This is a genomic window from Ectobacillus sp. OTK, from assembly GCF_059698935.1.
The window spans coordinates 2,020,001-2,067,500 of the sequence record NZ_AP048547.1 but is presented as its reverse complement, the minus strand read 5'-3'; the positions used below and the strand labels follow the sequence as shown (position 1 = coordinate 2,067,500).

General features: G+C 41.7%; 40 protein-coding genes, 3 rRNA genes and 3 pseudogenes (2 of these 46 cut by a window edge). 14 read left to right on the top strand and 32 right to left on the bottom strand.

All coding sequences use genetic code 11. The features are described 5' to 3' along the window. Both AC6HZ4_RS10025 and AC6HZ4_RS10020 read right to left on the bottom strand, forming a co-directional pair. A 16S ribosomal RNA gene (locus AC6HZ4_RS10025) occupies positions 1 to 832 on the bottom strand (it extends 707 nt beyond the left edge of the window). A gap of 568 nt (positions 833 to 1,400) precedes the next feature. Beyond that, a complete protein-coding gene (locus AC6HZ4_RS10020; RefSeq protein WP_497494840.1) occupies positions 1,401 to 2,444 on the bottom strand; it encodes a site-2 protease family protein in 1,044 nt (347 codons plus the stop codon). A 326-nt stretch (positions 2,445 to 2,770) separates the two neighbouring features. On the opposite strand from AC6HZ4_RS10020, the gene AC6HZ4_RS10015 reads away from it, so the two are divergent. Next, the gene (locus tag AC6HZ4_RS10015; RefSeq protein ID WP_497494839.1) at positions 2,771 to 3,772 is read left to right on the top strand and encodes a DoxX family membrane protein; all 1,002 of its coding nucleotides are present in this window, start codon (positions 2,771 to 2,773) and stop codon (positions 3,770 to 3,772) included. Between the two features lie 220 nt (positions 3,773 to 3,992). Here the strand turns inward: AC6HZ4_RS10015 and AC6HZ4_RS10010 are convergent, their stop codons facing one another. Together AC6HZ4_RS10010 and AC6HZ4_RS10005 are read right to left on the bottom strand one after the other, a co-directional pair. Beyond that, positions 3,993 to 4,193 carry a cold-shock protein gene (locus tag AC6HZ4_RS10010; RefSeq protein WP_497494838.1) on the bottom strand — a complete coding sequence of 67 codons (201 nt, stop codon included), beginning with the start codon at positions 4,191 to 4,193 and terminating at the stop codon, positions 3,993 to 3,995. 198 nt (positions 4,194 to 4,391) lie between these two features. After that, complete coding sequence (locus AC6HZ4_RS10005) at positions 4,392 to 5,003, bottom strand: hypothetical protein (RefSeq protein ID WP_497494837.1); 612 nt, start codon at positions 5,001 to 5,003, stop codon at positions 4,392 to 4,394. A 494-nt stretch (positions 5,004 to 5,497) separates the two neighbouring features. Here AC6HZ4_RS10005 and AC6HZ4_RS10000 point away from each other — a divergent pair, with 494 nt between their 5' ends. The 3 genes from AC6HZ4_RS10000 (at position 5,498) to AC6HZ4_RS09990 (ending at position 9,654) form a co-directional block, all read left to right on the top strand. Further along, on the top strand, positions 5,498 to 6,262 hold the full coding sequence (locus tag AC6HZ4_RS10000) for a TatD family hydrolase (RefSeq protein WP_497494836.1): 765 nt from the start codon (positions 5,498 to 5,500) through the stop codon (positions 6,260 to 6,262). A 181-nt stretch (positions 6,263 to 6,443) separates the two neighbouring features. Then, entirely contained in the window at positions 6,444 to 7,958 is a 1,515-nt protein-coding gene (locus tag AC6HZ4_RS09995; protein WP_497494835.1) for a methyl-accepting chemotaxis protein, read from the top strand. A gap of 472 nt (positions 7,959 to 8,430) precedes the next feature. Beyond that, entirely contained in the window at positions 8,431 to 9,654 is a 1,224-nt protein-coding gene (locus AC6HZ4_RS09990) for an MFS transporter (protein ID WP_497494834.1), read from the top strand. Between the two features lie 302 nt (positions 9,655 to 9,956). On the opposite strand, the gene AC6HZ4_RS09985 is transcribed toward AC6HZ4_RS09990, so the two are convergent. After that, a complete protein-coding gene (locus tag AC6HZ4_RS09985; RefSeq protein WP_497494833.1) occupies positions 9,957 to 10,352 on the bottom strand; it encodes a hypothetical protein in 396 nt (131 codons plus the stop codon). A 7-nt stretch (positions 10,353 to 10,359) separates the two neighbouring features. On the opposite strand from AC6HZ4_RS09985, the gene AC6HZ4_RS09980 reads away from it, so the two are divergent. Next, positions 10,360 to 10,815, top strand: a complete 456-nt coding sequence (locus tag AC6HZ4_RS09980; RefSeq protein WP_497494832.1) for a hypothetical protein — start codon at positions 10,360 to 10,362, stop codon at positions 10,813 to 10,815. Between the two features lie 640 nt (positions 10,816 to 11,455). Here AC6HZ4_RS09980 and AC6HZ4_RS09975 read toward each other — a convergent pair. From AC6HZ4_RS09975 to AC6HZ4_RS09940, 8 genes are all read right to left on the bottom strand, one after another. Continuing rightward, positions 11,456 to 11,989 (bottom strand): DUF1697 domain-containing protein, encoded by a 534-nt coding sequence (locus AC6HZ4_RS09975; protein ID WP_497494831.1) that lies wholly within the window; start codon positions 11,987 to 11,989, stop codon positions 11,456 to 11,458. A gap of 187 nt (positions 11,990 to 12,176) precedes the next feature. Next, entirely contained in the window at positions 12,177 to 12,587 is a 411-nt protein-coding gene (locus AC6HZ4_RS09970; RefSeq protein WP_497494830.1) for a VOC family protein, read from the bottom strand. Positions 12,588 to 12,637: 50 nt separating this feature from the next. Then, complete coding sequence (locus AC6HZ4_RS09965; protein ID WP_497494829.1) at positions 12,638 to 13,093, bottom strand: SRPBCC family protein; 456 nt, start codon at positions 13,091 to 13,093, stop codon at positions 12,638 to 12,640. A gap of 305 nt (positions 13,094 to 13,398) precedes the next feature. Beyond that, positions 13,399 to 15,216: a ribosomal protection-like ABC-F family protein gene (gene abc-f / locus AC6HZ4_RS09960; RefSeq protein WP_497494828.1), complete on the bottom strand. Its 1,818-nt coding sequence runs from the start codon at positions 15,214 to 15,216 to the stop codon at positions 13,399 to 13,401. 370 nt (positions 15,217 to 15,586) lie between these two features. After that, positions 15,587 to 16,099, bottom strand: a complete 513-nt coding sequence (locus AC6HZ4_RS09955) for a hypothetical protein (RefSeq protein ID WP_497494827.1) — start codon at positions 16,097 to 16,099, stop codon at positions 15,587 to 15,589. Continuing rightward, positions 16,099 to 16,566, bottom strand: a complete 468-nt coding sequence (locus AC6HZ4_RS09950; RefSeq protein ID WP_497494826.1) for a hypothetical protein — start codon at positions 16,564 to 16,566, stop codon at positions 16,099 to 16,101. Before AC6HZ4_RS09950 ends, AC6HZ4_RS09955 begins: the two co-directional genes overlap by 1 nt. A 145-nt stretch (positions 16,567 to 16,711) precedes the next feature. After that, a complete protein-coding gene (locus AC6HZ4_RS09945) occupies positions 16,712 to 17,197 on the bottom strand; it encodes a MarR family winged helix-turn-helix transcriptional regulator (protein ID WP_497494825.1) in 486 nt (161 codons plus the stop codon). A gap of 203 nt (positions 17,198 to 17,400) precedes the next feature. Beyond that, a complete protein-coding gene (locus tag AC6HZ4_RS09940) occupies positions 17,401 to 17,946 on the bottom strand; it encodes a CBO0543 family protein (RefSeq protein ID WP_497494824.1) in 546 nt (181 codons plus the stop codon). 285 nt (positions 17,947 to 18,231) lie between these two features. Here AC6HZ4_RS09940 and AC6HZ4_RS09935 point away from each other — a divergent pair, with 285 nt between their 5' ends. Next, positions 18,232 to 18,960: a polysaccharide deacetylase family protein gene (locus AC6HZ4_RS09935; RefSeq protein WP_497494823.1), complete on the top strand. Its 729-nt coding sequence runs from the start codon at positions 18,232 to 18,234 to the stop codon at positions 18,958 to 18,960. Between the two features lie 433 nt (positions 18,961 to 19,393). Here AC6HZ4_RS09935 and AC6HZ4_RS09930 read toward each other — a convergent pair whose 3' ends face one another. Further along, on the bottom strand, positions 19,394 to 19,585 hold the full coding sequence (locus AC6HZ4_RS09930) for a hypothetical protein (RefSeq protein ID WP_497494822.1): 192 nt from the start codon (positions 19,583 to 19,585) through the stop codon (positions 19,394 to 19,396). A 226-nt stretch (positions 19,586 to 19,811) separates the two neighbouring features. Between AC6HZ4_RS09930 and AC6HZ4_RS09925 the strand changes: the two genes are divergently transcribed. After that, on the top strand, positions 19,812 to 20,018 hold the full coding sequence (locus tag AC6HZ4_RS09925) for a hypothetical protein (RefSeq protein WP_497494821.1): 207 nt from the start codon (positions 19,812 to 19,814) through the stop codon (positions 20,016 to 20,018). A 176-nt stretch (positions 20,019 to 20,194) separates the two neighbouring features. Here AC6HZ4_RS09925 and AC6HZ4_RS09920 read toward each other — a convergent pair whose 3' ends face one another. Continuing rightward, complete coding sequence (locus tag AC6HZ4_RS09920) at positions 20,195 to 20,956, bottom strand: SDR family oxidoreductase (protein WP_497494820.1); 762 nt, start codon at positions 20,954 to 20,956, stop codon at positions 20,195 to 20,197. 68 nt (positions 20,957 to 21,024) lie between these two features. On the opposite strand from AC6HZ4_RS09920, the pseudogene AC6HZ4_RS09915 reads away from it, so the two are divergent. Continuing rightward, positions 21,025 to 21,178: pseudogene (locus AC6HZ4_RS09915) on the top strand (IS5/IS1182 family transposase); the annotation flags it as partial. 142 nt (positions 21,179 to 21,320) lie between these two features. Here the strand turns inward: AC6HZ4_RS09915 and AC6HZ4_RS09910 are convergent. From AC6HZ4_RS09910 to AC6HZ4_RS09895, 4 genes are all read right to left on the bottom strand, one after another. Then, complete coding sequence (locus AC6HZ4_RS09910; protein ID WP_497494819.1) at positions 21,321 to 23,177, bottom strand: PDDEXK-like family protein; 1,857 nt, start codon at positions 23,175 to 23,177, stop codon at positions 21,321 to 21,323. Between the two features lie 9 nt (positions 23,178 to 23,186). Beyond that, a complete protein-coding gene (locus tag AC6HZ4_RS09905) occupies positions 23,187 to 23,585 on the bottom strand; it encodes a (deoxy)nucleoside triphosphate pyrophosphohydrolase (protein ID WP_497494818.1) in 399 nt (132 codons plus the stop codon). 142 nt (positions 23,586 to 23,727) lie between these two features. Continuing rightward, complete coding sequence (locus tag AC6HZ4_RS09900) at positions 23,728 to 24,663, bottom strand: SDR family NAD(P)-dependent oxidoreductase (protein ID WP_497494817.1); 936 nt, start codon at positions 24,661 to 24,663, stop codon at positions 23,728 to 23,730. A 53-nt stretch (positions 24,664 to 24,716) separates the two neighbouring features. Next, the gene (locus AC6HZ4_RS09895; protein ID WP_497494816.1) at positions 24,717 to 25,286 is read right to left on the bottom strand and encodes a TetR/AcrR family transcriptional regulator; all 570 of its coding nucleotides are present in this window, start codon (positions 25,284 to 25,286) and stop codon (positions 24,717 to 24,719) included. A gap of 476 nt (positions 25,287 to 25,762) precedes the next feature. Between AC6HZ4_RS09895 and AC6HZ4_RS09890 the strand changes: the two genes are divergently transcribed. Beyond that, positions 25,763 to 27,835: a diguanylate cyclase gene (locus AC6HZ4_RS09890; protein WP_497494815.1), complete on the top strand. Its 2,073-nt coding sequence runs from the start codon at positions 25,763 to 25,765 to the stop codon at positions 27,833 to 27,835. Between the two features lie 450 nt (positions 27,836 to 28,285). Here the strand turns inward: AC6HZ4_RS09890 and AC6HZ4_RS09885 are convergent, their stop codons facing one another. The 3 genes from AC6HZ4_RS09885 to AC6HZ4_RS09875 form a co-directional block, all read right to left on the bottom strand. Continuing rightward, a complete protein-coding gene (locus AC6HZ4_RS09885) occupies positions 28,286 to 29,137 on the bottom strand; it encodes a TIGR03943 family putative permease subunit (protein WP_497494814.1) in 852 nt (283 codons plus the stop codon). A gap of 5 nt (positions 29,138 to 29,142) precedes the next feature. After that, a complete protein-coding gene (locus tag AC6HZ4_RS09880; protein WP_497494812.1) occupies positions 29,143 to 30,042 on the bottom strand; it encodes a permease in 900 nt (299 codons plus the stop codon). Positions 30,043 to 30,412: 370 nt separating this feature from the next. Next, entirely contained in the window at positions 30,413 to 33,223 is a 2,811-nt protein-coding gene (locus tag AC6HZ4_RS09875; RefSeq protein WP_497494811.1) for a sensor domain-containing phosphodiesterase, read from the bottom strand. Positions 33,224 to 33,474: 251 nt separating this feature from the next. Here AC6HZ4_RS09875 and AC6HZ4_RS09870 point away from each other — a divergent pair, with 251 nt between their 5' ends. Next, positions 33,475 to 33,663, top strand: coding sequence for a hypothetical protein (locus AC6HZ4_RS09870; protein ID WP_497494810.1), 189 nt, complete (start codon positions 33,475 to 33,477; stop codon positions 33,661 to 33,663). Positions 33,664 to 33,995: 332 nt separating this feature from the next. On the opposite strand, the gene AC6HZ4_RS09865 is transcribed toward AC6HZ4_RS09870, so the two are convergent. Next, positions 33,996 to 34,868 carry an SDR family oxidoreductase gene (locus AC6HZ4_RS09865; RefSeq protein WP_497494808.1) on the bottom strand — a complete coding sequence of 291 codons (873 nt, stop codon included), beginning with the start codon at positions 34,866 to 34,868 and terminating at the stop codon, positions 33,996 to 33,998. A gap of 199 nt (positions 34,869 to 35,067) precedes the next feature. Between AC6HZ4_RS09865 and AC6HZ4_RS09860 the strand changes: the two are divergent. After that, a pseudogene (locus AC6HZ4_RS09860) lies at positions 35,068 to 35,274 on the top strand (Rrf2 family transcriptional regulator); the annotation flags it as partial. A gap of 66 nt (positions 35,275 to 35,340) precedes the next feature. On the opposite strand, the gene AC6HZ4_RS09855 reads toward AC6HZ4_RS09860, so the two are convergent. The 5 genes from AC6HZ4_RS09855 to AC6HZ4_RS09835 all read right to left on the bottom strand — a co-directional run bounded on the left by AC6HZ4_RS09855 (position 35,341) and on the right by AC6HZ4_RS09835 (position 39,194). Next, the gene (locus AC6HZ4_RS09855) at positions 35,341 to 36,174 is read right to left on the bottom strand and encodes a pirin family protein (RefSeq protein WP_497494807.1); all 834 of its coding nucleotides are present in this window, start codon (positions 36,172 to 36,174) and stop codon (positions 35,341 to 35,343) included. 74 nt (positions 36,175 to 36,248) lie between these two features. Next, complete coding sequence (locus AC6HZ4_RS09850; RefSeq protein ID WP_497494806.1) at positions 36,249 to 36,551, bottom strand: DUF3219 family protein; 303 nt, start codon at positions 36,549 to 36,551, stop codon at positions 36,249 to 36,251. Next, complete coding sequence (locus tag AC6HZ4_RS09845; protein WP_497494805.1) at positions 36,526 to 37,557, bottom strand: LLM class flavin-dependent oxidoreductase; 1,032 nt, start codon at positions 37,555 to 37,557, stop codon at positions 36,526 to 36,528. Before AC6HZ4_RS09845 ends, AC6HZ4_RS09850 begins: the two co-directional genes overlap by 26 nt. Positions 37,558 to 37,576: 19 nt before the next feature. Continuing rightward, the gene (locus tag AC6HZ4_RS09840) at positions 37,577 to 38,167 is read right to left on the bottom strand and encodes a molybdopterin-dependent oxidoreductase (RefSeq protein ID WP_497494803.1); all 591 of its coding nucleotides are present in this window, start codon (positions 38,165 to 38,167) and stop codon (positions 37,577 to 37,579) included. A 226-nt stretch (positions 38,168 to 38,393) separates the two neighbouring features. Then, positions 38,394 to 39,194, bottom strand: coding sequence for a Cof-type HAD-IIB family hydrolase (locus AC6HZ4_RS09835; protein WP_497494802.1), 801 nt, complete (start codon positions 39,192 to 39,194; stop codon positions 38,394 to 38,396). A gap of 184 nt (positions 39,195 to 39,378) precedes the next feature. Between AC6HZ4_RS09835 and AC6HZ4_RS09830 the strand changes: the two genes are divergently transcribed. Continuing rightward, positions 39,379 to 41,100, top strand: coding sequence for a hypothetical protein (locus tag AC6HZ4_RS09830; RefSeq protein ID WP_497494801.1), 1,722 nt, complete (start codon positions 39,379 to 39,381; stop codon positions 41,098 to 41,100). Positions 41,101 to 41,199: 99 nt separating this feature from the next. Here AC6HZ4_RS09830 and AC6HZ4_RS09825 read toward each other — a convergent pair whose 3' ends face one another. Further along, positions 41,200 to 43,194 (bottom strand): penicillin-binding transpeptidase domain-containing protein, encoded by a 1,995-nt coding sequence (locus AC6HZ4_RS09825; protein ID WP_497494800.1) that lies wholly within the window; start codon positions 43,192 to 43,194, stop codon positions 41,200 to 41,202. A 438-nt stretch (positions 43,195 to 43,632) separates the two neighbouring features. On the opposite strand from AC6HZ4_RS09825, the gene AC6HZ4_RS09820 reads away from it, so the two are divergent. Further along, positions 43,633 to 44,097, top strand: a complete 465-nt coding sequence (locus AC6HZ4_RS09820; RefSeq protein ID WP_497494799.1) for a hypothetical protein — start codon at positions 43,633 to 43,635, stop codon at positions 44,095 to 44,097. 339 nt (positions 44,098 to 44,436) lie between these two features. Then, positions 44,437 to 44,880, top strand: a pseudogene (locus tag AC6HZ4_RS09815) (SgcJ/EcaC family oxidoreductase); the annotation flags it as partial. A gap of 17 nt (positions 44,881 to 44,897) precedes the next feature. On the opposite strand, the gene AC6HZ4_RS09810 reads toward AC6HZ4_RS09815, so the two are convergent. From AC6HZ4_RS09810 to AC6HZ4_RS09800, 3 genes are all read right to left on the bottom strand, one after another. Continuing rightward, positions 44,898 to 45,431, bottom strand: a complete 534-nt coding sequence (locus tag AC6HZ4_RS09810) for a histidine phosphatase family protein (protein ID WP_497494798.1) — start codon at positions 45,429 to 45,431, stop codon at positions 44,898 to 44,900. Between the two features lie 271 nt (positions 45,432 to 45,702). After that, positions 45,703 to 45,818 (bottom strand): 5S ribosomal RNA (gene rrf, locus AC6HZ4_RS09805). 58 nt (positions 45,819 to 45,876) lie between these two features. Next, positions 45,877 to 47,500: ribosomal RNA gene (locus AC6HZ4_RS09800) — 23S ribosomal RNA — on the bottom strand (it continues 1,302 nt past the right edge of the window).

The window sequence follows — 47,500 nt, the reverse complement described above, 5'->3', positions numbered from 1 at the left end:
CTCTAACACTTAGCACTCATCGTTTACGGCGTGGACTACCAGGGTATCTAATCCTGTTTGCTCCCCACGCTTTCGCGCCTCAGCGTCAGTTACAGACCAGAAAGCCGCCTTCGCCACTGGTGTTCCTCCACATCTCTACGCATTTCACCGCTACACGTGGAATTCCGCTTTCCTCTTCTGCACTCAAGTTTCCCAGTTTCCAATGACCCTCCACGGTTGAGCCGTGGGCTTTCACATCAGACTTAAGAAACCGCCTGCGCGCGCTTTACGCCCAATAATTCCGGATAACGCTCGCCACCTACGTATTACCGCGGCTGCTGGCACGTAGTTAGCCGTGGCTTTCTCGTTAAGTACCGTCAAGGTACGAGCAGTTACTCTCGCACTTGTTCTTCCTTAACAACAGAGCTTTACGACCCGAAGGCCTTCATCGCTCACGCGGCGTTGCTCGGTCAGGCTTTCGCCCATTGCCGAAGATTCCCTACTGCTGCCTCCCGTAGGAGTCTGGGCCGTGTCTCAGTCCCAGTGTGGCCGATCACCCTCTCAGGTCGGCTACGCATCGTCGCCTTGGTGAGCCGTTACCTCACCAACTAGCTAATGCGCCGCGGGTCCATCTGTAAGCGACAGCCAAAGCCGCCTTTCCATTTCACATCATGCGATGCGAAAAAGTATCCGGTATTAGCTTCGGTTTCCCGAAGTTATCCCAGTCTTACAGGCAGGTTACCCACGTGTTACTCACCCGTCCGCCGCTAGGTTCCGAAGAACCTCGCTCGACTTGCATGTATTAGGCACGCCGCCAGCGTTCATCCTGAGCCAGGATCAAACTCTCCATAAAAGTGTTTGTCTAGCTTCATAAATAAAAATTGACGTTTTGTGTTTTGTTCAGTTTTCAAAGAACTATTTATCGCTCAAGGCGACCTTCTTAATATAACATCTCAACTTCTTCATGTCAACCATGTTTTTTTATTTCATTCGCACAAACAACATCTGTTTAATGCGGATTCACAATATATCACGATGTGACTATCTCGTCAACATCCTTTTTATAAATAATAAAATGATGTATTGCATTCACCGCCATTCGCTTCGTTATCAGCGGCGGAAAGATAATATATCATGTCTTACAATAAACTTGCAATACTTATTATACAGGGAATTACCGGAAAATAATTTATAACCAACAAAGCAGCTCCTATGCCGAGTTTCATTCAATACAGTTCGAGATACAATAGTCAAGCTGTGTGCGCATAAAGAAAACTCGCTAACTTGACATTTATACCTTCTTAAATTACAACGAAAAAACACCTCGGCTTTTTCTGTAGTGAAATTTCACTACTTGTAAGAAGAGGTGTTCTTTCATAATAAAAAAGACTAAAGAAACAAGACAAATCAAATCGTCAAATTTACAGGTTCATTTGGTGAGCTTCCATTAAAATACGTCCCCATTCTGTCATACCGCCAAGCGCTGCCGCAAGCAATACATACGCAATGACAACTTTCCACTTTGTCACAGGCGATGCTTCATAGTAACGGACGATTGGTTCCATCTCATCCCGCCAGCGTTGAATTTCTTTTCCTGCCTCCAGCTCGTCCAGCGTTCGCGCCCAGCCTTCTTCTGTTGTTTGCAGCTCAGTGTAATACTGCATGTGAGACAATACCTCATGCTCCCACGTTTCTTTTTTCGACAGAGAAGAGTTGTGCTCCAGCTCGTTCAATCGGTGTACGAGCGCTGCGTATCCACCTTGCTCCTCCAGCTTTTTTCGCCATGTATCATATATGTGGATTCTTGTGCTTAATTCTTTAATACGGCGTTCTTGCTTGAAGCGGCTCCAAATGGTACCGATGCCAAACAAGACAATAATCCAAACTAATACACCGCCAAAGGAAACTGCTGCGAAAATGAGACCAGCTAGTCCAATGAGCCAAACACGCGGACTTACAACGGCAAGAATACGCCCGCCATCAAGCGGCGAGACAGGCATAAGATTAAACAAATTAATTAAACCACCCACTGTGATCACAAGTGCCCAAAACGGATTTTTCGTCACCAGGTACAACGCAGCGGCAACCAAAACAGATAGCAATCCAAACAATGGACCCATATACCCGATAAAGCTCTCTGTTTTCGCGTCCTTTGGCTGCTCCTTGAGTCCAACAACGGCTCCCATAAACGGAATGAATAAGGTTGGACTTGTCGGAATCCCCTTCATCCTTGCTGCCACGCCATGGCCGCCTTCATGTATAGCCAGCAATGCGACGAGCGCCACCGCAAACTTCCATCCATAAATGATGGCATAAGCTCCAATGCTAAGGAACATACTAAACAATGTAGAAAACTTAAATATTTTCAGTAAAACGAGAACATATTTCAACTTTCCCAGTGCCAACGCGCCAATCCCGAGCAGCATACCAAGGAATTTTGACGTATTTCCATTTCGTTTCCTCATACTATTCACCTGCTTTGTTTATGCTTTAGTACTATCGTAGCGAGATTTATCACTTCATTCAAGCTACACCATGTATATTTCTAATATTTTTAAATACACTTTCTACAATGAAAGATAAAATTATGTACTATGCCATTGGTAAGTTTCATTCGCTGTTTGCGGCATATCCTAAGCATTATAAAAAGTAAGCACAATCTTATATAACGCTATAAAGCGTTATTAGGAAAATTCATAAAATGTTCATCATGCTTTTATTAAATAAGTCAGATTTAATAGTATAGTAATAGTGTAAATATTACTTACTCCGAAGAAAGGACGTAACAAACATGTATAAAAGGCTCTTAGCCATTTTCATATTATTTGGAGTGATTTTAACACCTATTTTTTCTGCCTCTCATGTGAAATGGTTCACAAAATTAGCACCCCAAAAAGAAAGCATCGAAGGAATTCTATCTCCGCTCTTTCTAGCGGTCACGGTCGGTGTTGCTGTCATTTTGGCGATTTTGACACAAATCCTGCCAAAGCTTATGGAGCTTACATTTGCAAAGAAGATAGATACAAGGCTAGATGAATTCCGTAAATACTCCAGAACGATTTTAAAATACGGTACAGCCATTTCCCTCGTTGTTCAGGTGCTAAACGGGGCGCTGTTCGCTCCAGAATTTCATTTAGAAGGAGAAGAAATCATTATCATTGCCGTGTGGGCGGCCATTGCTCTTCTTTTCATTCCAAATCATATCGCAACAAAAGCTGCTTCCCTTATACTGCTTGTATTATTCGGTCACTCTGTAGTGAAATATGGAATATTCCATATGCTTGATTATGGATTTTATGTTGCGATCTTTGTTGTTCTTTTGCTAGAAAAAACAAAATATTCTCAGACAATTATGCCATTTTTATATCTTGGTACCGGTTTATCCCTATGCTGGGTTGCAGTAGAAAAATGGGTATATCCTGCAATGAGTGTAGATATTATCAGCAACCATCACGTTCCTACATTTGGATTTGCCCCTGCAACATTTGTTGTACTTTCTGCTTTCATTGAGTTTGTAGTCGGATACTTATTAGTTGTAGGGATCTTGAATAGACTGCTCGCACTTGTGTTAACCGGCCTTTTCATTCTCACAACTACCGTATTTGGCTGGCTGGAAGTTGTGGGTCATCTGATGATTCACGTCCTGTTAATTATCTTTATCATTGAAGGGGTTTCCTTTTACCATCCGCCTGTAAGCATGCATAAAACAAAGACAGATCAAATGATTTTTGTGTTCTTAAACTTCATTTTCGTACTGGCAACATTCTTACTTGTGTATTACCGTTTTGCGTAAGAAATGTGCAAAATATGTATCATCTAATTCTAAACAAGGTGTTGTAGTAACGACTGAAACAACAGGTATGCATTCCCCAAAATTATCCCATACTAAAAATAAACCATTTTGCTTTCTAACATATTAAACCCTGCTCTGTTCATAAGCAGGGTTTTTATGTACGTTCATTACAAATAAAAAACAGATCCGCACAATGCAGATCTGTTTATGGCTTCATTCATTATAATTTACGCACGTTTGTCGCTTGCGGACCACGTTGGCCATTTTCAATTTCAAATGTAACCTCTTGACCCTCGTCTAATGTCTTGTAGCCCTCGCCTTGAATAGCAGAGAAATGAACGAATACATCCTCTCCGCCTTCACGCTCAATAAATCCAAAGCCTTTTTCACTGTTAAACCATTTTACTTTACCTTGTTCCATTTTGTTGCCTCCCAGCATGTACCAAATACATAAAATTGCAATTTAACCTTGCATGTTTATTATGTCTATGTAGAGGATTTTTTAAACCTGTGTGTTGATATTTTATTTTTATGAATCCAAATGTTCCGTCTGTGCTGCACCGCTGCAAACCGCGGCTTCTTCCTGCGTTTCACATGAAACGATGAGATTTGTACTTCTTTACCGATAACGATTATAATCGATGACCTTATTCGTCATGTAAATACGATTTAATTCCTCATACCTTTTTGCACAATGAAGCAGCGTCTCGTTCATATCCTTCATCTCAAAGTACAAGCGGCATGTATCCCCGACAAATGCTAGTACGGCTGTATCATCTCCTTCGAGCACGAGCTGTTCAAACAAACCGATATAATTGAGAGCCTTATCCCCAAGCTCAATTGCCGACTTTTCTAAATCCATTGTCTGCTTGACACATCGCAGAAGCGTAACATCCGCCTTTTGGATGAGCAGTGACCGCGCCTGATTGACAAGCGGATAGAAGGTCGGCGTGAAACTCGGCGTTTGTTCTACCAGCTCCTGCATATAAGCCATAAACGGATACATTTCACTTTCGCCTGTGCAGAAACGCCTTGCATCCTCAAGAACATTCGTAATCGCTAGTAAGACTTCATAATTTTCGGATAAAGCATGAATCAAGTCATTGATATGAGATGCTCGCATCTGAACGAGCTCCTCCAGTTCCTCTCCTTGCCGAATCGGCGGCTCTTCCTCCCGTTTACGCCGCTTTTCATCAAACTCCATCCAAATGTTTAAAAAATCCTTCTCCATTGTTCTCCCTCCGTTCGCACATAAAATCATAATTACTGTATCTGTATGTTGTGACGAGAGAGAACATTCAAGATACATGCTTAGAAAAACTCCTTGCTAGTAATCCAAGTAAGGTTCAGTACCTCCATTATTCATGGGTACATCCCATCGAACTTCTTTTTATAATATGGAGAAATTGAGATTTCCCTACAGTGCATCTCCCTTTTACACATATCTCATAATCTCTTATGTTATTATTTGACATTGTAAGCGTTTTCTGTTATTCTTGTAATTGGGTGGGGCGGCACAGGTGGCCGTCAACAGTACACAGCGTAGGCGGGGCTGGTACTAGGTGCATGGGGCATCCTGTTCTCATGCCAAATGTGTTCTAATACGAATCTGCCATACTTTGCAGATATAGACGATAAAATGTACAAGGAGCGAAGTTCTCAAATGACGAGGGCTTCGCTCTTTGCTATTATATGTATACTTAAAAAAATATTGGAGGCTCACCTATGTTTGATGCCCATATCCATTTAGACCAATACAAGGACATCGACCGCCGGATAGAACGGTGGCAGCAAGCTGGCATTGAAGGTGTAACGGCTGTCTCAACCGATTTACGATCTAGCTACGAAACCCTTTCGCTTAAGCAACGATATCCTGACTTTATTTTTGCGGCAATCGGATTTCATCCAGAGCAACCGCTCCCCTCCTCCCGCGATATAACCGAATGGGAGAACCTGCTGCGCCAGGAACGCCGTCTCATTTCAGCAATTGGCGAGGTAGGACTGCCATACTATACGCTTCGCCAGCAGAAGCATGCCTCTCTAGAAAATTATATTGCATTTCTCAATGAAATGATGTGTATTTCCAAGAGAGAAAACCTGCCGATCGTCCTGCATGCTGTCCACTCACATACGCCAATTGCCTACGATTTATTAACCGAGCATCATATTACCAAAGCACATTTTCATTGGCTCAAAGCGGCGCCGTCTGTTGTAAAACAAATTACAGACAGCGGGTATTACATTTCCGTCACACCTGAGGCCTGCTATCGAGAACGTGACCAAGAGCTCATTCGCCAGATTCCGCTGCAGCAGCTGTTAGCAGAGACGGATGGTCCATGGCCGTTTGCCGGACCTTTTCAAAATAAACCAACCTCTCCCCTCTTTGTACATGATGTCATAAAAAAAATCGCAGAAGTAAAGGAAAAAGAAATGGCAGTTGTTCAAAAGCAAATGAAACAAAACATATTAGCTTTGTATAAAGATTATTGAACTCCCCCGCTTCAAGCCCGTAACGAGCTTGAAGCAGGGGCTTCTGTCAGAAAATAATAAATTGAATCAGGTATGTTGCAACTTCTCGTTTATCTATACATGGATTTGCAAAATTGGGAGTATTTGAATTCTTTTTATTCTACTAATTTATTGTTATATTATAAATTGAGGTGACAAAAAAATGATGCTTCAACTAAAAAACAAAATGATGCTCCGTTTTGGCATGATAGGCATCGTCTTATCATGTATGATTTATGTGTTGCATGAAACCGGCATCATGGCTGTCATGACGGATGACCATAGCATGCACACAAAAGTAAAGTCAGGCTATTTCTTCTTTTTATTCGCTTGCGCAGCACTCCTTTTGCTGCTCGGTATGCTGTTAAACCGAAATACCAAACAAGCTGATGCCGTTACGGTGATCAATACATTGCTTTTCACGTTCATAAGCATGGCAATGATTGCTGCAGGCCAAGGTATGACAGTGTATCACTTCTCTATCTTTGCGGCGGTTGCTATTATCTCTTTTTATGAAAAGGTTCGGCTTATTTTACTCATGACGATTATATTCGCGTTACAGTATGTGCTGGGCTATATCATTCCTGCCCTGACACCGGCTGTGTTCGGCGTGAAGGACTACACATTCGCCATGCTGCTGCTTCATGTATTGTACTTAGTATTCACATCAAGTATGACCTCTTGGCAAATTACAGCGAAAAATAAGCACATGGCACCTATCGAAAAAGAAACACAAGGACAAAGAGACACTTTGGAAAACCTATATAATAAGCTAGAAGATGCTTCAAAGCAGATTATGGGAGCTGCAGACCAGCTTCAGGAGCAGGTGTATCGTACTACTCATTCCACAGAGAGCGTATTTAATGCGATTAATGAAATCACCTCGCAGACACAAAAACAAGTACGTGCTTCCGGACAAGGTGCAAGCATCGTTCAAGGGATGGTAACTGGCATTCAAAAGGTAAATGAAGTATCTGTACTTGTGAATCGAATCTCTCAGGAATCCAGCGTGAAGGCAGAAGAAGGTCAAGAAGCTGTTAGTCATGCGGTAGAACAGATGAGACGCATTCAAGGTTCCGTACGGGATGTAACAGAAAAGGTGCACGATTTAGAAGCACAATCGAAGCAAATCGAACAAACAGTTTCCTTCATTACGCAAATTGCAGAGCAAACAAACATGCTGGCACTAAACGCTTCTATTGAAGCGGCACGTGCAGGAGAACAAGGACGAGGCTTTGCTGTTGTTGCCGATGAAGTACGAAAGCTGGCGGAGGAATCAGCAACAGCGGCACGCCAAATTACTTCTCTCGTAAAAGAGGTTCAGACGAGAACGCAAGGTGCAGTTCAATCTGCAGAACATGGCCTGCGTGAAGCAGAGCGCGGAATGGAAGTCATCCATCAAGCCGGTACATCCTTCACAAGCATTCTCACCGCAACAAAAGGAGCTGCTGCTGAAAATCTCCATATGACACAATCTGTGACGCAGCTATCACAAAAATCTAATGAAATCCTTGCCTCCATTCAAGAGATTGAAAAAATCGCATCTCATTTCGAAGGAATGTCTGCTGACATTGTTGCCGCAAACAGCGAACAAGTAAGCTCTGTTAGCGTCATTGCGAAAATTGTCGAAGAGTTGAATAATGTTTCTAAAGAACTAGAAACCATCACAAAACAATAGGGGGCTCTCTAGAAAAATCACGTCTATTCAGTATAGCTGCAAATGAGCATCCAAGGTCTTTTTGCAGTCCCTTTGCGAAATTTGTCATATTTTGCACTTTCAGCAAAAATATGTTCTCTTTCCATAAGAAAAGCAAAATAGCCATGCAGACAAGTTCTGCATGGCTATTTTGCATGAGAATATTTCCAAATCATACATTTAAAAAATTGCCTCTAGAACACAAAGGATGATTGAGCCATGAATGTAAAACCTTAAGAAAGTCTCTTTTATACAACAGCAGCGAATTTGAACTACCCGCCACCGGCTCGCTGATGCTCCTCGAGGCGGGGGATTCTGATTCCTAAGAACTCCGTTCGGTCGAAGAAAGGAATGTTCTCATCTATTTTTTAATAAATTTCATAAAGTTAAGCATTTCAAAGGAATCTTCTAAAATCCTTTGCTATAATTAATAACGTGCTCATCGGGTTTCATAATGGAGAAGAATGGAGATGTCAATGTAAAAATGGAATCACGAAATCGAAAGATCTTGCTCGGTTTATCCATCGCTGCCTTTTTAGGGCCGTTTACGCAAACAATTTATACCCCCAGCCTTCCAGAAGTCGGACATTTTTATGGGGCAAACCAATTTATGGTCAACCTTACAATTTCCCTCTATACGTTCATCTTAGCTGCCAATCAATTTTTCGTCGGCCCTCTAACAGATACGCGCGGACGAAAAGCCACACTGCTGCCCGGTCTGCTTATCTTTATGGTCGGCTCACTCATTTGCTTTCTGTCATCGAATTACTATTTATTTCTTTTCGGAAGAGCCATGCAGGCATTCGGCATCACAACCGGCTCAGTCGTAGCAGCGGCTGTCATCGGCGACATCTACGCACCTCATGAACGCGGCAAAGCAATGAGCATTTATCAAACGATGGTCTTTCTAGGGCCCGTGCTCGGCCCAGTCATCGGCAGCTTCATTTCCGCCTATGCGGATTGGCATACAGCCTTTGCTCTATTAGCAGCTGCTGCCCTATTTGCTTATTTATACAACCGCTCTATGCTGCCTGAAACCTTGCCGCCCGATGCGGTAAGCAAAAAAATTACAGTGCGGACCTTTCTTGATATTATCTCAAACAGAGCTGCTTCCGCAGTCATGCTGCTCGCCTTCGTACAGTTTTATGGATATTACATTTTTCTCGTATTCTTGCCTAGCTTATTAGACGAATTGTTTCAAGTCTCACTCGCAGTAAAAGGTTTGTTCTTCATGCCGCTTACCGCAGGTATTGTACTTGGCACAATGCTTGGCGGACGCCTGCAGGCACGTTTAACGCATGCAGCCATTTTAATCTATTCCTCTTATGGAATCGGGCTTGTTGTCGCTCTCTTTTGGGCATTCCTGCATTGGAGACTCCTGACAATCCCTGTGCTTATCGTATTTTTGCTCGGCTACGGCATTTTGCTCGGCACAAGCCTGCCGTCGCAATCGACCTCGCTTGTGAACCTGTTCCTCAAAGAAAAAGGAACAGCAATGGGCGTCTACAACTTCGTCCGCTTCACCGGTGCCGCCATTGGCCCGCTCTTCGGTACAACCTTGTACCATCTCGGCGGGGATGACGCATTATATATTACATTATTTGCATTCCTGCTTGGAGCCGCTTTTGTCATTCAGCATACAATGCGGCAAACAGTGGTATTGCAAAAGGGAGCATAAAGAGGCCGGCATGGTCCGCCCTTGCTCCTACGAAAAAACACGCCACGCAAAAAGCTCCTTTTGCGTGGCGTATTTTTCTGGGGACGGGCGCCATCTAGGAGAGCTTGGACAATGCCCGAAAGAAATGTCATAATATACAACATTACCTGTAAAATTTATATGTTACCGTTTCCTCGCTTATAAAATCCCCCCTTCTTATTCGCAAAAAACCTTCAGCTTTAGCTGAAGGTCCCAAACTTTCTATTTAGACATCAAATAGAAATATAAATAACATTGCTCAATCAAAAAATACTTCAAAACATTTAAGGACAAGCGTTAGTAATAATGTTCAGTCTCCATCCTCCGGCGATAGAACCGACGTCACGACCTGCATCATCAAATACAAAAAGTCTCCATGCACCATTTGGATTTGTTCCATTGAAAACGCTTAAGCTTGATCCGTATGGCGGTGGTGGTGCTGGTGCAGGGAAGAGATCGCCACCTCCATAGTTACTCGGCTGGAACGTACCAGAAACGATTTGACCTTCGTCCGGCAATGGAGATAGCGCAAAGTCGTTAAATGTTAATGTAACATTATTGATAGCATTACCGTCACCTGCATCTGACATAAGAATAACGCTCTGCCCTAGTGGTCCGACAAGCAAAATATCAATATCATCCGGGAAGGTATGGCTTATATTATTTAGTGTTACTGTCACCTGAGTAATGGTGCCAGGCACGCCTGCGACATTAATAACTGACGGATATGGTGCGGCCGTTCCTGAATCCGGGATAACAATTGGTGCTGGATTAGAAAACGTTTGTAAATTGCCGCAACTCACCGTTATGGTTCTGGATGTTGTAACTGATTCACTACCGGCTATAGCCGTTACAGTTATCGTTACAGGGGTAGGGGGCGTACACGATGTTACATTCACTGTAGTCGAAAAATTACCTCCAGCATCTGTTACGTCATGGCTGGGTGTAAAACTAACTGCAGGATCAGAACTGCTGAATAGGACTACCGCACCTTCTCTTGGGGTTACTCCATTACAAGCTACTGTACCTGTAATTTCACTTGAACATACTATGGCAGGTGGATTTAGCAGTGTGATTACCGGGCTGCAGAGAGGTGTTGGAAATGTTGCTGGAAATGCGATTGGACACCTACATATGTCATGACATTTTCTGTTTTTCATATTAATCATCCCTTGCATTTTATGATGCTTATGTATTCTATGCATGCTTTGTACCGGATGTACGATTTCTACTGAAAATACATACAAAACAGGGACGATATCATTTTTCAAGCGGCCTTTCAACTTCCGATAATCTGCGTTATATCGCCTACGTCGTCGATGGATGTGAGCATTTTGTTGGTGCATGTGTCGTATTGTAAGAATGGCTGACAGGGACGAGCGGTGCATAGTAACAATATAAAACAAAAAGCCCGGCCGTTTTAGCCGAGCATTCGAAATATTATCTTAATTTATTAAGGAAAACTCTTTATACCGTTCTCTAACATCATTACCAAAAAGATTGACGTATGTTTTAACAATCTCAAATGATATATGCGGACTGCACAAGGGGCGATTGATTGAAATCGGAACCACAATCCGATGCATTAACTACTTCGTTGCTCTCCAAGCAACATACATATGTCATTGCATTTTACTCTCTTAGAAGTTGTTAACCTGACAACCATTTATTTAAAATAAAGGATCCTTATATCAAAATGTATTTTTATTTCTTTTCAAATATACCATACGTTCGTTATCTGCTTATCTCAGCAAGCCGTCAGATTCCCTTGAAGGCTTGTTAGTCAGCCTCTAATCATGCTTAGAATATTATTTACTGTTTTCCAGTTACGTGTTGTAGCCAGAACATCCAGTTTACTTTCTAGAAAATGATTAGAAAATCTTGTTCTCCCATAACCTTTACCGCACAGCAAAAAAACTTCACGATTTATAAAGCGAAAATCATCAACATCATTTTTATACGACCTAAGTCTCTCTGTCGCTTCAATAGTTGGTTCCCTATCTAAAAACGTCACATACTGTTTTTCAAAATCCTCGTTTGCACTAAAAGGATTTTGCTTTATGGCCTCTTCAAGCTCACTAGCTGTTCGAATGATGGAAGTGACTTTGTAACCAAGAACATCTTCTAATTCTGTTTCGATTTTACAAAGAATACTGCGACTCTCTGCTGTTGATTCAAAAATGACATTACCGCTTTGAATATACGTTTTCACATTTTGAAATTGCAGAGATTCAAATATACCTTTCAATTTTTCCATTTTGATTATTTTCTGCCCACCCGCATTGATTCCACGTAAAAAGGCAATGTAAATTGTCATGGTTAACCTCACTTTACTGAAAGTAATGCTCAAAGCAACAAGCTTTGTAAAGATCCAAAAGAAGGCTCCCTGCATTTTAGCAGATAAACAAAAATACTTTTCCCACCCCCAGCAGGTAAGAGAGGGGCATAGATATAAAGAAAAGAGAAAAAGCGGCGCTGTACGCCGCCTTTCCTTTCATATGTGCTTACGCTTTTGTATAATTGAGATCCCAAATTACATCAAAGCGATCCTTGACTTTAGCATATTTCGCCCCCCAGAATGTGTCCTGCAGCTCCATTAAAACAGAACCGCCCTGACTGAAGGCGTCATATATCTTTTGAATTTCTTCTTCACTTTCCAATTCAAGCGCCAATGAAATACGATTTCCAGCTTCAATCGACTGGCCTAAAAATGCGTCGGACATCATGATAAATAAATGGTCTTTTTTGAATTGCGCATGCATGATTCTGTCATCAGCTTCGGGAGGAGTCGGAAAATCCGCTTCACCAAAGGTTTGAATGCTTAGAATTTCTCCCTCGAACACCTCTTTATAGTACTCTAATGCTTCTCTAGCGTTGCCATCGAAGGTAAGATATGGGGTTGCTTGATGTTTCATTTATAACACTCCTTTAGTTATTTCTCTTTATTTTTCACCAAATTCATCATTCAACTGTTATATTCTGACTCAGCAACATGCTTCACCCGATTGACAAAAGAAACCACCTCTTGATTTGTTGCAGATTGCAAAAACAGTTCAGCATTCTCATTCAAGGCTTGGTTTGTAGCTGTATATCTAAACAATGTATGGTTTTCATCTATCTTTTCTAATTCATATGTAGCCGTAATATCAAACATATTGGCAAGTATAAACCCAACTTTTAGCTTCTTATGGGTGGATGCATTTACATATTCAAGTGTTTCTACATCATACTCTTGTGTTTCTTCGCCTTCCTTATACTTCTGACGGTACACATTCCCTACAACCAAATCTGTTTCTTTCACCGGGATATTCTCTACCACTTGCGGCATAAGCTTTTGCATTTGTTCTAAGGAACCATCTAAGTACGAAAACACATGTTCAATCGGCGTATTGATTTGTACTTCTTCTGTCCAGCTTTTCATCACATTCCCCCTTTGCATTTGTAATTACTATCATTATACGAACTGGTGTTCTTATTGTCAAGATAAGGAAAAGCCAATTATGAAATTAATTTTTCAATAACAAGGTGATAGCTGAGACAAAGAAATATTACAAGTTTACGGGGGCAATTCGTAAATAGAAAGAACGCAGCAAGCATTTAAGTCAGTTGTAATGGTTATTTGTCATGAAAAAAATAATGATTTGAAAAGCATAAGAAAAGGTTCAAAAGCTGAAAACTTTTGAACCTTAAATGGATAGCTATCAGAGCAGTCCCTTCAACATGGTATTATTGCAAGTTTTCCTTTAAACGGGCCAGCTCTTCACGGATACGTCGCATACGTGCAAGCAGCTCCTTTTGCATATCCGCGGTTTCCGGCTCCTCCTGCACAGCTAATACCGTTAGCTCAAGTTCAAGCCGCTGAATTTGATTGATTGTATCCGTTTGTTCAGGGGATGCAGACAGTCTAACGTTCCGAAATTCCTCATATGTGCCCGGAAATACTCTTGTCTCCTCTCCACCAATGTATAGAACCCTCGTAGCAAGCTTTTGCAGCAAATACCGATCATGGGAAACAATAATTGTTGTTCCCGGATACTGTTCCAATGCCTGCTCGATTACCTCGCGAGTATCAATATCAAGATAGTTTGTCGGCTCATCAAGTATAAGCAAATTTGCTCCCGAGAAATACAGCTTCACAAAAGCAACCCGGCATCGCTCTCCCATACTCAAGTCCTCAATTCGCTTAAATACATCCTCCCGTTTAAATAGAAAGCAGCCAAGCAGTGTGCGTGCATTCGTTTGTGTCATGTCCGGGATCTCTAAAATGCTTTCCAAAATCGTTTGCTCTACATCCAGCTTTCCTAACTCCTGCGCAAAATAACCGATTTTCAGCTCTGGATGATGGATAACCGAGCCAGAGGATGGTATTAATTCACCAACAAGCAGCTTGAGCAGCGTTGTTTTCCCTGCACCATTCGGCCCAATCACAGCGATTCGCTCCTGCTTTTGGACATGAAACGAAAGGTGTTGAAATAACGGCTCCTCCCCATAAGAGAATGCGAGCTCTTCTACGCGCACTAATGAGTGTGCTTCAAAGGAGCTTTCCTGAAAACTCAGCTTTACCTTAGCCGCCTCCTTTGGCTTCTCTATGCGTTGCTCTAGCAGCTTCTCTAATGCTTTTTCCTTGGCTTTAAAACGCGTCACATGCTTTGTTGCTTTCTTTTTCGCAATCGGATCGCGCTCGCTGGCAGCATTATGGCTTTGCTGAAACCAGTTTCGATACCTTGTAATTACCTCCTCCAGCTTGCGGCGTTCTCGCTCTTCCTTTTCATATTGCGCGGCAAGTGCTCTTTCCTCAAAATCCTTTTGCGATCGATAGGAGGTATAGCCGCCTTTATAGCGCTTCGTTCCTTCAGGAGTCAATTCATAAATCGCGTGAGCAACGCGGTCTAAGAAATAACGATCATGTGATACGATGAAAACCGCACCCGTATAATGCCTAATCCAGTTCTCCAGCCAATCCATTGTCTCACTGTCCAGGTGATTTGTCGGTTCATCAAGAATAAGAAGCTTTGGTTCTAGTGCTGCCAGCCGTGCTAGCTGTGCTCTCGTCTTCTGTCCGCCGCTTAAGCTGCGAAAAGGAAGGTGCCATAAATCCTCCGATAGGTTTACTTTTTGTAAATACGTCTCCACGCGCACCTCCCACGTGTAGCCGTCTAAGTTCACATATTGCTCATAGAGCCTATTATAGGAATCAAAATCAGCATCCGGCTGTCCAAGCTGCTTTTCCAGTATACCCATCTCGCTTTTTATACGAGACAGTTCCGGCATGCCTGCATATACGAAGTCCAATAATGTCGTTCCCTCCGCTGTATGAAGATGCTGCTCCATACAGCCCCATTCTTCAATAGGCAGCAGCCTCTGAATGCTTCCGCGATCTATATTCGTTTGCCCAAGCAATGCTTGAATAAATGTTGTTTTTCCTGTTCCGTTTCTCCCAAGCAAAGCGATATGTTCGCCTTGTGAGATTTCAACATGCACGTTCTCAAAAATTTGTTTGCCATCCCATTCCTTTGCAACTCCATCTGCTTTTAAAATCAGCATATGCATTCCTCGCTTTCGTCAAATAAAAAATCACAGGCAGCTGCCTGTGATGATATGCGAAAAAATGAATAACACAAAAATGGGTTGCAAAAGAACATAGTTCGATCGCGAAAGCATTTTTGCCGCATAAGCCGCATTCTAAAAATGGGCATAGTTATCCTGTACACATACCGCCGTCAGGCAGCGCCTTTGTCTCGTATAGCTTTAAATTAGCGAGCAAAGTGTACAAAATACATATCGGCAAAAGTACCTCCAATCATAGATTTAACTTCATCATAGGTAATATATGGGAACCTGTCAAGAGGTGTTAACACTTTTTATAAATATTGCTTTGAAAAACTTAGCCCTGTAGAAGTCCGAGGTAAGGAAATCAAGACAATCCAACCTTCTTTTTTGTTTTATGAAAGTGCGATAGAATGAAGTGATAATAGAGCAATATTAGGCCTTCTACAAGAATGTAAATAGGAAGCGAATATCCAATTGTCCAAGACTTATATTTAAAAACATGCGCCAAGGAAGCCAGCCATTCGAATCCAATTGAAACCAACGCCCAAACAACAATGTAAATAATAATAAAAATACCTCTAATGCGCCATCGATCATACAAATACACAAAAAGATATCCGAACGGACCGTATATAAACCACGTGATTACGTCAGTAATCTCATATTTTGGCGAATCGTTCATGTCATATAAATCACTTGGAGGGGCAGCCAATAATTCGTCCATGGTAATCGGAACAAAAAGACAAAAAGACACTATCATAATCGTTACCGTTAAGGGAAATCTTTTCGGAAGCCTCCAAATAATGATATATCCGACTAGTAACATAATGGTGATAAACCATTCATTACTATCGAATTGTTTCGGCATCATATTCATCAGATTTCTACCTCTTGTTTCAGAATTTGATGAAAGAGCGCGCGGGTAACTGTTATAACGAGCACCATAGAAAGCCAAAACAAAAAACTATGATAGAAATGCCAATTCCTTCTTTCTAATATGTGAAGTACAACCTCCCAAGACTCAATAGCAACGAGGCACATGACACATGCTATGATGACTCCAATTTTGGTAAGCAGGGAATGAACGGCTATCAAAACATTTTGGCACGCCACGATCAGAATAGGCACAACCGTATAACTACCAAGAACAAGGATCCCATACTTATCCAGCTGTTTGGGGATTAATAGCATTTCCTCATTAAGTGAGATGATGGAATACGCATTCGCTTGCACGTAAGTAATAACCATCCATGTAAAAAGAAGTTCGAATAGGTGAAGTTGCTTGGGAGAAACAGCAATGACCCCTATCGCGATCACACATAAGGAAAGAAACAATGATACCATGGATTTCCTCCTGCTAATACACACATTTTCCCCTTCTCTGACTTATCGTTTTATACTATAAAAAAGATGAAAATCTTCCATGTAAAAACAAAACTTCAAGTTGATAAAATATGCTCCTCTTCATACTTTTTACTTCTTAATTGTTTTAGGATGTCTGGAATTTGTTTGAGTGGGACGTTTTAACCCAGTCTACAAATGTCTCACCCTTAAAGTTATTTAGCATTTTCAAGCCTTTTTCTATAAATATCTGGACATCCTCTTGTTCTATATCAGTAAAATCAAACGGAAATTCCTTTTGTGGAAAAACTTGCTCAGCAATTTTCATTAACTTTGCCCATCCCAGATCAGTAAGCGATACATATTTCCATTTCGCTTTACCTTTATGCACGGTAACATAATTCTCTCTTAGCAAGGGTTGCAGCAATCTGCTGACCGTTGATAAGTGCCAGCAGCCTAAATTGCTGATTTCGCTAATTGTTAGAGGTTTTTCATGTGTCGATAAAATAAACAAAAGATGCTGCTGAGCTGAAGAAAGCCCGTGTTCTTTATCAATAGACGCCCACTGCTCCACCATACAAAAATACAAAGCACGAATCGTTAAAACCGCTTGTTTTTTCAATTCAGTATCCATAGCTTGAAACTCCCTCAATTTCATTTGTATTTACAAGTCACAAGTATTTTGTACAAATATAGAAAACAATATTCCTATATCTTGCCAACTTGAAATCATGCCGTTAAGTGCTCTGCTAAGTTTAAAGGAAAATAGCCCAACAATAAAAAGGATTGCGCAATCAGCATATTACTGATCTTGCAATCCTTTTAAATCCTCCACATTCACCAGTCTTCATATATCCATAATTTGAATTTCTCAATAACAACTCTAATAATCAATCCAATAATTATATAATAAACGAATGAATAGATATATTTCCATTTTATATAAAAAACCCATCCAAGCCATACAGATAGTGGTTCTCCAATAAATGAATACAAAAAAGCCCAGCAAATTAGTGCTATATTAAATTGCTTCCAAGTCCTAAAGTATTGATACAAAAGCATGTAACCTACTGGAACGATTGACATATCAAAAGGAATGGCTTCCGGGCCGATAGGCAGAAGATCTATTGGATAACCCCAGAAACTTAAATCGCTTCCTATGACATCCAAGAAGGTTGTAATAATTATGCTCAGACTTCCGAATAATGCAATTTCAAGGATTCTTTTTTTATCAAGCACCTTCCAGAAAATAACCCAAGGAAAAATGGAGAAAGCAACAAGAAGCCACCAATTCCATGTTAAAACTTCATGGCTCATCCATGCTTGAATATCTTGCTGCATAAACTTGTCATATAGCTTTCTCGCTTTCCAAAAATCCTCCAACTTACCGCTCATAAATGGATCACACCTATATGTAGATAAATTTTATAATTGTAGTCATTCCTTTATTTATTATTTTCTACCCATTTTCCGGCTGATCTTTATAAATGAAAGCATATTTACATATCATTTTCCTTTATAGGCTAACTGCTTTTGCCGGAAGCGTGCAGACAAGAAGCACCGACCTCATCTCACCGTTCCCTTCGTATCCACGCGGCTTCTAAAGCAGCTATAATCTGATTGCATCGGGAGAAATTATGGCAAACTAAAACGAAAGCGAGGGATTCGATGAGAAAACTTATAGTTGTCCTTATGTTATTGACATTCGGGCCGAGCGCCGAGGCTGCTCCCCAAAAGCATATTCCCATTCTGATGTACCATTCCATTGATGAGTTTAAAGGCAGCGGCATAAGGGATTTATATGTCTCACCTAAAAGCTTTGAACAGCAAATGCAGTATTTAAAGGATAACGGCTATACGCTTCTCACCTTTGAACAATGGGCGGAGGTAAGCAGCGTGGAAAAGCCGATTTTCGTGACATTTGATGACGGGTACAAAAACCTATGGAACGCGTTTGCTGTGTTTCAAAAGCTAAAAGATGATACATTTCAGCCTGCAGGAACGATCTTTGCCATTTCTGATTTTATTCACAAGCCGCAGCGGCTGTCCCGATCGGAACTTTTGGAACTTTCAAATTCCAAGATGTTTTCCATTCAATCACACACCGCTACACATCCAGACTTACGAAATACGCCCAACTCCGAATATGAGCTCAAAGGGTCGAAGGAAAAACTCGAAGCAATTACTGGAAAGCCTGTCATTGCTCTCTCTTATCCATTTGGTTTTTTCGATGACAGGGTAATAGCTGAGACGAAGAATTATTATAAATTTGCAGTTACGGTGAAGCCAGGGCTGTTCACAGAAACGGGACGGCCTGATGAATTGTACCGCATGCCCCGTGTTTTTGTTACATATGATATGACGCTGGAGCAGTTTGCGAAGGCAATTCGTAAATAGACAGAACGCAGAAAGAAATGTGCCGCGTATACAAGGTGATGCTTCTTTGACCACTGTGTTTGAGGTAGTTGCGAGGGTTGTACTATTATAAAAGGCTGCCAGCTGGCAGCCTTTTATTTTAAGAAACAACAGAGTCAATCGGCGGTTGAGAATCGATGTGCCCAAAGAGCACTTGATGCAGCTCCGAAGAACAGCACCACAGCCGCAAGACTAAACAACCAGCCGACAAATGGAATTTGGGCGAGCAGAAAAAGGAAAGGGCGATAGTCCCTACTAGCTCACGGACAACAGCATGCAGCTTGCTGCACCAATGACGTCACCTTCGACAGTGCCGTTCACTGTAATCTTCCTGCCGGCGGCATATAAGTCCCCTTTTATCGTTCCGTCTACGATGACTTGATCATCAGCCATAAAGACGGTACGATTCTTTACCTCATCCTTTTGAGCAACGCTTTCCGGTCATGGATCCGCTTCGGTCGAGAGCAATTGAAAGATTAATAGGAGAACGTTCTAATGAAGACGTCTCCGATCCTGTCAGTTCTAGTAAGATATAAGCTTGCTGTTTACCGGTAATGGGAATGTAGGGATGGTGGAGAGCCTGTGATAAGGAAATTGTTTTACTCATGAAATCGCTCCTTTTATGGGATATGTTTTTAGTTTTCGATTGTATGATTGAATCATTCTTTTATACAAATAGTTTCTAACGCACCTTAACTGATATAATTGGAAATTTATTTCCTTTTTATTATAAAATAGAATGCGGCATTATGCGCGTCGCTTTTAAAATTGTTATTTTCCCCTTATACCTTGCATAACCTTAAACAAAAACAACTTTAAGGAGATGGAGATATATGGATGAAGCAGGATGGGCTATTCAAGATATCAAAGAATATGACCACTTAAAGTTACAATGGATTAGAGGTAAGGGATACCATATTTATGATACAAATCACTTTCCAGAGGTGCCTTTGCAAGAATTTAGAGAAGGTAGATGGGCAGCTATCGAGGCTTTTGATAGAATGGTTTTAGAATATTTAAAAAAGAAGTATGAAGAATGAACTTATTAGATTAGTAATAATGAAAATCGGTTAGCCCATTAACTCGAATAAGATAAGAAAAAGGCAGGAGCTCCTGCCTTTTTCTTATCTATCGTCGGTCTATGCTCTTCACATAATTGAGGAAGGGGATTCTTTACCTATCACGGAATGACCAGTTTTCCTGTTCGTATGTATATTTAATCCCTCTTATTTCTTAGAAATTCTTCAAACGTTATTTTTCCTATTTTTCTATTAGAATTAGTATTTTTCCCCTCTAATAACGCTTTATAAAGCTTCCCTGGCAAAGGCAGGCTTACAACTTTATTTGCTTCATTACTTATCTTCATTTTCAGCTCGGCCATTTCTCTTAATGTCATAATTTCTGGTCCCGCAAAGTCATCAACTTTTTCTTGAGGACCTGAATGGATGAAATCAATTAAATGATTTGCAAATTCACCTTCCTCTACACTTTGAAATTTCATGTTTCCAGGAACAAAATATCTATGAAATAAAGGTTTGGATAAAAACATACTTTCAACAAAGCTGTGGAACTGAGTTGCACGTACGATCGTATAAGGAACAGAACTATTCTTTAGCAATTCTTCTGCTTCGCATTTATGCCTGTAATATTTCAGAGGTATATCTTCAATGCCGACAATTGACGGATAAATAAAATGTTTGATATGCTGCAGCTTACTTAAAAACTTCCCGAAACCTAATACATCAATCGCTTCTGTATGTTTCATTGGACTCGTTGCAGCATGAATAATTACATCTACATCTTTTGCTGCTTCTTCTAGTCCCTCACCTGAAAACATATCACTATACACCCAATCAAAATGTTCTGTATGTTCAGGTTTTCGCCTCGAGGTTATTTTGACTTTATAATCAGAACCCTTTAGTTGATGTAGCAAAGCTGAACCTAGCTTTCCCGTCGACCCCGTTACCAATATATTCACGTATTCCCCTCCTGCTTTTCTGGAATGTTTTGTATAGTAATATTCATACAATAAGGACTTTATAACTAACCTGTCTCTTCGTATGGGAGCATTCGTATCGATATGACAGTTTTGATGAGAAATACCAAATATTGAAATGCACGAGACCAAAGGAATGTTGATACCTGTTCGCATGCCCGCGGCTCTCTTTGTCAAAAAGGCTATAAAATCAAAATGGTATCTCATACAAATGGTCTTTGGATATCAGGAATGGATGCAACTATCAAGATATAAACTCCTAAATCCGCATGTCCCTATCATATAAAAAGGTGCACTCAGAAAGCAATTTCCCCGCCTTCTAAGTACACTCCTCCCAACATCTTACTTATACCAACTCCCCATCACCCACATCCAACAAAACCCTCACAACACCCTCGCATTCCTCCCTATGGAACAAACCATTCATCGCATCCAATACCTCCGCATGACTAGACCAATCATACACACGACACGTATCCGTATAAATCTTTGTATAAGCTGCGTTCGGCCTTTTCGCCTGGTTGCTAATGCGAATTCCTTTCTCTTCTAGTTTTATCAAGAAATCCAGCCTCTTCTGGGCTTCAAGTGGACCTACTTCAATCGTGAACTTGAGCCGGTCATCCTTTAATCGTTCAAACCACATGCTCACACAGTTGTTGAACCACCAATTCCATCGCGGTACGCCGAATTGCTCCTCTAGATTCCTGAATTTCGGAATAATAAAGGATGGTAATTTAGGATGAATTCGATAACAGCCTTCAGGAATGTCGTGATGTTTCACGAATAGATGAAAGGCATCAGCCAAAATGCCTGCATGATCACGAACCCCTGCTATATCCTCATCACTGGAAGTTGTCTCGTCTTCAGAGTCTGGACCATGTACAATGTCTTGAATCGACTTTGATATAGCGGACGCGATTTCTTTAAATTCATTACTGTTATACATATTGTTCATCGTGCGGCGAAGCTCTTCTCTGTCTGCCCAGTTGTGAACTGCTTCTGTTGCTGTATAAATTCGCGTGTACATGGCTCCTGCTTCTTTAGACTTGAGCCTGATTTTTACCCCATTCTCTTCCAGGGTGTTGAGCAGCAGTAATCGCTCCTCGTACGCTAAAGGTCCTACCTCTACAGTTAGCTTAATTTTGTCATTCCATATTCTTTCAAACCAGATCACGAAAGCATTATTCAGCCACCACTCCCCTTGGGGAGTGCCTAAGGCGTCATCCAGCTGTCGCCACTCAGGCAAAATAAAGGATGGAATTCGTATATGCTCGCGGTAACAAGATTCTTCCATGTCATTTTGCGCTGCAAAGTCCAAAAAGGCTTCCCTTATAACACTATTGCCGACAACATATATGAAATGAATTGTTTCTTCATGAGCTTTATAAATTTTTTGGATCGCTTGTTTCTCCTCTGTACCTAGGCTGGCTATCATATTCAGGATAGTACGGTTAGCTGTTTTTCCGGCTGTTTTTTCACTGTTGCTCCAGTAAAGAAAATCAACCGCATCCCTATGCTTCTTATAAACATCCAGTGCCAGCGCAATATCCTCTTCATCCCGAACGAGTTCATCCTCCAGTACAGCTATGTAATGTAAAAGAAATTCCTTTACCGATTGAAAGATGTATTCACTGTTGATGTCTATGTATGCCTTTAGTATGTTTAAAATATCATTATAGTCTAAGATGAAATACTCACGATTGCTTGGTACAGAACCGTCTAAACTTAAAAATATCGGAATAATTGTGTATCCTTTGTATGTTTCGCGAACAAAGTTTAAATAGTTATTTAACTGTCCTTCCGATTCTCCTGACTTGTACTTGTTTTCAATCAAAATGACAATGTTCTGCGCTTCTGATACGGCCAAAATATCAATTCGTTTGCCACTCTTCGTTTGTACCTCACGAAACACTTCTACATCATGAAGCGAGCCTTTATGCAGCATAAGTAAGTTATACTCGCTCACTATATGTTCATTCTCTGTCTTCACAAAGATTTTAGCTAACAGTTTATTGAGCAAAAATGGCCCCAAATTGTGATTGCCATTTGGGTCTAGCAGCCAGGAGATAACATTGGAATGACGTATTTCAAATTGATCGACCCGCAAAATTTTAAATGGGTTGAATCGGTTAAATTTACTGTGAAGCTTTTCAAACTCAATTGAGCTATCTAACAGTGATAAAACCGCAGAATAATAATCCACTTTAATTCCTTACCCCCGATCCCCCGTCAACAGCTGCACCGTCGGAATATCCGCAGGCGCCCACTCGAGGTGCAGCAATTCCTTCGCAGGCACCCATTTAAGTTCCGCATGCTCTTTTGCAGTCGGTGTACCATCTATAACTTTTGCTTTATATGTAATCAAATTCACAATTACGTTCGGATACTCATGAATAATATCTGCATATCTTTCGAAGATCTCGATTGTGCAGCCCAGCTCCTCTTGGATTTCACGGCTTAGCGAGTCCTCTGGCTGTTCCCCTTCTTCAATCTTGCCGCCGGGAAATTCCCAGAGGTTTGGGAGGTCCATTTCGGGAGAGCGCAAAGCACATAAAATATCATCCTTTTCATTAAAGATAACTGCTCCAACAACTTGTACTGTTTTTTTCATATATAGTCCTTCCTTTCATCGCACGTCTAAAAAGCTTGCTGTTTCCTAATTAACATAAACACAAGAGTGAAAAAATAAACTCTTATTAACCAAGAAGGAGACGCAGGATTTAACATCCTGCTCTCCTTTTTCTGCTGCACGCTTACTGATGTGCCTTCATATACGCAATCGTTTGTCTCAATCCTTCTTCATAAGAAGTACGGGGCAGCGTTCCAATCATCTTTTCGTACTTCTCTCCGCTTAGAACAACCGGTTCTTCAGCTAAATACAACATTTCCACAACCTCGCGCATGTTTGCATTAAATAAACCAAGAAACCGAATCATGCCTTTCGTAATCGTTGATACGCGCTTCTCATACTGCGTGATCCCTCGAAGCATTTGCACAATTTCCTCTCCTGTAATAACACCAGCCCCAGGAATATTCCAGTTATGTCCGTATGCTTCATCGCGCAAGGCTAAGCTGACGATTGCCTTTGCCCCGTCTGGAGTAAAAATGAATTCTCTTGCAATCCTTTGATTTCCGACAAAGCTTGCTTTTTTGTTTTGTACTACGCTTTGCAGTGTGTAGTTCAAAATGGTGTTTTCGGCATTTGGACCGTAAAAGTCAGGGAAATGGGCAATGAGCGCTGGAACACCGGATTCCTTTACTATTGTTTCCACCTTTAATCGAATCTTTCCCTTTTTCGTATGAGGCTGTTTCGGCGTCTCTTCATTAACCTTCTTACCCGGGCTCCTGCCGTACGCATAGATATTGTCGACAACAGCAAGCTTTGCCGATTGTTCCTTCGCTGCATGGATAATATTCATCATGAAAGCAGCTAGTTTTCCTTCCCACTCAGCGTACGGTATGTTCGCTGCCTGAAAAATAACATCCGCTCCTTGGGCAGCTGCTTGCAAATCCTCTATCCGAAAAATATCACCGGTCACGATCGTGACATTGGGGTCTTTGCCAAACAATTTCTCTAGTTTCTCTTTTGTACGCGCAAAGGCTGTAACCGCTATTCCTCTTTCACACAATTCCTTGACAATCGAATACCCCATTCCACCTGAAGCTCCTAACACTAATGCTTTTTTCATTCTAGCTTCCCCCTTTAGTTAATTAACCATCGTTCAATTATATTTAAAAAAAATTATATGAGTGATTTGAGCAAAAAATTCACATGCGACCGGGCCAAATCCTTTACCTCGTCATAACTGACTACATGACGGCTATAGTGGGTAACAAAGCCGTGTAAGGATAAAAAGATAGACCATATGTCTTGGAGCGAGGCTTTTTTGTCACATAATATATATACATTTTTCGCAAATGCCTCATAGCTTTTATTTGGCCCTTCATTGATAAAATTTCTAACCTCCTCATCCTTAATAAGGAACATAATTTCATAATGGCTTTGATGCGTGAGACCAAATTCGATAAAACCAAGCAGCACCTGCTTTAGCTTTTCGTGATGATCCAGCTCCTGCTTCATGATGTGGTCTAATATGTTGTCAAGCATATGAAAATGCTCTCGTACCATGGCATAAAATAATTCTGCCTTGTTTTTAAAATGATAATAAATCGCACCATGGCTGTAGCCGAGCTTCTTTGCAATTTGCCTCATTGATACATGCCCATACCCGTTTTGGATGAATAGATCTCTTGCTGCATCCATAATCATTTCGCGTGTTAGTTCTTGTTGTACAGATTTTCTTGGGGACATGGAAACCTCCTGTTATTGACCATCGTTCAATAAATATTGTATTCCATTAAGTTCCATTCGTCAACAGCAGGATAATGAAATAGGCTTGGTATATTGTATATTTCAGCTAGCATATCGCACAAAAGACATTCACAATTCTAATACTTATTATATTCGACGTTTACCAACACTTTCTAACGATTTATTGTAAAATTCAACTATTATAACTTTCGATAGTAGATTATAATTTAGAAAATGGTATATAAGGGATGCCACTACGAAAAACCTCAATGGTGTATGCTAAAACGTTGCTGCTATTCAGTCTGGGAGTTTATGATCGATTTGTCTTAAATACAACATACTGCGAGAAAATAATTTTCATGAGCAGGAAAACTTTAGAATCCTGTGCCATTAAGATCGATTGGTTCCTTTCATATATTCTGTATAAATCTAAGGGCCAGCCTTTATATTTCTATCTTAATAAGGTTAGGAACGTGATGAGTGTGAAAGATGTAAAAACTAAACAAAAAATATCTAAAATGCAAAATATGCAAATTTTAACTTATAACAATCCACTCAAACAATCTATACGCAAATTGACAGCAAGCAGGAATGAATATCGCTTCATAAGCGAATTTCTTCCGATAGGAGTACTCATTTATCAGGATGGACGCGTTGTTTACGCTAATATCGAAGCGGCTCGGCTCCTCAAATATACTCGTTCAGAGATGATGGGTCTTCACCAAGAGAGGATTATTCATCCAGATTATATAGAATCGGCAAGCGTACGTTTGCAAGCAATTTCTAATGAACAAGGCACGGTACCATTCTCAGAATGTCTATTCGTTTGTAAAGATGGGACTTCCGTTAATGTAGAAGTCAAAGGGACGTATACTCAGTATAATAGCCTCCCCTCTATAATGGTCGTGTTTCGCGATATTACGAAGCGCAAGGAAACAGAACAAAGCATCAGCAAGGTTTACGAAGAACTCGAAAAAAATAATATCGAGCTGGCAAAACAAAAAGAAAAACTGCAACACACACTGCAGCATTTATCGGACGTTAAGTTTTCCTTAGATGTGTCATCGATTTTAGTCATTACAGATGAAAAAGGCATTATTAAGGATGTAAACGACAAGTTCTGTGAAATTTCCAAGTACAGTAAACAGGAATTACTAGGCCAGTCCCATAGAATGATTAATTCAGGCTACCATGCCCCGTCCTTCTTCAAGGAAATGTGGCAAACCATTTGCAGCGGAAATGTATGGAAAGGTGAGGTTAGAAATCTGGCTAAGGATGGGACATATTATTGGGTAAATAGTACGATCGTACCGTTTCGGAATGCGCAAGGAGATATTCATCAATATATATCTATCCAACATGATATTACCTCACAAAAAGAAAACGAAGAAAAGCTTCGGGAAATGAACGAGCGACTGCACGCACTCGCGCAGGTAGATGGCCTTACCGGTATTGGCAACCGCCGTTTTTTCGATGAGGAACTAAAGAAACAATGGGGACGGGCCGTTCGAGACTCTACTCCGTTATCAGCCATTTTATTAGATGTCGATTATTTTAAATTATTTAATGATTATTACGGCCACCAAACTGGAGATGAATGCTTAAAAAGCATAGCCCAGGCTGTCAGCAGTTCCTTACTGCGGGCAGGGGACATTTGCGCTCGATATGGCGGTGAGGAATTTGTTGTTCTACTCCCTAATACGGATCAAACTGGGGCTCTGTTAGTAGCTGAACGTATTCGCGCAGCTATCGAAGCTCTTAAGATTCCGCATCGACAATCAGAGATTAGCCCGGTTGTCACAAGCAGTCTTGGCGTAGCTACCTTATTTCCAACTCGAATCAATCATATGAAGGATTTAATCGCAATAGCTGATAAAGCTGTCTATCGTTCCAAACGAGAGGGCCGAAATAAAGTAACCTGCTTAATAACGGGTTTAGAGGAGCAAAAATCAGATCAGGTAACAGTATCTGCTTATAGTACACAAGTAAATAGTTTGATTAATGAGTATACCTCTTCTCTACAAGCGTTTGACCAAGATACATGGGAGCATTCTAATCGTGTGGCATACTATGCCATTCAGCTGGCAGAAAAAATGAATTTACCTGTCGATGCGCGTCAAGATCTTTATATGGCTGGATTGCTTCATGACATCGGAAAAACAAGCATCCCATTTAGTATTCTCAATAAGCCAACCCGGCTTACAAACGAAGAGTACGCCATGATTAAAGAGCATTCTGTCCTCGGCTATGATAAGCTAGTCCGTCATGAGTTTATAAAGGATAAAGTTGACTTGCTGGATGCGGTGTTATACCATCACGAGCGATGGGATGGCAAAGGTTATCCGTACTCCTTACAAGGCGAGAACATCCCGCTTTCCGCTCGAATTTTAGCTGTAGCGGACGCATTTGATGCGATGACGACCGATCGTATTTATAAAAAGGGCTTATCTGTACAAGAAGCCTTGGAAGAAATTAAGCGAAACAAAGGCGCTCAGTTCGATCCTGCAATTGCTGATATATTCTGTAATTTGTCTTCAGAGCTTATATAAATACAAAAAGGAGCGGATTCGCTCCTTTTTGTATTTATAAGCTGGTTTTGGTTCTGCTGTTTTATTTTTTATAAACTTTCCTCATCCATTTACGTTGACGATACGTTCCAAAAAGATACCATATAGCTGATAGAACCAGTAAAAAGAGCGAGACCTAAAACAAGTGCATATGGTTGAGAATTACGCTTATATAAGTAAAAATCCCATTACATATACCTATCATAACAGCATACCTCTTCGTTGACTCATAACGTGTAAAATGAAACTGTCTTTTTTGCTCCTCCATTTTCCACTCTCTTGTTCTTTTCGGTTCCTGCAGCAAATCGGGCATACTCTGAACCATTTGCACAAATGGGAGAGCAAAGAGCTGTTTGCTTTTCTTGATGTAACGCAAAAAAGGCTGACGCCAAAAGTACATTCAGTACCTTTAGCGTCAGCCCTCCTTTTATATTATTCCGCTCCTCGATATACGTATTGCTCCTTTGGCGTAGCAACCTGTTTCCAAGATGTCACGTTCAGCACTGGAATTGTCGTACGAAACGGTTGATAGTATTGTGTTTCAATCGTCCCATCTACCGTAATCCACTCATCGTTGCCCCAATCAGCATCCTCCGGCTTGTTTACAAGCATGCCGTATACACCGGAATCGGCCACACAATGGATGATGCCGAATCGGAACAGGAAGTATTGATCCTTCCCGGAGCTGTCATCCCGGAAAATAAAGCCTTGAAATGACAATGTCTTATCAACAAACTCACCCGGACTGTTATAAATTGTCTCCATTCCTTTTAGAAAATCGGTATCTGTCAAAGAAATCCGATCGCGATTGATATATTTCTTTTTCTCCTTTTCCATCAGCTCGCGGTACCCTTCACTGCCGTAATAAATGCTCGTATCGGGCTTTAGAAATTGCCGCTGCATGTACGGATCGTTATTTCCAGGCTCTGCGACCGGGAAATGAAATCCCTTTGCCTTTACGATATCAGAATCAAGAGAAGCGATCGGGAGAAATAGACCGCTAAGAATTGGAAACCATAGTAAAGCGAAGGAAAAACGGCGATTCCAGCCCTTCTCCTCCTCATGATGATGGCCGCAATGGTCTCCGCAATGCTCATGATTGTGATCATGCGACTCCTTCCTAAAGACGGTAATCACCTGTACTACCGTCAGCAATGCAAGCAGCACTGCAGCGCTTTTAGAAAGATAGGCATATTTCATATTGATATACTTCGTAATATTTCCAGAGATATGCAGCTGTATAAGCAAAAAAGTAAATCCTAATAATATATAAGCACGTGCCATACTTATCACCCCACAAAATGAAGCACTACTGAACTCATATAAACTGTCGCTGCAATTACAGCGATTAACCCAATGACAAACTTTGTCCGAAATGACCCAAGCATCATCAGCGTATTTTTAATATCCACCATCGGGCCAAATACAAGGAAGGCCACAAGCGAGGATACCGCGAATGTACTTTGGAATGAGGATGCAATAAATGCATCCGCTTCTGAACAAAGCGATAAGACAAATGCTAATCCCATCATCACCCCGGAGGATGCAAATGGACCTTGTCCAATGGAAAGAAGCACAGATGTTTTCACAAAGGTTTGCACGCTTGCTGCAATTAAAGAGCCGATAATTAAATATTTCCCCATGGAAAAGAACTCCTGCACCGCATGCTCGCAAACATCCCAAAGCTTTTGCTTCAGCGTCTTCTGCGTAATCGGACTATGACTGTGATGACTTTCATTCTTTAAGATAGAGTCCTTAAATAAAAAAGAAACGATAAGCGCGACAATAAACGCGACAACAAATGCCGTGCCCGCACGAAGCCATACCATCCTCCAACTGTTACCAAATGCCACATAGGTAGCAAACAGCACAACAGGATTGACAATCGGGCCAGTTAACATAAAAGCAACCCCTGCATGAGCAGGAACCCCTTTTCCGATTAAACGGCGCACAATTGGAACAATGCCGCATTCACAGCCTGGGAACAATAGCCCGAGCAGCAACGACATCAAAATCGACAGCACTCGATTCTTTGGCATGAAACGAGCAATCATATCCTCCGTTATAAACATTTGAATGAGTCCAGAGATAAATACCCCTATTAAAATAAAAGGAAGTGCCTCAATTAAAATAGAAATAAAGATTGTATTCATTTGCAAAAAAGCTTTTGGTATATGCACAAATTCCATAGAAGTCACCTCGCTATTACGAAACCTGATTGTCATTTTACGCCTATTTTTCTATTTCAACAAGTAGAAGTACTTAACAAACTAAACAAAAAAAACCGCTGTAAGCTGCGGATTCTCTCAAACTATTATAAATACAAGCATTAAAAAGAAAAACATCTATCGTTCAAACAGACAACAGATGTTTTTCTTGTGCCTGCTTTCCAAACAAGGAAAGAAATTTCACCCGATCTCATATTGGCGGCATATTGTTATTTCCTAATAAATATCTCAATAAGTACAGGGCCGCTAAGATGATCGAAAAGCCTTGTGATACCATCATTCATGTCTTCCATGCTTTCTACACGCCAAAAGTTATACTTTCTTATCTTAATTAAAAATATACTGCTCCCTCTTTAGACAAATACTTTCGGGTAAACTCCTCCGCCTTAATCGGCCGGCTAAAGAAATAGCCCTGCATTAAATGACATCCGTGAGAAACTAGAAAATCTGCTTGCTCCTTCGTTTCAACACCTTCAGCAATTACATTCAGGTTTAAATTATGAGATAACGTAATAATTGTATTTGTAATTGCAGCATTGTGTGTATTTCCTACAACATCTTCAATAAATGCTTTATCAATCTTCAATGTATTCATTGGGAATTTTTTTAAATAACCTAAGGATGAATAGCCTGTGCCAAAATCATCAATGGCGATTTCTATACCCAAATCTCTTAATTGCTGCATGGTTTTTAAGGCTACCTCTGTATTTTTCACAATTAAGTTTTCTGTCAGCTCCAGTTCTAGACAATGCGGGGGCAGCTCTGTTTCTTCTAAAATCTCCTTTACCACAGCCACTAAATTTCTTTGTTCAAATTGACGCGCGGATAAATTCACTGCGACACCGATTGATGAATATCCTGCATCATGCCAAAGCTTTAGCTGCTTCCCTACACTTCTTAGAATCCATTCCCCAATTGGAATAATGAGCCCTGTTTCCTCAGCGATTGGAATAAATTCATTTGGAGGGATGATTCCCTTTTTAGAATGGTTCCAGCGAAGCAACGCCTCAACTCTCACAATTTTGTTTGTTTGATAATCAATCTGAGGCTGATAATATACCTCAAACTCATTGTAATCTAACGCCCTATACAAATCGTTTTCTAATTTAATACTCTCAACTGTCCGCGGATCCATTCCTGTAGCATAAAATTGGTAATTATTTCCCGATAATTCCTTTGATTTATACATAGCCATATCGGCATTTCGAATAAGCGTGTCTGCATCATCACCATCATGAGGGAATAAGCTGATTCCAATACTTGTTTTGATAAACACTTCGTCCCCATTTAAATTGAAGGATGGAGTAAAAGAATCAAGTATGCATTCAGCAACTGTAATAACCTCCTCCTTCTTGGATATGCCCGGTAACGTAAGAATAAATTCATCCCCGCCTTGCCGGGATACAGTAGCTCCCATTGGGATACAGCTCTTTAAGCGATTTGCTACCTCCTTAAGCAAACAATCACCGTAGCTATGTCCTAACGTATCGTTTATCATCTTAAAACGATCTAGGTCTAAAAACATAACCGCTAGTGTTTCTCCATGGAGCTTAGCATATTGTAACCCTTGATTTAATCTCTCCTTAAAGAGGACCCGATTTGGCAAATTCGTTAAGCTATCATAATACGCATGATATTTAATCTCTTCTTCCATCTTCTTTCTGGAAGTGATATCGTTAAACGTTACAACATAACCGACTGCTCGATCCGCTTCTTTTATTGAAGAAATAATATATTCAACAGGAAAGCACGAGCCATCCTTCCTAACAAATTGTTCTTCTCTATTATGGTGATGGGTATTTTGTTCTATATACGCAAAGAATGTTGATTGGTCCTTCGTTTTGATTGGTCCGAAAATACAATTGCAGGATTGGCCAATTAGTTCATCCTTTTCATTATAGCCTAACATGCTGACTGCCGCAGGATTACAAAATGTAATATTTCCTTCAAGATTTAAACCAAATATCCCTTCACCGGCAGAGTTCAAAATCAATTCCTTTTCACGGCTTAGCCGCTGTAATTCACTCACAGCCTCTTGAAGCTCTTTATGCTTATTAATAATTTCTGAAGTCCGCTCCTGAATAATGAGCTCTTGCTTTTCCTTATACAGCAAATTGAATAAAGCAGAGGCGGTAGCATCTACAATATATTGCGCCAGCTGTATATCGGCTTCTGGATATACCTTTCCCTTCTCCTCTAGGTTTACAACAGGAATGGTCCCTAACACTTGTCCCATAGCGACTAGCGGCATCATAAACAAGCCCTTAATCCCAAACTTTCGACAAGCCTCATGATTTGGCCTAGGGTCGGCAAACACATCGGGAACGAGAATTGCCTTTTTCGTTTGGATGACCTCTTGGAATAACAAATCCTTGCTATGGTCTAGCTTGATTTCGCCGTGAGTCTCCAGCCATTCTTCTTCCGTCCAATCACTGTCTTTACTTAGCCTTGCTGGTTTCAGTTTTTTTTCGGCTGCCGGATCAAGTAAATGAATACCGATATTGGAGTTGTTCAGCACTTGCCCTACATAATGAAAACACTTGTCCAGCACCTCCTGCACTGTGGTACACATAGATAAGTCGCGTGTCACATCTAACAGCAACTGCTTTTCAGCAATCACGCTTTCTTTACGAGCGAGATTATTTGCATTGCGAATCGCTACAGCAGCCATATTCACATAAGCCTCAACCGTTTGGATTTCTGACTCGGTTAGGTTCATCGGGATCCCATAGTCAAATAAAAAAACCAGCCCGTACAGTTCATCATCATATGAAATCGGAAGACCTAATAAAGATTTAATTTGAAAGGCTTCAATAGCCCTCGGATCTGGTCTGTTGTCAATCGATGTATCTGGAATATAAATAACTTTCCTTGTTTGAACCACTTCTTTTGCCAACAAGTCTACTTCCGGGTCAACAACATGCATATCAAGAGTCATTCCATTAATGACATCCGGTTTTCCCACATATCCTCTATATGTCCCATTCTCCTGCGGTAAATAAATTCCTACCGAATCACATTGGACGATTTCCTCAGCTATTGCCGTAGCTACATGCTCTAACACTTCACGCAGTTCTAACCTCGTATTGATCAATTTTGTTAAATTCGCAAGACGAGAATATCTAGTGTGTTCTCCTGGCATGTTGTCTCCCCCCTCAAGCGCTTGTTTCCTAATAACTTTATTTTTTATTTTTAAAAAAATATATAATTTCCCTTTATTCTTATATTCTAAACTAATTTATTTATATAGAACACGAACAAAGATTACCAATCCCCATGACTTGCAGCATTTGTTTTGCCCTTTAGCTCTCGCATTATTTCACCCCTTTGGTTATGTAATGAAAAGACAAACGGTTCCTTTGGCTCTCCGGGGGATTTAGCATTTCGATTTTTATGAATACACATACGATTTTATACGGGGCAGTAAGCGGCAGTGCGCCTTACAGCGTTACACTTTTTGTTACTTCCCTTCTGAATATCGGGCTGGTTTGCTATCTTGCGAAAATCGGCTGGGATATTGCGGTGAAAGGCGGGTTGCAGCTGTTTAATCGGCAAACGCAAGCTGAAAAAACAGCTTCATAAAAAAAGCTCCATCGGCTCATCGTGAGCAGGCCAATGGGGCTTGTCTATCAGATTTGACCGAAAGAGTACCCCTACTTCAATCGTGTGAAGAGCGTAGCCCAATGATTAAGTAGAGGGTGAATTTCGGTTTTGCGAAGCAAAAGGTATTTTCTTTTTTCCATATTTATACTACTCTAGATATAGAACGTATGTTCTTTTTCGCGATAGGCAAAAGCTTGTAAAAAGAAGAACCAATTATAACTATCCTCATAACCTGGTCCTTCCTTTATTGACTCTTATTTAAAAACCGACCTCTGCTACGTTCAGAAAGGTCGGTTTTTGACTGAGTTCAATTATTTTGTTTGAGAGATTCCATTAACGATTTGAGTCAGCGCCTCGCTGATTGGCGTAACTGGACGGCCGAGAAGTTTTTCGAAATCATTGCTCTCGATCTCCAAAGCTCCCTCCCGAATGCCTTTTTGGATTTCTACAAGGAAAGGAATAATAAATTCTGGTACGCCTGCACCTTTCATAATATCGGCGTAAACAGCATCATCGACCTGCTGTACAGATACCTCTTTACCTAGTACAGTGCCAAGAGCAGATGCAAGTTCTTCTTGCGTCATGAGCTTACCAGAAAGCTCGTAGACCGTATTCTCGTGTCCATTCCCAGCCAGTACCGCTGCCGCAGCCTCTGCATAATCTTGTTGCAGTGCCCAACCTACCTTGCCAGAACCTGCAGACGTCACCCAAGGGGCTCCTGCCAGAACACCTTGAATGCTTGAGATTTCGTTCTCCAAGTACCAGTTGTTGCGTAAGAAGGAGTAAGGAATGCCTGTTTTCAAGATGGCTTCTTCCGCAGCAACGTGTGGCGGAGCAAGGAACATCGTGCTTTCACTTGCATTTCCTAAACTGGTATAAGCAATAAATTTAACCCCAGCACGCTCTGCCGCAGATACCGCATCCGTGTGCTGACGAATTCTTGTTTCATTGTCTCCATCTGCAGAAATAATTAATAAGCGATCGATACCAGCAAAAGCCGTATCCAGTGTTTCTGGACGGTCAAAATCTCCGTGTCGAACTTCTACTCCACGAGCCCGTAATCCTTCCGCTTTCTCTGGATTGCGAACACTTACAGCCAGTTGACTCGCTGGTACAGTTTTCAATAGCGTCTCTACAACTTTCGTTCCTAATTTCCCTGTCGCACCTGTTACTAGCATTTTCATTTTCTTTTCCCCCATATATGTTTTTGTTTTGTTAAAATCTTTCTTGTTAAAATGTAACCAATACAATTACCTGTAATCAGTTTAGTTACTTCTTGTGTTTTTGTCAACAAACTCCAAAAAACTTTTTAAATTTTGTTTTTTTGAAGCATGATACAACTTGGAAGTATTTTGTTATAAACATCAGAAAGGTGACTGAAGATTGTCTATAAATAATCGATTTGCCGTTGGAATTCATATATTAGATAAATAAAGAGGGGTCAGCTCATCAGAATTTTTAGCAGGTAGTGTAAACACGAATCCTGCCGTGATAAGAAAAATTATGGGGATGCTTAAAAAAGCCGGGTTAATAGAAGTACATCCTGGTATTATGGGAGCTAAACTAGCTAGAGATTTATCTGATATTACTCAACAAAGTTCTTTAACACAGCCTTCTTTAAAAAAGCAGAATCCATCTGCGGATTCTGCTTTTTCTCTACTCATCGAATTTCCCGTTCTGATAATCTAAAATCGCCTGCCGAATTTCATCCCGTGTATTCATTACAAACGGTCCGTATGCGACAACCGGTTCATTTACCGGCTCACCTGCATACAGCAAAACGCGCAGTTTCTCGCTTGCCGTAACAGTAATCTCACTCTCTAAAACTCCATCTGTCCGGCTTAAAAACAATACTTGGCCAGCACGTCCTTCTGTTTGCTCCGCCCCAAATACTCCGCTTCCCTCGAGGATATAAAAAAAGCCGTTATAGCTGCCCGGCAGGTCCTGCGTGACGCTTGCTCCCGGCTCAATTGTCATTTCTATCATTGTGACCGGTACATAATTGAGCGTTTTAGCTTGTACACCTTGTGAGGATCCGGAGAAAACGCGAATCACGGCTCCCTCTTCCTCGCGTACAGGCATATTCTTGCTTTGCATTTCCTGATAACGCGGCTCTGTCATTTTCTTTGAGCTCGGTAAATTGATCCATAGCTGCAGACTGTGCACAGTTGAACCCGGCGCTGGGTCTTCCTTATGAATTACTCCTCTTCCCGCTGTCATCCATTGCACATCCCCCGGTTCAAGCTTCCCGCTCCCAGCCTTATTATCGAAATGCTCAAGCGTGCCGTCAATCACATACGTAACTGTTTCAATCCCGCGGTGAGGATGATTGTCGAACGTTCCTTTTTGGAAAAAATCCTCGGCGAGCATTAAAAACGGATCATACTCCTCCCAATTGCCAGGCTCTAATATAAATCCATTTGTATGAATAGGGCTATTTTGTTGATATTCTACCGTTTTAACACGGCGAATGCTTCGCTGCTCTTTCATATAGAATCCCCCGTTTTTATAATTAACTTACTTTTAATAAGTATATTATAATATTCCAGCATCTCTGTCAAATATCACCGCATTGATTCTACCAGTTCCAGCTTAAATTCACCCACTTGATTCTCCTTATACAGGTTTGTAAAAGAGGTAGAATAGTTGCTAATGGTTGCCCGAAATTCTAAATTGCGCTCTGGGATCTTTACATCAAAAGCGTTCTCGTACAACAATGTCGTGATTCTATGATAGTCTTCGCTCTTCACCTGAAAGGCAAAAGAAACCTTATGTAACAGGTTACCTGTCCTTTTGTCAGAAATCTTTTCGTCCTTGTATTCACCCACTTTAATCGGCGTATCATTTAACATCACCGTTGTGATCATAATGGTTCTCCTCCATCAACATTTCATTGGCAATAAGACGGTACGATGCAATGCGGTCCTCAAAGCTATGCACCGTCGTAACAATCATCATTTCATCCGCTTTGTATCGGGCTTGCAGCTCTAACAGCTGCCGCTTTACCTCCTGCGGGCTCCCGATAACCGTCTTTTTCTTTACGTCCTCCATTACATCCTGTTGCTTGCTGCCTATATATTTCTTCGCCTCCTCAATCGACGGGATGCCGCTTCTGCCTTCTCCATTTGCAAGCTGCAGCCTCCAAGCAGCTCCGCTTAACGCGAGTTCCTCCGCTTGTGCTGCTGTTTCTGCGCAAATTGCGGCTACGGCAACAATTGACTTTGGCTGCTTCAATCTAGCATTTGCGGTAAACGCGTTTTTGTACGTATTCATCAGCTGTTCGCCGTCCTTCTCGCTCATAAAATGGCCAAAGGCATACGCGACCCCTGTTTCTGCAGCCAGGATGGCGCTTTTTTCACTCGTTCCAAGCAGCCACGGCTCTGGAGAAACAGCAGGCAGCGGCGTCGGGGAAATGTTCGTATACATATGCTCAGCCGGAAATTCCTGATAAAGAAATTGCAGCAGCTCCTTAAATTTGTCTGGAAGCTGACGAACCTGTTCTAAAAAGTTTCCAGATAACGCAATCGTTGCTTCAGCTGGTCCGCCCGGTGCCCTGCCAATCCCTACATCGATCCGGTTCGGAAATAAAACTGAAAGCAGATTAAATACCTCAGCTACCTTATATGGCTTGTAATGCGGCAGTAAAATGGCTCCCGACCCGATGCGGATCCTGCTCGTTTGTGCCCCGATGTATGCCAGCATCACTTCCGGTGCCGAACATGTAAGGCCTGTCATATCATGATGCTCCGCAATCCAATAGCGGGTATAGCCAAACTGCTCGCCTGCTTGTGCCAGGCTCACAGATTCCTGCAGGGCCTCCTGCTCGGTTTTTCCAGCTGAACGCGGAGCTTGGTCTAAAATACTAAGCCTCATGTTAGTCCCCCCTTCTCCTCTAACGATAACGCTCTTCCTTGAATGGATTTGCCGTCATCGAATACCCCATCTCCTCCCAAAATCCAGCTTCATCGCCCTTCATAAATTGAATTCCCGAAGCCCATTTCGTTCCCTTCCATAGGTAAAAGGTTTCCGGCGGTATAAACCGAAGCGGATAACCATGCTTTGGAGAAATATCCTCCCAATCGTGCCGCTCATCCTTCCAGCGATAGACGAATAACGCATCGTCTCCAAGCAAGGCCTCTAGCGGTAAATTCGCTGAATACGCAAACCGATCTCCGTCGTAATAGCCGTATATTTTCACGTAATCGACACCTTCACTGAGCTCCACAAGGTTAAGAAGTTCACGAAAGGCAATTCCTTCAAAGGTTGTGCCAAATTTTGACCAGGTTGTTACACAATGCATATCAATCGTTGAAATGGTTTTTGGCAGCTTCATCATATCAGCATATGATAATGTGACCTCTTTCCTCACCTCACCGAACAATCGGAAATTCCATGCTTCTTCCTCAAATTCATACACATCCCCAACATGCAAAATCGGCCAATTTTCCGTCTCAAATTGACCAGGAGGCAGCTTATTTTTCATTGATTTCATCCTTCCTGAATTTGGTACGATCTCCTAAACGCTTTTATCATACATGCTTGTTCTGCTTGGATGCAAGAAATGCAGTGTTCGTTTGAAAATCGAAACCTTTACCATAGCGGTTCCGTCCTGAACTTAAAATGAGACAACGTTCTGTATGTATTTACTTGAAATAGAAAAATGACCCAAAAAAGAATGAAGACATTCATTCTCTCTCGGGCCATTCTATTTATACCAACTGCAATATATCTCGGATTGCGTACGACACGCCATCCTCATCGTTGCTTTTCGTTATAATCGTTGCCTTTGCCTTTACATCTTCCGGCGCATTTGCCATTGCCACGGATTGAGTTGCGACTTCAAACTGGGAAATATCATTTCCGCCATCGCCGAATGCATAAATTTCTTCAAATGAAAGATTGTGCATCATTTCATATCTTCTAAGCGCCTTTCCTTTTTGCGCTTCAGTTGACGTAATTTCAACGTTATTCGGGAATGAAGAAGCAGTGGAAATATCATCATAGCCTGCCAATGCCTCTTTCACTCCTGCAATTCGCTCTGCTTCCTCCGCATGTACAAGCGCGATGAGCTTATAGATCTTCACATTCTCCTGCTTGAACACCTGATCATAGTCGTACGTTTGGAACAACATATCAAGCTCCTCTTTGCTTTTCGAATGCAAAGGAGGTAATGTAGATGGAAAACCTCCATGATTTGTGTAAACAAGAACACCTACGCCAAGCTCTCTTAAAAGAGAAAATGTTCGTTTATAGACAGAAAAAGGAATCGTTGCTTCATACAAGAGCTCTCCTGTTTTCGAATATAAAACAGAACCGTTCACGCAAATAATGGGGCAGTTCATTTCTCGAACGCCTGGAACCTTTACCACATCCTGGTATGCTCGTCCCGTATTTAAAATCACATCTATCCCGTTTGCCTGCAATTGTCTGATAGCTTCTTGGCTAGCCGGGGTAATTTCGTGATTGGAATTCAATAATGTTCCGTCTAAATCTAGCGACACACATTTCATATTGATCACACACCTTACTAAACTAGTTGATTATATTTAATCTATCATGATACGACTTTATATTCCATACATCATATCATGGAAAACCTTTGTTTTTATTTGAAAGTGAAGAAGGAAGAAGGGAATTTTACATAAGACCTATAAGTATTATAAAGACTCAAAGAAATCTATGGAGGGGACCTTATTGCCTGTTACAAAAACAAAAATCATCGCTTTAATTGAAGATATGAAAAATGAGGAGCCTGAAATTCGATATCATGCTCTTGCCGAGTTTAGCGAGTTAAAAGAGGAACCATTTGAAACAAACTTGTTAACATTAGAACGCTTAGTAAAAGAAGCTGCACATCCTTTTCCTGAACCTGTGGCAGATTGGGATCACCCTAGCTTTTACATATTAGACTTTGTATTTCAATATGAAGTGCCTGAACTAATTGATTCCATTGTTACACATTATTCCCGCTTTAGCGAAGCCGGAAAGATATTAGTGCTGCAATATTTTTGCAGGATTGGAGACGATACAAGTTTCCGTGCTGTTCTTAACATATTAGATCGGGATTTGCAAACAAAAGAAGCTGTTATTCTGGTTGAGGAATTTTGCTCTCAGCCATTATGGTCAAAAAAAATCATCGAGCGATATTATGGTTATTTGCAGGATGAGGAATATAAATTTCCGCTGTATCGTATACTTTTATTTTGCTTGCGAAATAACCTGTTTCATCAGTTTAAGCCGGGCTTTATACTCCCGCTTTTGCTAGAGGATTATCAAGAAGCGAAAAAAGCGTATATGGAATATAACGACTCATATAACATAAAATACGTCTATACGAGCTGGAAGGCGATTTATCCAAAACTGCAGGCAGAGATGGATTTTTACCTGTCGCTCATGGAGTATTATTTTAATGAAGAAACCGAAGCAGAAGTACGAGAAGCTGTAACCTTCCTTGACCCGATGATTCAAACATCGGCAGTGATTGTTTGTCTGCAAAAAAATATCCCGGTAGATGGTGCTGTGCTGCTGCATTGCGCCACCAATATCATTTCGTCTGAAATCTTATATTGGGAGCTCATACGGATCCGCAAAGAGCACTTATTTCCCATTCAAACGAACAAACAGCGTTATTTTGCCAAAAGTCACTTGTTTCATTTTCTTGTATCAGAAGCAGAACTCGATTACTTTCCGGAAAATATTGAGATTGTAGAATCCGTAGATACAAAGGATTATTTCGGAAATCCCGTACGTTACTATTTAGCAACCTTTGAAAATGAACATAAAGAGAAGCTCGTTGCGTGGGTAGGTGCGTACAATTTAGAAGAACATGATGATTCGTGCTATATTTTCGAAAATACCTTTATTACCGATGGATTATTTCAGGAACGTACAGTCGCGCAACATACTAAGCGGCTTCTAGATTTACTTCACAAGGAAGACAAGGAATATGATGAACGTATTCATTATATAAGCAGCCCTCGCCTAAGTAAGTGGTATTATATCTGGTATCCTATTATAGCATATCGTTGGTATCAAGCGATTTCAGAACAGGATATCGTATATATAGTCCTTTCCACCTTGTTAACAGCATTAGTTGTCGGTTATCATTTCTATAAAATAAAAGAAAGTAAGACAAAGCAGGTAGAGCTTAAAGGATACTTGCTGCGTTATCATAACAAAAACAATATTTCTGACATTCACATTCAAGACATTAAGAAAATTCTTATCGAAAAGGCAAGTAAAAAGGTGCGATTATTTGATATGGGCGCCAAAGTTATTGCGATTTATAATAAGAAAGAAAAGAAAGTGATGGAAATCCCTCTGCAATGTGTGGTGTATCATGAATTCACCTATGTTATCAAAGAACTCTCATCATACCTAGAGGAAACTCCATATATGGATGGAGAAGTTAACTGAAGAGTCATTTGCGGAATTCTACAAGTGATGAAAAGAAATAGACAAATTGCAGCAATAGAAAAAACGCTGAATCATTTCGATTCAGCGTTTTTTCATGATTCATCTGGCCGCTAATACATTCCGCACCTTCCCAGTGACATATGCACTGCCGCCGCGCTCCTTTACATCCTCAATCATCATCGTAATGATGGCATCTGGATTTGCGGCGTTAAACCCAGTGAACCACCCATTTTCCTGACCCGCTTCATTCTTGCCCTGCTTCAGCTCGGCCGTTCCTGTTTTCCCGGCTATGAGCTTATCTGCAAGCTTCGCGCTGCGCCCTGTTCCTTCCGGGTCATTTACAACAGCAACCAATGCCTTTTTCAATAAATTGGCCTGTTCGGCTGATATGACGTTTTCCTTCCATGCCTTTTGTTGATCCTCGTCCTTCACAAGCACCGGTGCTGGAATAACGCCATTGTTAACAATCGGTGCATACGAGAGCGCGACATGAAGCGGTGTCATCAGCACTTCGCCTTGGCCATAGCCCGTATCAGCAAGCTCAACATCGCCTTTTATTCCTTCATTTGCAAGCTGCGATGCCTGAAACGGATATTTCAGCGGAAGCTTTTCACCGAGACCAAATGCCTTAGCGCCCTCTGTAAACTTTTCTTTACCGATTTGCAATGCTTCTTGCGCAAAATAAATATTATCTGAGTATACGAAGGCCTTCTCCAAATTAACTGGATTTGCTTCATGTACACGCGTTACATAATAGTTGCCCCAAGAAGCGTCCTTTGCCCATTTCAAACCAGAAATCTGCTTTTGCTCAGCTGGATCAAGCGTCCCCGCCTTTAGACCAATCATTGCGGTAATCGGCTTGAAGACAGATCCTGGCGTATATGCCTTTGTAAAGCGATTCAGCAATGGTTTTTTCGGGTCGTTATTCCACGCATTCCATTGCTCTGACTTCACGCCGCGCACAAATGCATTTGGGTTATAGGAAGGACTGCTCACAAGCGCCAGCACCTCGCCTGTGCTTGGATGCACTGCTGCAGCCACGCCTGCATCGCCGTTTAGCTGCGCATAGATGCTTTGCTGCAAACTGCCGTCAAGCGTAACAGAGATGTTTTTCCCATTGATCGCTTCCTTCTTCACAAGCTCAGCCTTCTCTTCTTTGTTTTCATCCATAATATACAATCGAGCGCCGTTTTCCCCGCGGAGCTCATCCTCATATACCTGCTCTAATCCCGCCTTGCCAATAACATCACCAGCCCGATAGCCTTTATCCGCAAGCGTTTCTAATTGCTCTGCATTGATTTCCTGCACATAGCCTGTAATATGTGCAGCTGCCTCCTTCAGCGGATAGACCCGCATTGGAACATTCTTTATAGCAACACCCGGCAATCCAAGATTCGTATTTGCTCCTTCTGGAAAAAAGCCAATTGGTACAAATAAATTCGGCTTCACCCATTTTGCGCTAAGCTTTTGATTGATTTCTTCTACCGTCATACTTAGCAGCTTAGCTAACGCCGACTTCGTTGCTTCTGCATCGGTACCGAGCTTCTCCGGCACAATTCCCGCCTGCGGAACAGTCCCATTTATCGCAAGACCATTGCCGCTCCGGTCCAAAATTTCCCCGCGCTTTGCTTCATATGTATCAATACCGACCTTGTCTCCCTCTTTCATGTCGGGGAAAATATGTGTTGTATTCCACTTAATGTGCCACTTTTCTTCCTTTCCGCTCTCTTCCTTCACAAGCTCAATTGGGTTTTCGAAGGAGATAGGGCCTGCCGTCGTTTCCATCCTCAGTTCATAATGACGCGTAGCAGCATCCTTTTCATCCTTCGTTTCTTCTTTTTCCTTTTGCTGCTTCACTCGAAGATTTTTGACTTCGATGTCACCATATATCTTTTTGTAACGCTGTACGAATGCATCCTTTGCAATCGATTTCTTAGAACTCTCCGACAGCATATCATACATATCGGCAAACTTCTGCTTATTCCATGCCTGTATGTATGCATCAAGAGTTTCCTCCGGCTTTGGAGCTTTGCCGCAGGCAGCCATCACTACTGCAAGAAGGATACACATACATAATCCATATATTCGTTTCATCACTACCCCCCCTTATTTATCTTTTCATTATACAAAAGCAATCCAAATATATACAAATATCATAAAAGATTTGTATATTCAACGGACTAATGAAGCTAAGCGCTGTACACTAAACTATACCTTCTTTGAACTCTCCCGCCACTTAGCTGCGCTGTTTCTCCCTGACAGTAAACCTGCCAAACTCCTTCTCAAACCTTAACTTAATCATCCCGATCGGGCCATTCCGATGCTTTGCCTTTTGAGTTATGATTTTTTATTTTTCTTTTCTATTTATTACTTGTAAGGTGCTTACAAAGGGCTTGATAGGGCAATAAACGAAGTAGTCTATTACTGCTAAGAAACCAAAAATTTTCTGTCTCATTTTCACTATTTTTTCTCTCTTCTTCACTACAATGCAAATATAAACAAGATCACTTCAGCGATTAAGGAGGAAAGAAAATGAGAAAAAGTAAATGGCTGCTATGGCCGTTGCTCACAGTAGCAGCATTTATCATTGCCCGCATACTGTTTCATCAGTTTGATGGGTTTGGAGGAAGAAGCTTGGGTCATGGAGGCGGACATGCCTTACGAGAAATGGGAGGACATGGACATATACATGGCGGTATCTTTTCCTTCTTTGTACAAGCTGGCCTTTTTGTAATCGGATGGGTAATGTGGAAGCTGGCGGCAGGAAACCGTACCCGCAAATGGATTGGTATTGCAATAATGGTATGGAGTGCTCTCCTTTTATTTCCTAAGGCATTGTTCCTGCCAATCGTGCTTTTAACAGCTTATCTTGCTTATAAAGTGAAGAAAAAGCAAACAAAGCCGGTTGCTTATCATACAGCAGATGCAGCTCACTTTACTTCGTATCAAGCAGATTACTTAGACAAGTGGGAGCAAAATATTCAAAAGGAGCAGTAAAACATATAAACGTACAGTAAGCATCATTTTTACTAGGATAAGCCACGATCGCTTCATTCATGCTTGCTCCCCCTCTTGCGGAATGAAGCGGAACAAGAACTGGAGTAATGAAAGTAAGAAGCTAACCCTTTATGTATTCCCCCCTTATTTTATATAAAACATTTTCTCCCTCTCTAGAGAGGGATTTTTTTATCAAAAAATGAGCGAGAGAATACCCCTTTCTTCGGGGCCCCTTGAGAGAAAAGAGCGTTAACGGGCAGGTGGCAGGTAATTCAAAGTGCAGCTAGCATGCAATTGAATAAAAAGCAAATATATAAACTTATTAAGGAGGAAATGCTGATGAAAACCTCTGAATCAGATAATATCCATGCACTCTATCAACAGCTCATAGATGCCTGGAACGACCGCAGTGCCCGTGCGATGGCTGACCTATTCACAGAAGAAGGCGAAAGCATCGGATTTGATGGAAGCTAATCGATTGGACAAGATGAAATCTTTTCGCACCTAGAAGCAATCTTTCAAAATCATCCCACCCCTCGATTTATATGCAAAGTAAAAAGTGTACGTTTTCTAAGTCCAAATACAGCCATTTTACGAGCAATTGCTGGTATGATACCTTCTGGACAATCAGACATCCAGCCTCAGCTTAACACGCATCATACACTTGTTGCTGTAAATAATAAAGGCAAATAGCGGATCCAGCTTTTTCAAAATACACCGGCTCAATTTCACGGAAGAGCTGCGAGATTTGCTTACATAACAAAACAGCTTTCGCATGTTATACTGCGAAAGCTGTTGTATCACTTTTCAAACACATATACCTTTCCATTTTCCGCTCTTCTAAATTTCGGTCCAGTAAATCCTCTTCTTAGCAGCTCCTGCCTCATAAACATCATAATACCGCCATGACCAACGATGAGTACATCCTCATCATGCAAAAGGATTTGATCCAAAGCAGTATTGATTCTATTGAAAACAGCTTGTTTGCCCTCCTGCTGCGATTTGTGATTCAACAGCCAAGCTACTCGGATAAACAGCAAGTGGATAAAAAGAGGGATTTTAATATTCCAGCGAAAAAATGGCGAAAGTGTAATTTCCCGTAATTCCGGCAAATACATAATCGAGCCTTGAAATGCTTTTTTAGCTGTTTTTTCTGCTCTGGGCAGATCGCTTGAAAAGCACCTTTTCCATTCCACATTGCATAAATCGATTTCTGTTTCTATAACATCTGATACATCGTATTCTTCCACCCATTTCATAAGTTCCCCTGATGTAACCAATGTATTGGGATATCCTCTTACCACTTCAAAGTGCCTAACTAAACCAACTTTCAATCTCTTCGCCTCTTCCCTTACATAAATATGTTTTCTTTGTATTTGACAATCCGGTTTACCTGCATTTTGATGCACAGAACTGAAGCTTTGTGCCTGTATTCCTCTAAAACAGATGCTGCTCCGGGATATTCGTTTGCAAGTCTGAACGCTCTTGCCGCTTAACTCTTATGAGAAAATAGATAGTCCCAATATAGCATAAATTTGATTGGATACGTACAAATCAATTCAACAAAAAACTCCTTTTGCATGATGCAAAAGGAGTTTTTACAGTGTCTAGCGACGTCCTACTCTCACAGGGGGAAACCCCCAACTACCATCGGCGCTGAAGAGCTTAACTTCCGTGTTCGGTATGGGAACGGGTGTGGCCTCTTCGCCATCATCACTAGACCTATTTTGTTTGAAGGATGTTCCTTCAAAACTAGATAACACGCTGTGCTGTGTAATTATGATTAAGCCCTCGATCGATTAGTATCTGTCAGCTGCACGTGTCGCCACGCTTACACCTCAGACCTATCAACCTGATCATCTTTCAGGGATCTTACTAGCTTGACGCTATGGGAAATCTCATCTTGAGGGGGGCTTCATGCTTAGATGCTTTCAGCACTTATCCCGTCCGCACATAGCTACCCAGCGATGCCCTTGGCAGAACAACTGGTACACCAGCGGTGCGTCCATCCCGGTCCTCTCGTACTAAGGACAGCTCCTCTCAAATTTCCTGCGCCCGCGACGGATAGGGACCGAACTGTCTCACGACGTTCTGAACCCAGCTCGCGTACCGCTTTAATGGGCGAACAGCCCAACCCTTGGGACCGACTACAGCCCCAGGATGCGATGAGCCGACATCGAGGTGCCAAACCTCCCCGTCGATGTGGACTCTTGGGGGAGATAAGCCTGTTATCCCCGGGGTAGCTTTTATCCGTTGAGCGATGGCCCTTCCATGCGGAACCACCGGATCACTAAGCCCGACTTTCGTCCCTGCTCGACTTGTAGGTCTCGCAGTCAAGCTCCCTTATGCCTTTACACTCTTCGAATGATTTCCAACCATTCTGAGGGAACCTTTGGGCGCCTCCGTTACACTTTAGGAGGCGACCGCCCCAGTCAAACTGCCCACCTGACACTGTCTCCCGCCCCGATGAGGGGCGCGGGTTAGAACTTCAATACAGCCAGAGCGGTATCCCACAGGCGCCTCCACCGAAGCTGGCGCTCCGGCTTCCCAGGCTCCCGCCTATTCTGTACAAGCTGTACCAAAATTCAATATCAGGCTACAGTAAAGCTCCACGGGGTCTTTCCGTCCTGTCGCGGGTAACCTGCATCTTCACAGGTACTATAATTTCACCGAGTCTCTGGTTGAGACAGTGCCCAAGTCGTTACACCTTTCGTGCGGGTCGGAACTTACCCGACAAGGAATTTCGCTACCTTAGGACCGTTATAGTTACGGCCGCCGTTTACTGGGGCTTCGATTCAAAGCTTCGCCTGGAGCTAACCTCTCCTCTTAACCTTCCAGCACCGGGCAGGTGTCAGCCCCTATACTTCGCCTTGCGGCTTCGCAGAGACCTGTGTTTTTGCTAAACAGTCGCTTGGGCCTATTCACTGCGGCTCTCCTTACGAAGAGCACCCCTTCTCCCGAAGTTACGGGGTCATTTTGCCGAGTTCCTTAACCAGAGTTCTCTCGCTCACCTTAGGATTCTCTCCTCGCCTACCTGTGTCGGTTTGCGGTACGGGCACCATTTACCATCGCTAGAAGCTTTTCTTGGCAGCGTAGAATCAGGGAGTTCGCCCATAAAGGGCTTCCCCATCACAGCTCAGCCTTTACGGTAAGCGGATTTGCCTGCTTACCAGCCTAACTGCTTAGACATGCACAACCAGCGGCATGCATCCCCTATCTTTCTGCGTCCCTCCATCGCTCAAACGGTAAAGAGGTGGTACAGGAATATCAACCTGTTGTCCATCGCCTACGCCTTTCGGCCTCGGCTTAGGTCCCGACTAACCCTGAGCGGACGAGCCTTCCTCAGGAAACCTTAGGCATTCGGTGGATAGGATTCTCACCTATCTTTCGCTACTCATACCGG

Coding starts and splice junctions, on each gene's coding strand:
- AC6HZ4_RS09850 (WP_497494806.1), bottom strand. CDS start 36,551: ATGATCACAACGGTGATGTTAAATGATACGCCGATTAAAGTGGGTGAA.
- AC6HZ4_RS09975 (WP_497494831.1), bottom strand. CDS start 11,989: ATGACAATTTACATTGCCTTTTTACGTGGAATCAATGCGGGTGGGCAG.
- AC6HZ4_RS09995 (WP_497494835.1), top strand. CDS start 6,444: ATGATGCTTCAACTAAAAAACAAAATGATGCTCCGTTTTGGCATGATA.
- AC6HZ4_RS09945 (WP_497494825.1), bottom strand. CDS start 17,197: ATGGATACTGAATTGAAAAAACAAGCGGTTTTAACGATTCGTGCTTTG.
- AC6HZ4_RS09905 (WP_497494818.1), bottom strand. CDS start 23,585: ATGAAAAAAACAGTACAAGTTGTTGGAGCAGTTATCTTTAATGAAAAG.
- AC6HZ4_RS09855 (WP_497494807.1), bottom strand. CDS start 36,174: ATGAAAGAGCAGCGAAGCATTCGCCGTGTTAAAACGGTAGAATATCAA.
- AC6HZ4_RS09925 (WP_497494821.1), top strand. CDS start 19,812: ATGGATGAAGCAGGATGGGCTATTCAAGATATCAAAGAATATGACCAC.
- AC6HZ4_RS10015 (WP_497494839.1), top strand. CDS start 2,771: ATGTATAAAAGGCTCTTAGCCATTTTCATATTATTTGGAGTGATTTTA.
- AC6HZ4_RS09835 (WP_497494802.1), bottom strand. CDS start 39,194: ATGAAATGTGTGTCGCTAGATTTAGACGGAACATTATTGAATTCCAAT.
- AC6HZ4_RS10020 (WP_497494840.1), bottom strand. CDS start 2,444: ATGAGGAAACGAAATGGAAATACGTCAAAATTCCTTGGTATGCTGCTC.
- AC6HZ4_RS10005 (WP_497494837.1), bottom strand. CDS start 5,003: ATGGAGAAGGATTTTTTAAACATTTGGATGGAGTTTGATGAAAAGCGG.
- AC6HZ4_RS09900 (WP_497494817.1), bottom strand. CDS start 24,663: ATGAAAAAAGCATTAGTGTTAGGAGCTTCAGGTGGAATGGGGTATTCG.
- AC6HZ4_RS09880 (WP_497494812.1), bottom strand. CDS start 30,042: ATGGAATTTGTGCATATACCAAAAGCTTTTTTGCAAATGAATACAATC.
- AC6HZ4_RS09865 (WP_497494808.1), bottom strand. CDS start 34,868: ATGAAAATGCTAGTAACAGGTGCGACAGGGAAATTAGGAACGAAAGTT.
- AC6HZ4_RS09895 (WP_497494816.1), bottom strand. CDS start 25,286: ATGTCCCCAAGAAAATCTGTACAACAAGAACTAACACGCGAAATGATT.
- AC6HZ4_RS09955 (WP_497494827.1), bottom strand. CDS start 16,099: ATGAATATGATGCCGAAACAATTCGATAGTAATGAATGGTTTATCACC.
- abc-f (WP_497494828.1), bottom strand. CDS start 15,216: ATGCTGATTTTAAAAGCAGATGGAGTTGCAAAGGAATGGGATGGCAAA.
- AC6HZ4_RS09845 (WP_497494805.1), bottom strand. CDS start 37,557: ATGAGGCTTAGTATTTTAGACCAAGCTCCGCGTTCAGCTGGAAAAACC.
- AC6HZ4_RS09885 (WP_497494814.1), bottom strand. CDS start 29,137: ATGGCACGTGCTTATATATTATTAGGATTTACTTTTTTGCTTATACAG.
- AC6HZ4_RS09930 (WP_497494822.1), bottom strand. CDS start 19,585: ATGAGTAAAACAATTTCCTTATCACAGGCTCTCCACCATCCCTACATT.
- AC6HZ4_RS09965 (WP_497494829.1), bottom strand. CDS start 13,093: ATGAAAAGCTGGACAGAAGAAGTACAAATCAATACGCCGATTGAACAT.
- AC6HZ4_RS09890 (WP_497494815.1), top strand. CDS start 25,763: ATGAGTGTGAAAGATGTAAAAACTAAACAAAAAATATCTAAAATGCAA.
- AC6HZ4_RS10010 (WP_497494838.1), bottom strand. CDS start 4,193: ATGGAACAAGGTAAAGTAAAATGGTTTAACAGTGAAAAAGGCTTTGGA.
- AC6HZ4_RS10000 (WP_497494836.1), top strand. CDS start 5,498: ATGTTTGATGCCCATATCCATTTAGACCAATACAAGGACATCGACCGC.
- AC6HZ4_RS09980 (WP_497494832.1), top strand. CDS start 10,360: ATGGTGCCAGGCACGCCTGCGACATTAATAACTGACGGATATGGTGCG.
- AC6HZ4_RS09950 (WP_497494826.1), bottom strand. CDS start 16,566: ATGGTATCATTGTTTCTTTCCTTATGTGTGATCGCGATAGGGGTCATT.
- AC6HZ4_RS09840 (WP_497494803.1), bottom strand. CDS start 38,167: ATGAAAAATAAGCTGCCTCCTGGTCAATTTGAGACGGAAAATTGGCCG.
- AC6HZ4_RS09990 (WP_497494834.1), top strand. CDS start 8,431: ATGGAGAAGAATGGAGATGTCAATGTAAAAATGGAATCACGAAATCGA.
- AC6HZ4_RS09875 (WP_497494811.1), bottom strand. CDS start 33,223: ATGCCAGGAGAACACACTAGATATTCTCGTCTTGCGAATTTAACAAAA.
- AC6HZ4_RS09970 (WP_497494830.1), bottom strand. CDS start 12,587: ATGAAACATCAAGCAACCCCATATCTTACCTTCGATGGCAACGCTAGA.
- AC6HZ4_RS09820 (WP_497494799.1), top strand. CDS start 43,633: ATGAGAAAAAGTAAATGGCTGCTATGGCCGTTGCTCACAGTAGCAGCA.
- AC6HZ4_RS09935 (WP_497494823.1), top strand. CDS start 18,232: ATGAGAAAACTTATAGTTGTCCTTATGTTATTGACATTCGGGCCGAGC.
- AC6HZ4_RS09825 (WP_497494800.1), bottom strand. CDS start 43,194: ATGAAACGAATATATGGATTATGTATGTGTATCCTTCTTGCAGTAGTG.
- AC6HZ4_RS09870 (WP_497494810.1), top strand. CDS start 33,475: ATGAATACACATACGATTTTATACGGGGCAGTAAGCGGCAGTGCGCCT.